54 protein-coding genes and 1 tRNA gene (2 of these 55 running past the window's edge) are annotated in these 57,671 nt (G+C 40.7%); 13 read left to right on the top strand and 42 right to left on the bottom strand.

Annotated elements, in window-relative coordinates:
* The 14 genes from CGICJO_RS04215 to ychF form a co-directional block, all read right to left on the bottom strand.
* On the bottom strand, positions 1 to 635 hold the 5' portion of the coding sequence (locus CGICJO_RS04215) for an alcohol dehydrogenase catalytic domain-containing protein (RefSeq protein WP_486499750.1). It extends 382 nt beyond the left edge of the window; only the first 635 of its 1,017 coding nucleotides appear in the window; it begins with the start codon at positions 633 to 635; its stop codon lies off the left edge, out of view.
* Positions 628 to 1,341 (bottom strand): IspD/TarI family cytidylyltransferase, encoded by a 714-nt coding sequence (locus CGICJO_RS04210; RefSeq protein WP_087376722.1) that lies wholly within the window; start codon positions 1,339 to 1,341, stop codon positions 628 to 630. Before CGICJO_RS04210 ends, CGICJO_RS04215 begins: the two co-directional genes overlap by 8 nt.
* A 3-nt stretch (positions 1,342 to 1,344) precedes the next feature.
* Positions 1,345 to 2,208 (bottom strand): LicD family protein, encoded by an 864-nt coding sequence (locus tag CGICJO_RS04205; protein ID WP_486499749.1) that lies wholly within the window; start codon positions 2,206 to 2,208, stop codon positions 1,345 to 1,347.
* An 86-nt stretch (positions 2,209 to 2,294) separates the two neighbouring features.
* Positions 2,295 to 3,776, bottom strand: coding sequence for an O-antigen polysaccharide polymerase Wzy family protein (locus tag CGICJO_RS04200; protein ID WP_486499748.1), 1,482 nt, complete (start codon positions 3,774 to 3,776; stop codon positions 2,295 to 2,297).
* An 11-nt stretch (positions 3,777 to 3,787) separates the two neighbouring features.
* On the bottom strand, positions 3,788 to 4,639 hold the full coding sequence (locus CGICJO_RS04195; protein WP_486499747.1) for a hypothetical protein: 852 nt from the start codon (positions 4,637 to 4,639) through the stop codon (positions 3,788 to 3,790).
* The gene (locus tag CGICJO_RS04190) at positions 4,636 to 5,469 is read right to left on the bottom strand and encodes a LicD family protein (protein WP_158096214.1); all 834 of its coding nucleotides are present in this window, start codon (positions 5,467 to 5,469) and stop codon (positions 4,636 to 4,638) included. The genes CGICJO_RS04195 and CGICJO_RS04190 overlap by 4 nt, the downstream gene beginning before the upstream one ends.
* 31 nt (positions 5,470 to 5,500) lie before the next feature.
* The gene (locus CGICJO_RS04185; protein ID WP_486499746.1) at positions 5,501 to 6,451 is read right to left on the bottom strand and encodes a glycosyltransferase family 2 protein; all 951 of its coding nucleotides are present in this window, start codon (positions 6,449 to 6,451) and stop codon (positions 5,501 to 5,503) included.
* Entirely contained in the window at positions 6,448 to 7,545 is a 1,098-nt protein-coding gene (locus CGICJO_RS04180) for a glycosyltransferase (protein WP_486499745.1), read from the bottom strand. Before CGICJO_RS04180 ends, CGICJO_RS04185 begins: the two co-directional genes overlap by 4 nt.
* Positions 7,542 to 9,074: a lipopolysaccharide biosynthesis protein gene (locus tag CGICJO_RS04175; protein WP_486499744.1), complete on the bottom strand. Its 1,533-nt coding sequence runs from the start codon at positions 9,072 to 9,074 to the stop codon at positions 7,542 to 7,544. Before CGICJO_RS04175 ends, CGICJO_RS04180 begins: the two co-directional genes overlap by 4 nt.
* Positions 9,075 to 9,147: 73 nt before the next feature.
* Complete coding sequence (locus tag CGICJO_RS04170) at positions 9,148 to 10,005, bottom strand: glycosyltransferase (RefSeq protein ID WP_087376884.1); 858 nt, start codon at positions 10,003 to 10,005, stop codon at positions 9,148 to 9,150.
* Positions 10,006 to 10,036: 31 nt separating this feature from the next.
* Positions 10,037 to 10,717 carry a sugar transferase gene (locus CGICJO_RS04165; protein ID WP_087376882.1) on the bottom strand — a complete coding sequence of 227 codons (681 nt, stop codon included), beginning with the start codon at positions 10,715 to 10,717 and terminating at the stop codon, positions 10,037 to 10,039.
* Positions 10,718 to 10,719: 2 nt separating this feature from the next.
* Positions 10,720 to 11,925, bottom strand: coding sequence for a DegT/DnrJ/EryC1/StrS family aminotransferase (locus CGICJO_RS04160; protein ID WP_486499743.1), 1,206 nt, complete (start codon positions 11,923 to 11,925; stop codon positions 10,720 to 10,722).
* Positions 11,926 to 11,995: 70 nt separating this feature from the next.
* Positions 11,996 to 13,840, bottom strand: coding sequence for a polysaccharide biosynthesis protein (locus CGICJO_RS04155; RefSeq protein WP_486499742.1), 1,845 nt, complete (start codon positions 13,838 to 13,840; stop codon positions 11,996 to 11,998).
* A 679-nt stretch (positions 13,841 to 14,519) separates the two neighbouring features.
* Positions 14,520 to 15,614 carry a redox-regulated ATPase YchF gene (gene ychF / locus CGICJO_RS04150; protein WP_087376702.1) on the bottom strand — a complete coding sequence of 365 codons (1,095 nt, stop codon included), beginning with the start codon at positions 15,612 to 15,614 and terminating at the stop codon, positions 14,520 to 14,522.
* A gap of 219 nt (positions 15,615 to 15,833) precedes the next feature.
* On the opposite strand from ychF, the gene CGICJO_RS04145 reads away from it, so the two are divergent.
* The 4 genes from CGICJO_RS04145 (at position 15,834) to CGICJO_RS04130 (ending at position 19,100) form a co-directional block, all read left to right on the top strand.
* The gene (locus CGICJO_RS04145; protein WP_486499741.1) at positions 15,834 to 16,508 is read left to right on the top strand and encodes an HAD-IA family hydrolase; all 675 of its coding nucleotides are present in this window, start codon (positions 15,834 to 15,836) and stop codon (positions 16,506 to 16,508) included.
* A gap of 66 nt (positions 16,509 to 16,574) precedes the next feature.
* Entirely contained in the window at positions 16,575 to 17,057 is a 483-nt protein-coding gene (locus CGICJO_RS04140; protein ID WP_486499740.1) for a DUF4830 domain-containing protein, read from the top strand.
* Positions 17,058 to 17,071: 14 nt separating this feature from the next.
* A complete protein-coding gene (locus CGICJO_RS04135; protein WP_486499739.1) occupies positions 17,072 to 17,848 on the top strand; it encodes a pseudouridine synthase in 777 nt (258 codons plus the stop codon).
* Between the two features lie 136 nt (positions 17,849 to 17,984).
* Positions 17,985 to 19,100 (top strand): ABC transporter ATP-binding protein, encoded by a 1,116-nt coding sequence (locus tag CGICJO_RS04130; protein WP_486499738.1) that lies wholly within the window; start codon positions 17,985 to 17,987, stop codon positions 19,098 to 19,100.
* Positions 19,101 to 19,366: 266 nt separating this feature from the next.
* On the opposite strand, the gene CGICJO_RS04125 is transcribed toward CGICJO_RS04130, so the two are convergent.
* The 6 genes from CGICJO_RS04125 to CGICJO_RS04100 all read right to left on the bottom strand — a co-directional run bounded on the left by CGICJO_RS04125 (position 19,367) and on the right by CGICJO_RS04100 (position 28,395).
* Positions 19,367 to 19,825 carry a DUF2798 domain-containing protein gene (locus CGICJO_RS04125; protein ID WP_486499737.1) on the bottom strand — a complete coding sequence of 153 codons (459 nt, stop codon included), beginning with the start codon at positions 19,823 to 19,825 and terminating at the stop codon, positions 19,367 to 19,369.
* A gap of 261 nt (positions 19,826 to 20,086) precedes the next feature.
* Positions 20,087 to 24,040: an alpha-L-fucosidase gene (locus CGICJO_RS04120; RefSeq protein WP_486499736.1), complete on the bottom strand. Its 3,954-nt coding sequence runs from the start codon at positions 24,038 to 24,040 to the stop codon at positions 20,087 to 20,089.
* A gap of 344 nt (positions 24,041 to 24,384) precedes the next feature.
* The gene (locus CGICJO_RS04115) at positions 24,385 to 25,035 is read right to left on the bottom strand and encodes an epoxyqueuosine reductase QueH (protein ID WP_486499735.1); all 651 of its coding nucleotides are present in this window, start codon (positions 25,033 to 25,035) and stop codon (positions 24,385 to 24,387) included.
* A 16-nt stretch (positions 25,036 to 25,051) separates the two neighbouring features.
* Positions 25,052 to 25,705, bottom strand: a complete 654-nt coding sequence (locus tag CGICJO_RS04110; protein ID WP_087376686.1) for an HAD family hydrolase — start codon at positions 25,703 to 25,705, stop codon at positions 25,052 to 25,054.
* Positions 25,706 to 25,806: 101 nt separating this feature from the next.
* Positions 25,807 to 27,756 (bottom strand): hypothetical protein, encoded by a 1,950-nt coding sequence (locus CGICJO_RS04105; protein ID WP_486499734.1) that lies wholly within the window; start codon positions 27,754 to 27,756, stop codon positions 25,807 to 25,809.
* Between the two features lie 48 nt (positions 27,757 to 27,804).
* Positions 27,805 to 28,395 carry a cyclase family protein gene (locus CGICJO_RS04100; RefSeq protein ID WP_087376683.1) on the bottom strand — a complete coding sequence of 197 codons (591 nt, stop codon included), beginning with the start codon at positions 28,393 to 28,395 and terminating at the stop codon, positions 27,805 to 27,807.
* 224 nt (positions 28,396 to 28,619) lie between these two features.
* Between CGICJO_RS04100 and CGICJO_RS04095 the strand changes: the two genes are divergently transcribed.
* Positions 28,620 to 29,993 carry a glycine--tRNA ligase gene (locus tag CGICJO_RS04095; protein WP_087376681.1) on the top strand — a complete coding sequence of 458 codons (1,374 nt, stop codon included), beginning with the start codon at positions 28,620 to 28,622 and terminating at the stop codon, positions 29,991 to 29,993.
* 333 nt (positions 29,994 to 30,326) lie between these two features.
* On the opposite strand, the gene CGICJO_RS04090 is transcribed toward CGICJO_RS04095, so the two are convergent.
* From CGICJO_RS04090 to CGICJO_RS04060, 7 genes are all read right to left on the bottom strand, one after another.
* On the bottom strand, positions 30,327 to 34,244 hold the full coding sequence (locus tag CGICJO_RS04090) for an efflux RND transporter permease subunit (protein ID WP_486499733.1): 3,918 nt from the start codon (positions 34,242 to 34,244) through the stop codon (positions 30,327 to 30,329).
* Positions 34,237 to 34,854, bottom strand: a complete 618-nt coding sequence (locus CGICJO_RS04085; protein ID WP_486499732.1) for a TetR/AcrR family transcriptional regulator — start codon at positions 34,852 to 34,854, stop codon at positions 34,237 to 34,239. Before CGICJO_RS04085 ends, CGICJO_RS04090 begins: the two co-directional genes overlap by 8 nt.
* Positions 34,855 to 34,952: 98 nt before the next feature.
* Complete coding sequence (locus CGICJO_RS04080) at positions 34,953 to 35,405, bottom strand: methylated-DNA--[protein]-cysteine S-methyltransferase (RefSeq protein ID WP_486499731.1); 453 nt, start codon at positions 35,403 to 35,405, stop codon at positions 34,953 to 34,955.
* Positions 35,406 to 35,472: 67 nt separating this feature from the next.
* A complete protein-coding gene (gene yfcE / locus CGICJO_RS04075) occupies positions 35,473 to 36,027 on the bottom strand; it encodes a phosphodiesterase (RefSeq protein WP_087376673.1) in 555 nt (184 codons plus the stop codon).
* Between the two features lie 13 nt (positions 36,028 to 36,040).
* Positions 36,041 to 36,388 (bottom strand): phenylpyruvate tautomerase MIF-related protein, encoded by a 348-nt coding sequence (locus tag CGICJO_RS04070; protein WP_486499730.1) that lies wholly within the window; start codon positions 36,386 to 36,388, stop codon positions 36,041 to 36,043.
* Between the two features lie 114 nt (positions 36,389 to 36,502).
* Positions 36,503 to 37,060, bottom strand: coding sequence for a DUF3793 family protein (locus CGICJO_RS04065; RefSeq protein ID WP_486499729.1), 558 nt, complete (start codon positions 37,058 to 37,060; stop codon positions 36,503 to 36,505).
* Positions 37,057 to 37,347, bottom strand: coding sequence for a DUF2325 domain-containing protein (locus tag CGICJO_RS04060; RefSeq protein WP_087376668.1), 291 nt, complete (start codon positions 37,345 to 37,347; stop codon positions 37,057 to 37,059). The genes CGICJO_RS04065 and CGICJO_RS04060 overlap by 4 nt, the downstream gene beginning before the upstream one ends.
* Before the next feature lie 255 nt (positions 37,348 to 37,602).
* Between CGICJO_RS04060 and lexA the strand changes: the two genes are divergently transcribed.
* Positions 37,603 to 38,196, top strand: a complete 594-nt coding sequence (lexA, locus tag CGICJO_RS04055; protein ID WP_242968267.1) for a transcriptional repressor LexA — start codon at positions 37,603 to 37,605, stop codon at positions 38,194 to 38,196.
* A gap of 48 nt (positions 38,197 to 38,244) precedes the next feature.
* Here lexA and scfB read toward each other — a convergent pair whose 3' ends face one another.
* From scfB to CGICJO_RS04010, 9 genes are all read right to left on the bottom strand, one after another.
* Positions 38,245 to 39,630 (bottom strand): thioether cross-link-forming SCIFF peptide maturase, encoded by a 1,386-nt coding sequence (gene scfB, locus CGICJO_RS04050; protein ID WP_486499728.1) that lies wholly within the window; start codon positions 39,628 to 39,630, stop codon positions 38,245 to 38,247.
* Positions 39,631 to 39,955: 325 nt separating this feature from the next.
* Positions 39,956 to 40,108 (bottom strand): six-cysteine ranthipeptide SCIFF, encoded by a 153-nt coding sequence (scfA, locus tag CGICJO_RS04045; RefSeq protein ID WP_087378791.1) that lies wholly within the window; start codon positions 40,106 to 40,108, stop codon positions 39,956 to 39,958.
* A 109-nt stretch (positions 40,109 to 40,217) separates the two neighbouring features.
* The gene (locus CGICJO_RS04040; protein ID WP_486499727.1) at positions 40,218 to 41,663 is read right to left on the bottom strand and encodes an aminotransferase class I/II-fold pyridoxal phosphate-dependent enzyme; all 1,446 of its coding nucleotides are present in this window, start codon (positions 41,661 to 41,663) and stop codon (positions 40,218 to 40,220) included.
* Entirely contained in the window at positions 41,660 to 42,283 is a 624-nt protein-coding gene (locus tag CGICJO_RS04035; RefSeq protein ID WP_486499726.1) for a thiamine phosphate synthase, read from the bottom strand. The genes CGICJO_RS04040 and CGICJO_RS04035 overlap by 4 nt, the downstream gene beginning before the upstream one ends.
* The gene (thiH, locus tag CGICJO_RS04030; protein ID WP_087378785.1) at positions 42,273 to 43,433 is read right to left on the bottom strand and encodes a 2-iminoacetate synthase ThiH; all 1,161 of its coding nucleotides are present in this window, start codon (positions 43,431 to 43,433) and stop codon (positions 42,273 to 42,275) included. The genes CGICJO_RS04035 and thiH overlap by 11 nt, the downstream gene beginning before the upstream one ends.
* Positions 43,434 to 43,455: 22 nt before the next feature.
* Positions 43,456 to 44,223 (bottom strand): thiazole synthase, encoded by a 768-nt coding sequence (locus tag CGICJO_RS04025; protein WP_087378783.1) that lies wholly within the window; start codon positions 44,221 to 44,223, stop codon positions 43,456 to 43,458.
* A 179-nt stretch (positions 44,224 to 44,402) separates the two neighbouring features.
* Complete coding sequence (gene thiF / locus CGICJO_RS04020; RefSeq protein ID WP_087378781.1) at positions 44,403 to 45,032, bottom strand: sulfur carrier protein ThiS adenylyltransferase ThiF; 630 nt, start codon at positions 45,030 to 45,032, stop codon at positions 44,403 to 44,405.
* Between the two features lies 1 nt (position 45,033).
* Positions 45,034 to 45,228: a sulfur carrier protein ThiS gene (gene thiS, locus CGICJO_RS04015; protein WP_087378779.1), complete on the bottom strand. Its 195-nt coding sequence runs from the start codon at positions 45,226 to 45,228 to the stop codon at positions 45,034 to 45,036.
* Positions 45,229 to 45,373: 145 nt separating this feature from the next.
* The gene (locus CGICJO_RS04010; protein ID WP_087378777.1) at positions 45,374 to 46,651 is read right to left on the bottom strand and encodes a DUF1015 domain-containing protein; all 1,278 of its coding nucleotides are present in this window, start codon (positions 46,649 to 46,651) and stop codon (positions 45,374 to 45,376) included.
* A gap of 139 nt (positions 46,652 to 46,790) precedes the next feature.
* Here CGICJO_RS04010 and CGICJO_RS04005 point away from each other — a divergent pair, with 139 nt between their 5' ends.
* Positions 46,791 to 47,570: an amidohydrolase family protein gene (locus tag CGICJO_RS04005; protein ID WP_087378775.1), complete on the top strand. Its 780-nt coding sequence runs from the start codon at positions 46,791 to 46,793 to the stop codon at positions 47,568 to 47,570.
* A 78-nt stretch (positions 47,571 to 47,648) separates the two neighbouring features.
* Positions 47,649 to 47,725: transfer RNA gene (locus CGICJO_RS04000), tRNA-Ile, on the top strand.
* A 212-nt stretch (positions 47,726 to 47,937) separates the two neighbouring features.
* Here CGICJO_RS04000 and CGICJO_RS03995 read toward each other — a convergent pair.
* Positions 47,938 to 48,906 carry an LPXTG cell wall anchor domain-containing protein gene (locus tag CGICJO_RS03995; RefSeq protein WP_486499725.1) on the bottom strand — a complete coding sequence of 323 codons (969 nt, stop codon included), beginning with the start codon at positions 48,904 to 48,906 and terminating at the stop codon, positions 47,938 to 47,940.
* A 456-nt stretch (positions 48,907 to 49,362) separates the two neighbouring features.
* On the opposite strand from CGICJO_RS03995, the gene trxA reads away from it, so the two are divergent.
* Complete coding sequence (gene trxA / locus CGICJO_RS03990) at positions 49,363 to 49,668, top strand: thioredoxin (protein ID WP_486499724.1); 306 nt, start codon at positions 49,363 to 49,365, stop codon at positions 49,666 to 49,668.
* A gap of 30 nt (positions 49,669 to 49,698) precedes the next feature.
* The gene (locus CGICJO_RS03985) at positions 49,699 to 50,565 is read left to right on the top strand and encodes an NAD(P)/FAD-dependent oxidoreductase (protein ID WP_486499723.1); all 867 of its coding nucleotides are present in this window, start codon (positions 49,699 to 49,701) and stop codon (positions 50,563 to 50,565) included.
* A gap of 46 nt (positions 50,566 to 50,611) precedes the next feature.
* Here the strand turns inward: CGICJO_RS03985 and CGICJO_RS03980 are convergent, their stop codons facing one another.
* Genes CGICJO_RS03980 through CGICJO_RS03970 form a run of 3 tightly spaced genes read right to left on the bottom strand, consistent with a single transcriptional unit; the run spans position 50,612 to position 52,998 of the window.
* Positions 50,612 to 51,844, bottom strand: a complete 1,233-nt coding sequence (locus CGICJO_RS03980; RefSeq protein ID WP_486499722.1) for a serpin family protein — start codon at positions 51,842 to 51,844, stop codon at positions 50,612 to 50,614.
* A gap of 12 nt (positions 51,845 to 51,856) precedes the next feature.
* Positions 51,857 to 52,450 carry a hypothetical protein gene (locus tag CGICJO_RS03975; RefSeq protein WP_486499721.1) on the bottom strand — a complete coding sequence of 198 codons (594 nt, stop codon included), beginning with the start codon at positions 52,448 to 52,450 and terminating at the stop codon, positions 51,857 to 51,859.
* Positions 52,450 to 52,998 carry an RNA polymerase sigma factor gene (locus CGICJO_RS03970; RefSeq protein ID WP_486499720.1) on the bottom strand — a complete coding sequence of 183 codons (549 nt, stop codon included), beginning with the start codon at positions 52,996 to 52,998 and terminating at the stop codon, positions 52,450 to 52,452. The genes CGICJO_RS03975 and CGICJO_RS03970 overlap by 1 nt, the downstream gene beginning before the upstream one ends.
* A 172-nt stretch (positions 52,999 to 53,170) precedes the next feature.
* Between CGICJO_RS03970 and CGICJO_RS03965 the strand changes: the two genes are divergently transcribed.
* Together CGICJO_RS03965 and CGICJO_RS03960 are read left to right on the top strand one after the other, a co-directional pair.
* A complete protein-coding gene (locus CGICJO_RS03965; RefSeq protein ID WP_486499719.1) occupies positions 53,171 to 54,277 on the top strand; it encodes an Mbeg1-like protein in 1,107 nt (368 codons plus the stop codon).
* A 12-nt stretch (positions 54,278 to 54,289) separates the two neighbouring features.
* Complete coding sequence (locus tag CGICJO_RS03960; protein ID WP_087378759.1) at positions 54,290 to 54,772, top strand: pyridoxamine 5'-phosphate oxidase family protein; 483 nt, start codon at positions 54,290 to 54,292, stop codon at positions 54,770 to 54,772.
* Between the two features lie 352 nt (positions 54,773 to 55,124).
* Here CGICJO_RS03960 and CGICJO_RS03955 read toward each other — a convergent pair whose 3' ends face one another.
* The gene (locus CGICJO_RS03955; RefSeq protein WP_486499718.1) at positions 55,125 to 56,615 is read right to left on the bottom strand and encodes a phosphohexomutase domain-containing protein; all 1,491 of its coding nucleotides are present in this window, start codon (positions 56,613 to 56,615) and stop codon (positions 55,125 to 55,127) included.
* A gap of 508 nt (positions 56,616 to 57,123) precedes the next feature.
* Here CGICJO_RS03955 and CGICJO_RS03950 point away from each other — a divergent pair.
* Positions 57,124 to 57,426, top strand: coding sequence for a hypothetical protein (locus tag CGICJO_RS03950; protein ID WP_486499717.1), 303 nt, complete (start codon positions 57,124 to 57,126; stop codon positions 57,424 to 57,426).
* A 117-nt stretch (positions 57,427 to 57,543) separates the two neighbouring features.
* Here CGICJO_RS03950 and CGICJO_RS03945 read toward each other — a convergent pair whose 3' ends face one another.
* Positions 57,544 to 57,671 carry the 3' end of a tetratricopeptide repeat protein gene (locus CGICJO_RS03945; protein ID WP_486499716.1) on the bottom strand. It continues 1,618 nt past the right edge of the window, so 128 of the gene's 1,746 nt are visible here — the last part of the coding sequence; its start codon lies beyond the right edge, outside the window — the gene reads right to left on this strand; it ends in the stop codon at positions 57,544 to 57,546.

The following is a 57,671-nucleotide window of genomic DNA, read 5'->3' as shown; positions in this document are numbered from 1 at the left end:
AGGTAGGTGTTGTCAACAAAACCGAACAAATCAAGCTTTTTAGGAGTCATACCCACAACTGTAATCTTTGACTTTGGAAATGCGTTTTTCAAAACCAAAGAAACCACAAATGCCAGGCTTCCGTCGCCAAATACAACTATATCATCTCTGTACTCATGTGCCAAAGCTTCAAAACGTGCAACAGCGTGCATAGCCACACTTATAAATTCCGTAATGGCGGCTGTTGTAGGTGAAATTTTATCGTATGCCACAACTCTGTCGGGATCTATTGCCACAAGCTCACGCATAAAGCCGTCTTTTCCGCTGGACAAAAATCCGCTGTTTGGCGCATAGTTTTCATAAATTCCCTTTATGGAATCTCCGGGAACATTTGGGATTAAAACAACCCTCTGTCCCACGTTAAAAGTGTTGCTGTTGTCCTTTATTACAACGCCGGCGCACTCGTGTATCAAAGCCATGGGGAGCTTCTTTGCCAAGTCACGGGCATTTCTAAGTCCTCTGTAATATCTCTGGTCGGCGTGGCATATTGCCATATACTCGGGACGAACTATAACCTTTTGTTCCTCTGTGGCAATCTGCTGGTATTTTACTGAAAATACGTGAGGACTTACAAGCTGATAAATAGAATTAATCACGCTTTTCCCCTCCTGCCATTGCTTCGGCAACACGGTAATCCTCTATGGCAGTAATCTTCATATTTGCAACATCTCCCTGAACAAGGCTTACAGGAATATTTGCAACAACCAAAATCTTGCAGGCATCCGTCAAAATTGCCTTTTGCTCATCGGAAAGGGAGTTATATGTGTTTTTAAGCAGGGACATATTAAAGCTCTGCGGAGTCTGTCCCTGATACATAAGTCTGCGTTCAGGAATTTCTGTGATAAACTTTCCGTCATCAGAACGAACAATAGTATCTGTTGCAGGAATAACCGTATCGCATGCACCGTACTTCAGCGCAGCATCTATATTTTCTTCAATAATACGGATACTTACAAACGGACGAACTGAATCGTGGGTAACGATGATATGGTCGTCGCTTGCTCCGTAATCTCTTTCAATTCCGTCTATAATGCTCATGATTGTCAGGTTTCTGTCTTTTCCGCCCTCAACAATCTCAACTCGCTCAGGCTCGGAAATATATTTCTTTATAAGGTCCTTAGCGTACAGCACCCATTTTTCATGAACGCCTATATAAATCTTCTCAAAACGGCTGCACAGCAGGAATTTTTCAAGTGTGTGAATGAGAATAGGTTTTTCACCCAAAGGCAAAAACTGCTTTGGTCTGTCGGCAATTTTCATACGGCTTCCAACGCCGCCGGCAAGTATTGCTCCGAATATCATATATTATCCATCCTTTCTCTTTAAATAGTAAACACCTTTATATTTTTTATAGGAGTTATTCAAATCAATAAAAATCGCATCGTGGTGAGGCTTCTGCTTTTCCTTTGGAGGCAATTTCATGTAATCGCCGAAAGCGGTTCTCAGGTACACGTCGTAGCCCTGAGGAATAGGCATTTTCACATTCTCAAAGTCAACCCAAATTGCCTTGTCAAAAGCTTCACGGGGATATTGTTTTTTCATGTAATAAGGGCCTGAACAAAGCTCTGTAATGTAATTACATTCCTTTATAGGGTATTTTGTCATTTTGCGTTCCGCAAGCTTCCAAAGCTTGTAGCGCAGCTTTTTGGAAGGCACAAGCGTCAAAGCAATTTTACCTGCAACCGAAACAGCCTTTCCGTGATTTACAGGCACTGTCTGTGCGCAGTAAAGAGAATAAACAAGAGCCCAGAACACCTGCATTTTTCTTTTCATTTTTCCGTCAGGCCATCCGTCAAGGGGAAGCACATCCAGCGCAACTCCGTGGCTTATATCCATGTCCACCTGATAGGGCTTAATGGCTGTGGTTTCATTGTCACGGATTGTTACAAACAGGTTTCCGTCAACACGGTTTTTGTCCGCATAAACGCAGGCATATTTTTCCGTATTTGCGTATTTGGGCCAAAGCTCCTTGAGCTTTTCATAATCATCTCTCGGCATGAAAACATCCACGTCGTCGTCCCACGGAATAAAACCCTTATGGCGCAGGGAACCTATACAGCATCCTCCGCACATGTAAAACAAAAGACCGTGCTCGTTGCAAAAATCCTTAAAATACAAAGCGATTTCAAGGCTTTTGTTTTGAAGCTCACGTAAAGAAATCTCGCCCATTTCAGTTCTCCTCCTGTAAAAGCCCTGCCGGTAAACCGCAAGGCTTCTGCTTTTTTATTTAATACCCTATTCGTTATTTATGATTTTCAGTCCGTCTGTTTTTTTAATTTCTTTTTTAAAAGCATAACTGCGCCGTACAACACCACAATGCCGATTATAAACACAAAGAAATGGTAATCCAGCACGTCCATAAAGGCGTACAGCGTTGTTTCTCTGGGCATTAGAGGTAGGCTTGCAAAAACTCCAAGTATGACGGTATTCAAAAGCCAAAAACGCCCGAATAAATTCCATAGGAAGGCTATAAACATACCTAATAGGAAACTTATTATAAACACTCCGAAATATCCGAAGTCCACATAATTTTCCACCACATAGGATGTTCCTCTTCCTTCTCCGGCAAGGTAACTGCTTCCCTGAACCACATAGGATATGGCGTGTGCAAAGCTGTGACTGTTGTATGCACTTCTAAAGCAGTTGCCTGAACCGATATAGTCCGGGTCTGTTCCCAAAACAATGTTGCCCAGTTTACCGTATACATAATTATCGTAAAGAGGGCCGAAAGAAAAGTATCTCGGCTCACCGGGAATCCAGTCCTCATAGGCTATTCCCTGAAGCACAGTGTCGTAGGTTGTACCCTGCTTAAACAAAAAGTCTACTGCAATTTCTGAGGGGTTTAAGTCAACAGCCTCTCCGGAACGCAGGTAATTCATAACACCCATTCCCAAAATAACCACAGGAATGGCGATTATTATCATAGCTTTTTCAATCTTTCCAATCCACTTTTTGCCCTTTGGCAGACGCTCTCTGTTGCGTATTACAAAGTACACAAAGGCAAAAACTGCTTTCAGCATAAACGGATTTCTAAGTCCGATAATAAGCATCGGAATACCGGACAGCACATATGCTCCCAAAACCACATAGCTTATCTTCTTGTTTGGCTTTGTAGCCAAAAATGCAAACACGCTGAAATCGTAAAATCCGGCAACCAGATTGATTATATAAGGAACTCTCGGCTGATATTCGGAATAATACGCCTCGTAGGCTTTTCCTCTCATAAACAGCAGGGCGTCCAGCTCTTTTATACCAAAACAGAGCAAACAGCCAACCATAACCACAAAGGTTATAATACCCATAACCTTTAAGTCTATCTTAGGAAGCTTCTTTCTTGCTTTTTTCTCTTTTCGGCGTAAACGTGGAAATAATTTTTCGGCAGCTACAGTTCCCAAAAGCAATGCAACCATACTGAACAAAATACAGTTTAAGGCTGTTATGTTTGTGGTAGTCCCGAATATGCTGTACCATGCAGATTGTCTTAGCATGTAAATAGTGGGTCTTGAAAGCAGAAACATAAAAATCATTACATTAAATAAGAGGAACATTACTCTCTTTTTGTAATTTACTGCTCCGTAAACTATATTGCACGCAAAAATTAAAAGCAAATTGCAAAGCAATACATTATATAAATCTGTAGTTGAAAAATACCAATATGCGCCTAAAAGTATCAGATATACAGCTGAGAATATCACACCGGACTTTGAAAAATATTTTTTTAAATTCAGTTTGTCCATATGTTATCCACCTATATTTTTCTATACATCTCTTTTAAGAAGCCTATATTTATTGAAATATCTCCCAAGAAGCTGTTTTCCATAGGAAGTGAGTTGTGTATTCCATCGCCTGCATCATAGGTTTCAAGATGGCAGACCTCATAGTTTGTAAGTCCCAGAATTCCATCTTCAAGCTTTTCAATCTCTTCCTCATTTTTTCTTATAGCTTCATGTCCGATTATATCGTACTGCTCTATTTCAACATATTTTATTTTCTCATACTGGTCCTTGGTATTCAGCATAATGCTCAGCTCGAAGCCGTCCTCTGTACGGTATACATACTGAGAAATTACAGGGCTGTATGTGTCCATCTTATGCATTTTATCCTTTGCACTTTCAAGTGCTTCCATTGCAAGGTGCAGGTCAATCTCACACGCAGCAAACAGGTCGCTGTCCTCAACCGGAACACCGTTTTCATCCAGTTCTGTTTCAAGAAGCTGGTCTATTGTCATGGACTTTCCTATTGCGTAATCCTCAAAGGCCTCCATCTGGTCTCTCCAGTCGCCCTTGTAACCCTCATAGCACAAGCCATAGGACTCGCCCTGTTCCTTTACGGACATGACATTTGTATCATCGCCCTTAAATTCATTGCGGTTGATTGAAAGATAGGTAATCTTACCGTCCTTATCAACACCAACACCGAGATATACAACGTTTACTCCGTCCTCTGTTTCCTCAATAGCGGAAGAAAAAGCAACGCTTGCGGCTTTTGGCTTTTGTCTTTCACGTTTTAAGGATGTGTTTTCCTGGCTCTGACAGCCCGTGAAACAGAATAAAATCATTGTAAAAGCTAACAATAAAGAGATTTTCTTCAAATAAATCATTCCTTCTGTGTCAAATAATTTTTGTATGATTTCTCACAGTCAATAATGACGCCATCGTGTGAATAGTAAGCGGCAGAGCCTTTTTTCGGCACAACCATATAATCACTGCCGTATACATTCGTCAAATATCCGTCATAACCATTCATAACTTTTACGGTAAGAGAACCGAAAGGCTTTTCACATCCTGGAGTAAACCACTCCTTGGGATGAAACATAACCTTGTCCCCCTCCATATCCATATAATAATCGCCTGTGGTCTGAAAGCTGTCCAAAAGCTTTTTGCACCAGCGGTTTTTTCTCTTTCTTCCTGCTATACCATAGAAAACAGCCATCACCTTTTGATAGATGCCCTCTTTTTTTATTGCATAGTAGGGCAAATATCCCATTCTTCTTAAAAGGGTAACTCTTTTCTGGATTTTTTCTGTTTTTTCAGGCAGCTGTGCATCAAAGAGAGGGAAAATATCAATTCCTATTCCCCAGTTCATAGGAATGTCGCTGTCCTTTTTATTCATGGAGGTTGTGGATGTCTTTCTTACCTTAGGATATACCAAAAAATAATTGGGGTCTGTTTCCATATCCTGATAAAAATAATCCTTTGGCAGCTCCTTTAAACAGTATTCTTTAAACTTATCAAGCTGTGAATAAGGGATGTAAACATCTATATCGTCGTCCCAGGGAATAAAATTATTGTGACGAACTGCGCCAAGACAGCTGCCCCATGCCATGTAGTAATCTATATTATGGCGTTTGCATACAGCAATCATCTGTTCCAATACATCAGCAAGCTGTTCCTGTAACTGTTTAAGCTCCTGATTTACTTCCTGACCCATATTTAACCTCATTTCTCTATCGGTTTACTTCTTATTTAAAAGCAATAAGCTTTCTGTAAAGTCCGCCGCTGACCATAAGAACCACAGCTGAAAGCTTTCTGCTTTTATGGAAATACGGACATTTCATAATAAAAGAAAAATTACTGCGTATATATTTTATAATCTCACGGCGCTTTTTAATATCCTCCGGATCGCTCAAATCAATCATCTTATCAAGAACATTAAAATACGCCCAGATAACACGCATTTTAGCTTCGTATTCAACGGAAGGGAAGTTTTCCTTTACAATCTCATAGTTTCTCTCCCAAGCTTCTATGGTGTTATAGTTTTTAGCGCTGAATTTTGTGGTGGTGATACTGTTTTCCCTGTGAATATAATAATAAACCGCATCATTTACAAGGACAACACGGCTGCACTGTGAAAGCAGGTCCAAAATAACAAATCCATCCTCTGTTATTTTTCCCACAGGATAGCGCACATTATCAAACAGGCTCTTTTTATAGAGCTTATTTACAGCCCATACGCTGGCTTTTTCGGCAATCAAAATTTCCTTCATTGCCTCTTCCCTTGTGTAAACCTCCACCTTGTCGGAAAGTTCAAACTTTGGAATAACCCCGCCGTAACAGTCCAGCACTCTGCACATTGACATATCGGCTGAATTTGAAGTAATCGCTTCATAAAGTCGCTCATACATATTTTCGCTGATAAAGTCATCGCTGTCTATAAATCCTATAAACTCCGCCTTTGCGTGTTCTATACCGTAGTTTCTTGCGGAACTAAGTCCGCCGTTTTCCTTGTGGAATACGGTTATTCTTGAATCTTTTTTTGCGTATTCATCGCATATTTTGCCTGAATCGTCTTTAGAGCCGTCATCAATCAACAGCAGTTCAAAGTCCTTAAAGGTCTGCTTTAAAACTGAGTCGATGGCTTTAGGCAGATATTCGCTGACGTTATAAACCGGCATTACAATACTGATTTTCATTTTCCACCTCTGCTGATTACATCGTCCCACATTTCTACAACATGGCAAAGCAAAAATTTTGACTGATATTCCCTGCAATTTAAGGACATCTCTTCCAAACGCTTTGAATCTCTCAGTAAATCCACCATTTTAACGGCAAAAAGCTCGGTGTCATAGCAGGGGACAAGCAAACCGTTTTCACCGTTTGCAATTATCTCGTTAGCCCCTGTTTTTACATCGAAGCTAATCATAGGCAGACATTTTGCCAATGACTCCAGCAAAACTACAGGCAATCCCTCACGGTATGAGGTGAGAGCAAAAACCGCTGCGTCCTCATAAACAGGCTGCAAGTCCGTAGCTGAACCCATAAGCAAAATATTTTTATCTAAATTTTCTTTTTCTATCTGTTCTTTGTAAAAATCAAATTCCGGCCCGTCCCCGTAAACCTTCCATTTAAGGTCAGGTTCAATGGACACAGCCTTTTTTGCTATCTTTAAAAGCAAATCAATTCCCTTTTCCTCCGAAAAACGTGTTACGGAAAGCACCGTTCCGTTTTGGGAATTGTACGGGATATCCCTATTAAGGAAACTATCCTCTATAGGGTTTGGTATGGTTAAAAGCTTTTCTTTAGGGGTCTTGAAAATCTTGTGATAGTCGTTCTCTGTGGTTTTTGTAAGAGATACTATGCGGTCGGCGCATTTTGCGGTAACCTTTCTGAAAAAAGTCGCCTTTTTATCGTCAAGCTGGTTGCAAAGGGCGCCATGGTCTGCAAACACATGGTATCTGCCTATTCCGATGTTGGCAAGTGATGTTATAAAGCCTGCAATCACTCCCAAAGACAATACACAGTCGTACTTATTCTTTTTCAAAACCTTTCTAAGGTTTTTGCGGGAATCCGCCAAAAGCTGGCGGATTCTAACACTTTCTCTTATTGTATATATTACCTTAATATCATTTGGAAAATCATAATAAAAAGACTCGTTTGTCTTTCCCAGACTTACTATTGTAACATCATACATGCGGACAAATTCGCTGCACAAAACACTGCAAATTTTCTGAACTCCGCCCATTGTGGTGATATCGTTGATCACAACGGCAAGCTTTTTCCTACTCATAACGCTCTCCTTTTTATAATCTTCTTAAACAAGTCTAAATAATAAAGGAACTCTTTCTTATTTAAAATAAGGGAAACAATTATAATCAGCGTAAGGGAAACCACACCTACAACCACTGCCTTGACAATAAGCATCCAGAATGATGTAACTGCTATCCAGGAGCTCAAAAGCATTGTCACTGCGCATACGCCCACAAGGCTCAAAAGATAAACAGTGTAGGAAATGAAATAGCTGGCGGTTTTTCTTCCGAAACCGTTTCGGTACAATACCAAAGGTTCAATCCACATATTTACAAAAAGATGGCTGCATATAGTGCCTATCAAAACGCCCACAAGCTCAAGATGCGGGGCTAAAATAATGGAAACCACCAGATTTACAAGTCCCTCAGCCAACGGGCGGAAACGGTCCTCGTGATAAATACCCATTGCTTCTTTAAATGTCAGCAAAGAAGAACGCATACCTGTCATATAGAATTTCAAAACCAGCAATGTAACAACAAGCTGGCTCAACAGCATGTTTTCACCGAATACAACGGCGATAAAGTCGCTTATCAGACAGTACACGCACACGGAAATTACACCCATAAGCAGGAAGTTGAAATAGTAAACCTTTTTGAACACTTCAAAGGACTCTTCCTGGGTGGACTGTGCGTTGAAGTTTCCCACACTTGAGGTTATGGAGGAAAACAGCTGTGTGATAAGGGTTGAAAATGCGTTGGTTACATACACATAGTTTGTATACATACCAACCGTTACAATTCCGATAAACTTGGAAATAATCAATGAGTCCGTTGAAGAAACACACACACCGCCTACTTTATGAAAAACAAGAGCTTTAACATTGCGCTTCATGTTCCTCATAATGCCATCATCTATCTTGCAGTCCTTGTATTCCTTGAGATACGGATACATTTTCTTGGTTTTTATGGAAAGCAGTACGTTTTCCAGTAATGTAAATATAATCTGAATAACTAAGTACAGAATAAAGTTCTTTGTAGCAACCAAAACGGCAATTTGCAGTACGTTCATAGCCACATACAAGCCGTAGTGATAAATAATCGTGATGTATTTTTTCTGATCTGCAATAATCAGGTTTTGTTTGTAGGAATTAAAATATGAAAAAGATGAATTCAAAACAAACAAGAAGAATATAAGATAGATATTTTCCACACTGGAAATATCACCTGTTATAAAGCTTTTAATAAAGGGCGTCAGACACAATCCGATTCCCAAAATTACAAATCCCAGTATTGTGTAGATTTTCTTGTACAATCGCATAATTGCGCCGATCTGCTCTCGGTCGTTTTCTGCAAGAGGTTTGTAAAGACTGTAAACAATGGCAGGACCGATTCCCAGCTCCACCAAAGACATCATCGACAAAATTTGCGTAAATAAGCTGTTGATACCCAGCAGTGTTTCGCCAAGCATCATCAAAAAAATTCTTCTTGAAACAAATGTAATTACTATATTTATAGTCTGCGCAACAGTTGCGGCCACCGCATTGATTGCGGAATTTCTTGTTCGTTCCAAAGTAATCAACTCCTTTCAAAAACAATGCAGAAATTTAATTGTTTAAACAACTCTTTCAATTACTGACTTTTAATCAGTCCTGTTGTTTTCTCAGAAGCTTAATAAATATCCATTTTCTGATTTTTTTCGGCATTAAAGCAACTACAAACTGTACACCCAATGTGTACATATAATCTCCGTAAGAGGCAAGTCCAAGCTTGTACACTTTTTTTCTGCTGGCTTTATACTTTTTAAAATATGCGTATCCGCCTCTTCGTTCAATCATCGCCAAGCCTGTGCGGGCATACACCAAAGGCTCTGCAATGTTTTTTCCCTTTGCGCCGGAAAGTATCATGCGTGTCCACAGCATGTCGTCCTCCATAAGCGGCGCATGTTCATAATTTCCGGCTTTAAGCACGGAACTCTTTTTAAACATTACCGTCATATGGTTATATGCGCTTCTTCTTTTTTGGTAAGCTATAATCTCTTCGTTTGTAAGGGGAACCTTTCTTTCCGACAGAACATTGGTTACATCCCCTTCAAATTCGATAATATAGCTTCCGCAGATATCAAGATCCTTGTCCTGCTGAAACTCCCTCAGCTGCTTTTCAAATCTCTCGGGGACACAGATATCGTCTGTGTCCATTCTGGCAATTATCTCGTTGCTGCAATTTACCACGCCCTCTTTCAATGCAAGTCCAAGACCTATATTTTCAGAAAGAGGGACTCTCTTTATAAGGTTTTCATACTTTTTTTCATATTCGTCCAGCACGCTGTACAGCTCATCTGTCAGCGGTCCGTCCTCTACAACAACCCATTCATCTGCCTGTACTGTCTGTTTCAAAAGACTTTCAAAACATTCACGCAGATATTCGGGCTTTTCTTTTATATAAACAGACATTAAAACGGAAATCGGCTCTTTTGTTTGCAGGAACTTCTCATCTCTTCCCATATGATCTTCCTCCATATATCTCCTACCGTGCTTATTCTGCTACCGCTGTCACAGTTCGAATCATAACACGAATATCATAGAAAAATCCGAAATTTTTCAAATACTCAAGATTATACTTCATTTTTTCCGGCAGGATTTGCTTAACATAAACATCGTCCGGGGAAACAGCGTCCTTTAAAAGACGGTCTTCGTCCTTGTAAGCAATGCTTGCAGTTGATGTAACACCGGCAGGCAAAAGCAATGTAGCCATCATTTCCGGAGTATAGCAGTTTACGTACTTTTCAACCTCAGGGCGTGTTCCTACAAATGACATTTCACCCTTTAAAATATTCAAAAGCTGAGGTATTTCATCCAAGCGGCATTTGCGCAGACGGTTTCCTGTTTTTGTAATACGGCTGTCGTTGTCAACTGTTACCTGTGTGCCAAGCTTTTCCGCATCTGTAACCATTGTACGGAACTTAAATATACGGAATGTCTTTCCGTACTGGGTTACACGAACCTGTCTGAACATGACCGGCCCCTTTGAGTCGGTTTTTATCATGATACTTATTACAAGAAACACCGGTGACAGCAAAATCAAAAGAATAAGAGAAACTATAATATCAAACACTCTTTTGATTATCAGACTTGCCGTTTTCCTCTTCAATGCAAGATAATACGGTTTTACCTCATCAGTTTTCATAACATCGGGAAGCTTGTCCCATTTTTTCATAATCATTTATTCGACTCCTTGAGCACGCCTGCAAATGTATTTATTACACGTTCTGCCTGTTCGTCTGTCAATTTTGTATGAAGCGGCAAAGTAATCTCGCATTTATACAAATCATAAGCATTTGGATAATCTTCAATCTTAAATCCAAGATTCTTATAAGCTGTAAGCAAAGGCAACGGCTTATAATGTACGTTTGTTGCAATGTCTTTTTCAGCCATCTTTTCAATAATGAGGTTTCTTTCCTCTGCACTCTTGCCAAGCATATAAACCAAATACAGATGTCCGCTGGACTGATGGTCATCATCATAGTGATTAAGTACTCTAACCGGCATATTTTCAAGTGCCTTGTTATACATAGAAACGATATGTTTTCTTCTTTCAAGCATTGACGGATATCTTCTCAGCTGTGCCAAACCAATAGCCGCCATAATATCTGTCATATTACATTTATATCCAGGCAAAAGGATATCATACTCCCATTGTCCAACTTTTGTCTTTGAAAGAGCATCCTTAGTCTGTCCGTGAAGAGAATAAAGCATAAAGAAACGATAGATCTCCTCGGAGCTGTAGTTTGGAATTTCTCTCCATGTAACTGCGCCGCCCTCTGCTGTTGTGAGGTTTTTAACGGCATGGAAAGAAAAAGCTGTAAAGTCGGCAATTTCTCCGCACATTTTGCCCTTTCTCATTGCACCGAAAGCATGGGAAGCGTCGGCAATAACAACAATACGTCCCATAGCCTCCTGCACCTTGTTTGCAGGACGGAACATTGCTTTTTTCTCATTTACAATTTCATATATTTTTTCATAGTCGCAAACAACTCCTGCCAAATCAACAGGAATAATAGCTTTTGTTTTTTCCGTAATTTTTTCTGCCAGCTGTTCGTAGTCCATCTCGCAGGAACCCGGAGCAGTATCAACAAGAACAAGTTTTGCGCCTACATGACACACAATGCTTGCTGAAGCTGTATAGGTGTAAGCACTTGTAATAACCTCATCTCCCGCTCCAATGCCTAGAAAATGTAACACTCCTTCCAAACAAGCAGTAGCTGAGTTCAGACAGACCGCTTTTTCAGTGTGACAAAAGGAAGCAATCTCCTTTTCAAACTGTTTTGTCTTTGGTCCTGTGGTAATCCAGCCGCTTTTCAGGGTATCGACAACCTCTGCAATCTCTGCTTCTGTAATATCGGGTGGTGAAAATGGAATTAGCATTTTTAAACGTCCTTTCTTTGCGTAAGCGAAAACAAATTACTTTTCATCCGCTCCGCTTTCATTACATCTTTTAGTCAGATAGACGAGAACACGAAAAAGTCGGAACCAATGCCTGCAAACAGCAAAGCAACTGACGGGTATCACCTTTTTCTACTGTATCGTGCAGTTTTTCAAGCATTTTATCAAATTCTTCCGTATCTACATGTATTTGCTTTCCTATAAAAATTTTATGATTAAGTGTAGACTTTAATCCTTCTTCATTCATCAAAAGCTCTTCAAAAAGCTTTTCTCCCGGTCTAAGGCCGGTAAATTTAATTTCTATATCCTTATAAGGCTCTTTTCCGTACAGACGGATAAGATTTTCTGCAAGGGTTGTTATTTTAACCGGTTCGCCCATGTCAAGCACGAAAATTTCTCCGCCCTTTGCCATGGCTCCTGCCTGCAAAATAAGTGAAACAGCCTCAGGAATTGTCATAAAATAACGAATAATGTCAGGGTGAGTTACAGTAACAGGCCCGCCCTCTTCAATCTGCTTTCTAAATAAAGGAATAACAGAACCGTTTGAGCCTAAAACATTTCCGAATCTAACTGCAACAAATTCAGTGCCCTTTGAAATTTCTGCATTGTACTGAACTATCATCTCACAGCAGCGTTTTGTAGCTCCCATAACATTTGTAGGGTTTACCGCCTTATCGGTAGAAACCAAAACAAATTTCCTTACATTATATTTATTGGCAAGGCCTGCCACATTAAACGTACCGAATATATTGTTTTTTACAGCCTCGTCAGGGTCGTCCTCCATAAGAGGAACATGCTTATGAGCCGCCGCATGGAATACCAAATCCGGATGATACTCCTCAAACAGTCTGTCCATTTTTTCATAATCACGTACAGAAGCAATACGCACTTCCAAAGGCAGTGTGTTTCCGTATTTTCTCAAAAGCTCCTGCTGAATACTATAGGCATTATTTTCGTATATGTCTATAAGCACAAGCTTTTTAGGCTTATACTGTACTATCTGACGGCACAGCTCTGAACCTATGGAGCCACCGCCGCCTGTTACCATGCAAACACTGTCGTTTATAAGATTTTCCACCTGCACATTGTCAAACTGTGTGGGTTCTCTTCCCAAAAGGTCTTCAATTCTTATATCCTGTGCCTGAGAAATCAATTCTTTTTCAAAAATCAGCTTGTGAATATAAGGCAGTATCTTAACCTTACATCCTGTTGTAGAGCATAAATGCAAAATCCTCTTTCTTTCCTCCTTGTCACAGGAAGGAATAGCGAAAAAAATAGCCTCTATTTTATGCTCTTTACAAAGCTTTGGTATCTCATCTGTCGGCCCGTAAACATTGATACCGTGAATACTTCTTCCTATCTTTTCTTTATCATCATCTACAACGCATACAGGCGTATAAGCACATCCCGGTATACTCATCATTTCTCTTAAAATACTCTGACATGCCTGTCCTCCGCCTATAATCATAGAGCGTTGTTTTGACGCTTTGTTCATACGTGCGTCCGACGTATCAACCAAATATAAATATAAAAATCTCGCTCCAATCACTGCCAAAACTGAAATGCCGCCGGCAATAATCGGGTACATTACCGTTTCTAACTGCTGTGCTACAATCAGGATTACTCCGGAAATAACCGTACCTGACAGCACACTGAACACACAATAAATTAAATCTACTATATCAGCATAACGCCAAACCTTATTATATGTGCCCCACGCTACAAGTGAAAGCATGTTGCATACTATAAAAACAGAAGCGTTCCAGAATACACCTTTCGTTGTCATCGGAATATGGGCGGTGAACACAACCATAAAATACGAAATAACACAGGCTGCCACCAATACCAACAGGTCAATCCCCATCAGCATCAATTTTCTCTGTCCCAAATTTTTCAAATTACCTTCCTCGCATTTCATTTAATAATATCGAGTCTTAAAACATTTATATTTCCCTATAGTTTTTAAAAAATTTTCCAAAACACTTTTTACACATTATTTACACTATATCATATATTACCACCTCAACCCTTAAAAATCAATACATCACGCATTACATCACGTATTTTTCGGAAAAAAAGACAAAGTAACTGTATAAAACCCAGTCCCTTCTCAATAATTGACATATATAAAATGAACAAAAATATCACAAAAGTTCAAAAAGAAGATTTTATTTTATGCTAATTTGAACTTTCCTTTCCATAAAATTCATCATTTTAAACAACTCTTTTCTATCTCATGTCAATTCAAAAGCTATTTATTTTTACTTTTTAGAAATATTATCTTTATTTATTATTCCTTTATGGAACTATCTAACCCTAAAATTTGATGATTACATAAGATTAAATATAAAAATAACCGTGGTTCAAAATTTAAAGAACCACGGTTGTTGTTTTTATTATTTAAAATTCAACCCAAATGCAAGCGAGCCATTCCAAGTCACTTAACAAAACGTCTCGCCCGACCTGTGATGAATCTTACCTCCAGATTAAACCTTTGCAAGGCGGAAATAAAAGACTCGCCCGACCTGTGATGAACCTAATTTTTATATCTGCCCTTTGCAGGTCAGATATAAAAATCAAACGTTGAAGCGGAAGAGGACTATGTCGCCGTCTTTCATTACGTAGTCTTTGCCTTCGCTTCTTACAAGACCTTTTTCCTTAGCGGCGGTCATGCTTCCGCATGCCATAAGGTCGTCAAATGCTATAACCTCAGCACGGATGAAGCCACGCTCGAAATCAGAGTGGATTTTTCCTGCTGCCTGTGGAGCTTTTGTTCCCTTTGTGATTGTCCATGCTCTTACCTCAGGCTTGCCGGCTGTAAGATAGGAAATAAGTCCCAGGAGAGAATAGCACTCTTTTATAAGTCTGTCCAAACCGGACTCTGCAAGTCCCATGTCGGCAAGGAACATCTCTTTTTCCTCTTTGTCCATCTCTACGATTTCGGCTTCTATCTCTGCGCAGATTGGCAAAACTGCTGCGTGCTCTTCTGCGGCGATTGCTTCAACCTTTTTCAAGCCCTCGTTGTTCTCTATTCCGTTGGAGAAATCCTCTTCGCTCATGTTTGCGGCATATATAATAGGTTTGTTGGTGAGGAGAGCAACTGTGGAAAGAAGCTCCTTTTCCTCTTCTGTACATTCAACACTGCGGGCGGATTTACCCTCGTTGAGAACGTCACGTACACGGGTGAAGAAATCAACCTCTGCCTGATATTTCTTGTCGGCTTTTGTCATTTTCTGAGCCTTGTCTATTCTGCGGTTGATAATTTCAACGTCGGAGAGAATAAGCTCAAGGTTTATTGTTTCTATATCACGAACCGGGTCGATGCTTCCTTCAACGTGGATAATGTCGTCATTTTCAAAGCATCTTACAACATGAACTATTGCGTCACATTCTCTTATATTAGAAAGGAACTTGTTTCCAAGACCCTCGCCCTTTGATGCGCCTTTTACAAGTCCTGCAATGTCAACAAATTCGATTGTTGCAGGTGTGTACTTGTCAGGGTCGTACATTTCTGCAAGCTTGTCAAGTCTTGAATCCGGAACTGCAACAACGCCGATGTTTGGCTCTATTGTGCAGAAAGGATAGTTTGCAGACTGTGCGCCTGCATTTGTTATAGCGTTAAAAAGTGTGCTTTTTCCTACGTTAGGCAAACCAACGATACCCAGCTTCATTTTATCTACTCCTTCATAAAAACGGTTGATTATTTTCAAGCGATAATGTATTATTTATTGGTGGGCGGCTGTTTAAAAATCTACCGCCTCAATCTCTAAAGCATGAGAAAAATTCTCGCATTACAAGGTATTATATCACAAATTTTGCTGTTATACAACAGTAATATCCCTTTGAAAATGCCTTTAATATAGAAAAGGAAAAGATAAGGAAGTGTTTTTATGGCACACGAAAAAAACTTGAAAATAAAATATAAAGCGGTTTTGTTTGACCTCGACGGAACATTAAGCGAAAGCGCACCGGGAATAAGATATTCCCTCGAGGAAACATTAAAAAAGATGGGACAGCCTGTGCCGGATTTAAGCGACTACAGCGTTTATGTAGGCCCTCCTCTTCTCAATACCCTTATGAATCTCTGTTCCATGACCAAGGAAGAAGCGGAAAACGCAACTGAAATTTACCGTGGAATTTACAACACGGTTGGAAAATACAAAAACAAGCTTTACGACGGCATAGAGGAGCTTCTTACAGCTTTAAAGGACAGCGACGCAAAAATCGCAGTTGCAACCTCTAAGTACGAGCCTTTCGCCGAGGATGTTATAAAAATAATCGGCGCATATGATTATTTCGACAAAATCTGCGGTTCAAACCTGGACGGAAGCCGCAAGGACAAAAAGGATATTGTGGAATACGCAAGAAAAGAGCTGGGACTCAGCGAAAACGATAAAATGGTTCTGGTTGGCGACACCTTTTACGACACAAAGGGAGCTTTAGCAGCAGGAATAGATTTTATCGGCGTAAATTACGGATACGGCAATAAAGCTTTGATGGTTGAATCAGGCGGAAAAAACTTTGCCGACACACCTATGGATATTTTAAAATTTTTAACTGAATAAAATCTGTCATTTAAGGCTTTTCAAAAACATATACATCAACAAAGAATATTTTTAGAGGTGATGTATATGTTTGCCGCATCTTTTAAGATGAACAAGCTTGCCGCAGTTACATTTCTGTGCTCCTTTACTGTGCTTTTGGCAATTATTTGGATATTTTTTGCTTTTGGCGTGTTCCAGCCTGAAACAGCACAGGTAGAAAATCTGGGCAAATACAGCTTGAGAGTTTCCGACAAGGAAGAAACAACAGCCTTTTTCAGGCAATTCGGTTTGAATGTGGATTTTACAAACTGTGTTCAGCGTGAAATTATCATTCCCGAAAAATTTGACAGTCTTTATGAAGAGTACAACAATCTCCAGAAATCTCAGGGACTTGACCTTTCAAAATACAAGGGTCAAAATGCTCAGCAGAGAATTTATCCAATTATTACGGATAACCGCCGGGAATATTACGCCGTTCTTATTGTTATAAGGGACAAGGTGGTGGGCGGCCACTTAAACACAGGCGGAATTGATGAGCCGCTTCTGAATTTCTTGGGTGACAAAGCATAAAAAGGATAATTAAAATGGATAGACTTGACAAAATACTTGTTTCTCAGAATGTGGGAAGCAGAAAAGAAGTTCAAAAACTTATAAAAAACGGACTCGTCGCCGTAAACGGAAAACCGGAAAAAAAGCCGGAAAGCAAGTTTGACCCGGAAAAGGACGAAATTTCCGTACAGGGCGAGATTCTCAATTTTCAAAAACATGTTTACATAATGATGAACAAACCCGCAGGGGTTTTGTCGGCCTCCAACGACAAAAACGCCCCAACGGTTATTGACCTTTTGCCGGAAAACATGAAAAGACGTGGGCTTTTCCCCGCCGGCAGACTGGACAAGGACACCACCGGACTTTTGATTATAACCGACGACGGCGACTTTGCCCACAACATGCTTTCCCCTAAAAAGCACGTGTACAAGCTTTACCGAGCTGAAACAGACGGAATTATTACCCAAGAACACATAGAGCAATTCAAAAAAGGAATAGTGTTTGAGGACGGAACACAGTGTTTGCCGGCTAATCTTTATACAGAATGTCCGCTGGATGAACCGTATAAAAATTATTTCGGAGGCACGTTAAAATCAAATGTGGGATTTGTAAAAATTTGTGAAGGAAAATTCCACCAAGTGAAAAAAATGTTCCTAGCTGTCGGTCTAAAGGTGATATTTTTAGAAAGATTGTCAATCGGAAATCTCGTTTTAGATAATAATTTGGAACGAGGAGAATCGAGATTTTTGTATAAACATGAGAAAAATCTCATTTTTGATACAAAAATATACTTAAACATGGAACAATTTTGACAATGTGGTAATATTGTCTAAATTATAAAGAAAATATTTAGTTAAAAATAGGGTAGTAATATTTTTTTAAAAGTGTTACAATAATAACACAAAGTTCGGCAATGCAGAGTCCGGACTAATTTGGAGGTTATTTAATATGGCAAATGTATCTTTACAGCACATTTACAAAATTTATGACGGCGGCGTAACAGCAGTTACAGACTTCAATCTTGAAATCGAGGATAAAGAATTTATTATTTTGGTTGGTCCTTCCGGTTGCGGTAAGTCCACAACTTTGAGAATGGTTGCTGGTCTTGAAGACATCAGCAAGGGCGACCTTTACATAGGCGATGTTCGCTGCAACGACGTTGCTCCTAAAGACAGAGATATCGCAATGGTTTTCCAGAACTATGCTCTCTATCCTCATATGTCAGTTTTTGAGAACATGGCATTCGGCCTTAAGCTCAGAAAGATTCCTAAGGATGAAATTAAGAGAAGAGTTGAAGAGGCTGCAAAGATCCTCGGTATCGCTCAGTACCTCGACAGAAAGCCAAAGGCTTTGTCCGGTGGTCAGAGACAGCGTGTTGCTTTGGGTAGAGCTATCGTTAGAGATCCTAAGGTATTCCTTCTCGACGAACCTCTTTCAAACTTGGACGCTAAGCTCCGTGCACAGATGCGTACAGAGATTTCAAGAATTTATCAGAGACTCGGCACAACATTTATCTATGTTACTCATGACCAGACAGAGGCTATGACAATGGGTACAAGAATCGTTGTTATGAAGGACGGCTTCATTCAGCAGGTTGATACACCACAACACCTCTATGACATGCCTTGCAATGAGTTCGTTGCCGGATTTATCGGTTCACCTCAAATGAACTTCATCGATGCAACTGTTGTTAAGAAGGGTTCTGACTTGGCTCTCAAGTTCGACAAGTACGAAATCGTTCTTCCTGCTTCTAAGAATAAGAACGGCTGCCTTGAGAAGTATGTTGGCAAGGAAGTTAGATTCGGTATCCGTCCAGAGCACATCTATGATGATCCTGAGTTCCTCCATAAGGCAGGTCAGGGTGCTTGCATTACAGCTACTGTTGACGTTACAGAGCTTATGGGCGCTGAGATTTACCTCTATGTAAATGTTGCTAACATTCCTGTAACAGCTAGAGTTGCTCCTACATCAACTGCTAAGGTTGGCGACACAATCAAGATTGCATTTGATGTTAACAAGATTCACATCTTTGATAAGGAAACAGAGATGACAATTACTAACTGATTATAAAATCCTGAGTGCGGTCACATCGGATTTTTTACAACACACCACAGCAGTTTTGCTGTGGTGTGTTATTTTTTATATCTACGTGCATGACTGATGTTTATAAATTTGGTTTTGCACACGGTGTATACGACCTTTTGTTAAATCTTAGGAATAGCTCATCTTTATTTATGCTTTTTTAATATAAAAACTAAACCGTGGCTCTTTTGAACCACGGTTATTTTATATTTAAAAATATCAGGATTAAAAAATCAAGCTTCTTTCTTTTATTCCTTTATCTGTTTGCGGAAGATTGTTCGGAAAATAAGTCTTACAAGCGGGCCGCAGTAAAACATTTGCCAGAACATAGCCATAGGAAAATTACAGCCAAAAGTATGAATCCATGTTCCGAAGCTTGGCTCTTTAAAAAGCAAAGTTGCAATTAAACTCATAACAGGACACATAATACACACTATCATAAGGGAAATCGCATATGTAATAAACTGCGGGCGGTCTGTTGGACGCATAAAAGAAAACGCAAGGCGTGAAGCAAGCTTTTCAACCACAAAAAACTCCAGCACAAAGGCTACCGGAACCATAATAGGCATTTCATGGAGTGCCAATAAAAATGTCTGGTTTGTTACTCCCCCTGTGTTAAGTGCTACATTGTAGACAATCATTCCGTAAACCATGATTGTCGCCATGATAATAGTAAAAATCACATTCTGAAATTTTGTCTTTGGCATAATTATACCCCTTTTCTTTATTATAACCCGAATTGCGGCAAAAAAATAAAGCAGCAAGACTCTCGTCTCGCTACTTTACCCTTTCACTGCGACTGCAATTCTTTATATTTATTATATCACAGCGAATATTTCCCCCGTAAGTATTTTTTGATTTCTCTTTGTGAGAAAATAAGTAACTTCATTCCTAATAATATATATACTTTCCACAAAACAGAAAAGACCGGAAATTCCGGTCTTTTCCTTATTATAAGTGTTTAATTATCAGTGTACAATATTTCCGTCGCCGTCAAGAGTATACTTTCCGCTTACTACAAGCTGTACTGTTGTTGCGTCGATAATATTTATTTTTCCGTCCTTATTTGCATCGGCAAGTTTTTCATCGAAGTTTTCAACTGCCTTACCTACAATGTGTGACTGAATAGCTGTTACATCGATAATGCTCAATGCTCCGTCGTGGTCTGTATCACCGCTGTTGTATGCCAATGCTTCGATTGCCTCTGTGATAGCTGTTACAGCATTATCAACCTCTGCCTGCTGAGCATCGTCCTTATCGAATATTACCTTACCTGCTGCTATAGCATCTGTAAGAGCCTTAAAGCTGTTAGCTGTGTAAACATTCTCAATAGCTTCTGCCTCTTTAATCTTTGCATCGAGAGCAGTCTTATCAACTGTTACAGGTACATCCAAAGAGAATACAAGCTTATCAAGGTTTGGACCGTCATAGCCTTCAGCTGCTGTGAATACCAACTCGCCTATACCGCTTTCTGTTACAACAATCTGATAGCTACGCTTCTCGATTTGAGGTGCTGTTGCAGATGAACCATAGAAATCAAGTTCATCTTCTTCAATCTTCTTTCCTGTAAGCAAAAGTCTGTTAGGCTTGTTTGTTCCCTCTACTCTTCCGCACTCAGCATAGATATCTACATTGTAAGTGCCTGCCTTTTCAGCATAGAATGGGATTATAACCTTATCGCCTGCCATATACCAGTCAAGCATAACTCCGCCTGATGCTTTGCTGCTTTCCTTTGTATGGAGATGCTCATTATCCTCAACTGTTGGAACAAGCTGTGCGTCTTCAGCTTCAAAGGATACCTCTGAACCGTCTGTAGGAAGTACAAGCAAGCCTTCCTGACTGATTTCCTTGCAAGTAAATTCAAACTTATCTACATCCGGACCATCATGGTCAGCAGCTGCTGTCAAAACAAGTTCGCCTGCGCCGCTCTTTGTAACTACGATTTCACATGTATACTTCTTAATCGGAGCATCTACAGAACCATAGAATTCTACTGATGTTTCTTCTACATTTGTTCCTGAAATATCAAATTTATTTGATGTATGGCTTCCCTCTACTCTTCCTGACTGAGCGTACATATCCATTGTATATGTGCCTGCTGCCTCTGCATAGAAAGGAATTATTATCTTGTCGCCTGCTTTTACCCAGCCAACTTTCTTGCCGCCGGAATAATTGTCACCCTCAACAATATGGATGTTCTTGTCGCCTGCTACAGCCTGCTCAAGCTTTGCATCCTCTGCTTCAAATGCAACTGTTCCTGAAACTGCAAGGTTAAGAACTGATGAGTCGATACCGGTATTGTCTATAGCCATCCGGAGAGCTGTTGTAGCACCGCCGTAAACTGACTGTTCTGCGTCAGGCTGTGCTGCTGCTTTCTCAGCAAATGCGATTTTCTCGTTCAAATAAGCTTTTGCTTCTTCTGTAACTGCCGGATTATCCAAAAGTGCTTTTGCCTCTGCAATAAGAGCATTGAGAGATTCAAGTGTTGCAGTTTTGTCTGCCGGATGAATATTGATAACCGCTCTTGTGTTAAGTCCAAGACGAGCGCCCTCTGCTGTGTTTATATCAAGGTAGAAGTTGAGCATTGAGGTTGTGTCCTTATGGGCATAAATCTTAACGTCAATTACCTTTGATGTTTCGCCGTCTGCAAATTCCAAGGTTCCGTCCTTGTACTCATAGTTCATGTTCTGCTGAGCGCTTCCTGTTGTTGTACTGAAGTTTACAGTTGCTGCGCCCTTGCTTCCGTGCTTGCGGACAACCTCAAGCTGAACTGTGTCTGTTTCTGCAATATCATATGTGAGGTTTCCTACTTCGAAGATACCCTCTTCTATGTTAAGACCGTAAATTCCGTAAACGTCTATACATGTCTTTCCGCTGGAATTGAGAGTCTTAAGCTCTACAGTGTGTTCGCCATAACCGATATCATCTGAATAGTAAACAATCTTATTTTCTATTCTTGTTGAGTTGTTAAGATTTACAGTTCCCATTGACTTTCCGTCAACTACAACTTCAAAGGAGCTGTGGTTCGGGTCTTCAATAGCCTTTACATAGAAAGCTGTACCTGTAAACTTAAATGTTACAGATGAATTTGTGCCTGATGACCAGAAATGGGTATTGTCGGCTGTCTGCCAAGTGCCTGTTCTTGTTGCGTCTTTAATTGAAGTATAATCAAGCTGGCTTTCATCAACAATAAATTCAATGCTGTCGTCTTCTTCAAGCTCAAAGGTTTCAGGTCCTTTGTAAATACCTACATCGTTGAGGATAGGTGTTGCATAATCAGATTTAACTGTAATTCTAATCTGAGAACTTGTAACAGGAGCGTGTCTTGTTACGCTCTGAGAGCCGATTGTCTTTCCTGAATAGAACTCTTTCCACTGACCTCTTTCGTTCATGTACTCGATTGTAAATTCGGAAATTCTCTGACCCTTCTGAATGTATTCTTCAATTTTAATTGTATCGAAGGTCTGTTCTGAACCCAAGTCGATAATTACGGAGCCTTCCTTTGCACCGTCTTCAGGAGCCCAGCAGGTTTCGTCGTAAACTCTCTCTTCCTTTGTTACGGAAGTGTTGAGTGTGTATTCGTCGATAAGGTTTGAAGGCTTGTATGCTTCAGAATTCTTATAGATTGAATCTGCATATACCTTAACGCCCTCTGCCTCTGTCAAATCATTTTCATAGATTTCCTTAACAGCTGCGCCAAATTCAAGCAAACGGTTTTTCTGGTTTTCGTCGATTGTACCTGAGCTGTTAGGTGACATGTTGAGAAGAAGAACTGCGCCTCTGCCGATTGTGTTGAAGTACATGTTTCCAAGCTTCTCCATAGAAAGCAATGAACTTTGCTTTGACTGACTCCAGAACCATCCGGCATTCAAAAGCTTTGCGTCAGCTTCCGGAACACTCCACTGGTTTCCTTCTGCCTTACCGATAATTGCGTTGCCTTCGCCTCTTGGATAATTCTCAAAGTTTTCACCCTTGTTAACCTTTGCCCATGTTTCTACTGCAGCAATACCGGCTTCGTTTCCGATCCAGTGGATACCGCCTGTACCGCCGAGCTCAGCGCCGGCTTTATGTGTACCGAAAATCTGGCAATCCGGGTTTGTATCTCTTATAGCTGAGAAAATGCCTGCCCAGTCATATGTCTGGAAGTATGCGCCTGAACCTGTTGCGCCGTCCATCCACCACTCTACAAATCTGTCGCCTGAGCGGTTCGGGTTGTTGTTTCCGTATTTATATGTACCGTCTTCGTTTTTAGCTGTGCAGATTTCTCTGATCTGAGCCTGGTACAATTCGTTGTAATCGTCATATGCTCCGTTAGAGCTTGGATTGTTGTTTCCGTCGCCGTAGCAGCCGTAATTCTGCTCGTGGATATCCCATGGTGAAAGATAAAGTCCCATGTCGAGATTATACTTTGTACATGCATCTGAAATTTCTTTAAGGATATCGCCCTGGCCATCGCCAAGCTCCTTATGTGTCTTATAATAATCTGTTTCTGCAATGTCGTAGTCTGTGGTCTCAGAATCCCAGATACAGAATCCGTCATGGTGCTTTGCAGTTATCATAAGTCTGTCTGCGCCTGCTTCTTTTGCTGTTTTTACCAAGGTTTCAGCGTCAAAATCCTCTGTAAGGGTAAAAATCTCGTTAGGAGATTTATCGCCGTAATTTTCGCCCCACTCAATGTTATTAAATGTGTTAGGGCCAAAATGACAGAACACAGCAAAACCATCTTTATGGTATTTAAGCTGCGCATCGTTTGGGGTTACGCCCCATACCGGGATGTCTGCTGCCGCTCCGGTTGCTGCGGAATCATCCACATAACCGTCATATGCATAGGTTTCTGCTGCTGATGCTCCTGCCAAAGGAACAATGCTGCCCATGAGCATACAGCCGCACATGAGAACACTAAGCATTTTCTTTTTCTTCATCTTTAAAACACTCCTTTTCTAAATGTCTGCTGATTTTATATATACTGCGGTATATAATTTCCTTCAATACCATATTACACCAAGCCCAATTTTTTCGCAATAGACACATTCTACAAATATTAATCAAATAATTTGTTGTATTTGACGTTAAATTTTATTTTTATTATTTTATTATCTGTATTTTTTTACAAATCCCTTAAATTGGTATGATTTTTTGTTAGGTTAAACAATATAAAACAAATATACTTATCAAAATTCCATTTGCAAAAACTAAAAATAAAAACGGCTCACCTCATATTAAGGTTAGCCGTTGTAAAAAATCCGATTTTTCCTTTTACTGTAAATCAGTCGTTTTTTTCCGACTGGTTTTTTGAATAGGAGCACCCACAGAAATTTTGCCTGTACAAATCAAATTCTCTGGAAAGCTCTATTGTTCTTTTGTAGCCGTTTTTCTTTTTGAAATCAGAGGGCAAATACTCTATTTCAAATTCCTTTCCTATTTTCTCCCCTATTGCGTTTATTGCCTGGGCATTTTTCAAGGGACTTACGGTAAGTGTTGTGGCAAAAAAGTCCGCATTGTATTCCTTTGCAAGCTTTGCGGTTTCCCTGAGTCGAAGGTCAAAACAACGCATACATCTTGCTCCGCCCTCTTTGCAGTCCTCATACCCTTTGGCTATGTCTTCAAACTTTTCAGGCCGGTAATCGCCGCAGACTATTTCAACAGGGTTTTCAAAGTTTTTTTCCTTTATAAATCTTATCAATTCCCTTTGTCGGTAGGAGTATTCCTCGTCCGTATCTATATTTGGATTATAAAAGAAAGCGGTTATCTGAAAATAGTTTGACAGATATTCCAGCACATAGCTGCTGCAAGGAGCACAGCAGCAGTGTAAAAACAATTTTTTTACCTGTCCCGAATTTTTCATATTTTCCAGAAGCTTATCCATTTCCCTCTGAAAATTTCTTTTTGGAACATTTTTTGTTTCCTGTGGGTTCATATATAAAGCCTCTTTCTTATTTAATAAAGTTCAAAAGTTCCAAAGGGGTTTTGCATGTGATTTTTGCGCCGGCTTTTATAAGCTCCTCTTTATCACGAAAGCCCCATTCAGCTCCGCACATATCAACTCCTGCGTCAAGAGCCGTAAAAACATCAACGTCGCTGTCGCCCACATAGAAGCAGTCTTTTTTCTCAAGTCCAAGCTTTTCAAGCATTGCGCAAAGACCCTCTCCGCTGGGCTTTCTCTTGTACTCTTTTTTCTGACCCCATGCGGCGTCAAATTTATGGTTAGGAAAGAGAGTGCATACCAAACGGCTTACAAACTCGTCGGGCTTATTTGACAAAACCGCTGTTTTTATACCCATTTTGTCAAGCTCTGAAAGAAGCTCGAGACAACCCTCATATGGTTTCGTATTGTCAAGGCTGTGGGCGGCGTACTCCGTGTCAAAAGTACTTCTCACTATGTCGGCTTTGTTGGCGTCGTTGTAGTTTTCTTCACCCATGGCTTTTTTCAGCATAACCTCTCTGCCGTTTCCCACAAAATATCTGTACTCCTCCACGGAATGAGCGGGAAGTCCGCATTTTACAAGACCCTTATTTACGCTTTGCGCAAGGTCTGTAATTGAATTTACCAAAGTTCCGTCCAAATCAAAAACAACTATCTTATACATTTAAAATGTCCTCTTTTCATTTTAAAAACCACACCGGCATATAAAGCCTTGCTGAGCATATGCCGGTGTTTTTATTATAATATCACATTTTTATAGAAAAATCAAAAGTCGTCAAGGTCATCGTCGTAAAGTTCGTCGTTAAAGAACTCCAAATCCCTTTTCTTTATTCTCTCTTCCTGTTTTTTCTTTCGTGAGTCGGAAAAAGCTTTTCCCTGTTTTTTAATCTTCTTTCCTGTGCTTTTCAGTATCTTCTGACCCTTTTGGAATGAAGACAGGTCGGAAAGCTTTATAAACTCTGAGCTTTCCTCTTCTCCTTTTTTCTTTGCGAGAATTTCCAGACGTTTATTCTTGTAATAAAGCTTTCTCAAAATATACAGAGATGCCGCAGTAATCAAAACTGAAATGACAATGTAGATTATTATTTTTCCTACATGAGGCGTTGACTGAACCACATAGATATCGGAAATACCGTTCTTTATTGTGATTGTCATGCTTCCGTCCTCGTTCTTCACCGCATTACCGCTGTCTGTTCCGGTAAGATAATTCACCTTGTAATCATCGCTTGGCAATACTGTGTAGTAAACAGGAATTTCCTTATTCATCTCTGTAAGCAGCGGAGCTATATATACATAATCTCTGATTTCCGTCATTGTTCTTATGTCCAAAGCCGGATTGCTTACGGTCTGGCTGAAATAGTTTCCGCCACCGAAAAGCTGGGCTTCCGCTATGCTCAGTTCTATTGCAGAACCCTTTATTGAAAGGCTGCAAACCTCGAATTCATCTTCCGTTCTTGTCTGTGCGTCTGCGCCCTTGTTTGTAAAGTAATCGCAGGCGTATTCCGCACCGGAGAACTGACTTTCCTCATCTTTTTTATAGTATATCTCGGTAACTCTGCGGTAGTTGTCGTCGCCTATTCTCTGGAGTGTGTACTGAATTTTCTCTACAGGAAATTCGATACCGTCTTTTATGGATATGTCAACACAGTTTCCCTCATACTGCAAGGAATAAAGGTTGCCGCTCCATTCGCCCTGTTCCTCCCAAATGCCTGTATTTAAAACAGTTGCTGTTCCGTGGGTTGTTTCCTCAGGAAGAACATATTCATAGCTTATTGGAACATTTCCGTTTTTATCTCCCACATAGGCGTTGAGATTGATTTTCTCGTCAAAGGCAAGACCCTCAATAAACGGTGTACTGCTGTTATCTGTGTCGCCGTAGGATATTGTTATATCGTTTACAGAAAACATTCTGTTGGTGACGCTTATAAGCTGCTGCATATCAAGACCTGTATAAACAACCTGATACTGCTGGCTTTTATCAACCTCTGTCCAGCGGAGGCTGTCTGCTATTTCCGTATCGGTTGCCGCTTCAAAGTAGAAGTTTATCTGATTTCCCACTGTTTTATACAGGTTGGAATCCATAAGTATTGTAAATGTTCTGTCGTAGGTTCCGTCTTTATTGTTTTTTGTATACACCTTTATAGACTGCAAGGGCTTGCCCTCAATGGTGTTTACATCTATTGTAGGCTTTGTTTCGTACTCCAAGCCCTCTATCTCTGCAACTGCGCCCTTACATTCAAGGGACATTCCGAAAGCCTTGTCGTCCTCTTCAAGCACCGGTTCCAGCCATGCCAAAAGCTCTGTTGTGTTGAAATTTTCGGTATATCTCACACCTTTAGCCATAATGTTATCGGGCTGGGCAAGATTTACGGAAACATCTCTTCCCAAAAGACTTTCCATTCTTGAAACATAATCGCTTTGAGAGCTGAAATATATTGAGAGTGTATATTCTGTTCCGCCCTCTTCCAAATCGGAATATCCCAAAGTAACCGTGCCGTCCTCAGTTACAGGTGCCGCCTCTTTTATATTACTGTCAAGATTTTCCGAATACACAGACTCCGGAACAGCAAAAGTAACCGTTCTGCTTCCGCTGAAATTTTCGTCAATAGTAAGCTTTGATGTTACCTGCAAGCCTCCCCAGTTACATCCCGAAAACAGAAATACTGTAGATAACAGGATAACCAGCGCTACAGATATTGATATGACTTTTTTCAATTATATCACCTTCCATAACCGTAAAATAAAGTTCCGTCTGTTTTCAGTTTAAAATCCTTTTTCCTGCTGAAAAAGAATAGCCCTGCACGGTGCGGCTTCAACCTTTGAAATTCTTATAGGAAATGCGCTGAGCACATATTCTCCGTCCTCAATTCCCTCAAGGTCAAGACCCTCCAAAACAGCAATAGAGCTTTTTGCAAGCTCAAGATGTGTTTTTTCTTCGTCAAATTCAGGAGCTATTGAAAGAGCGTCAGTGCCTATAAGGCTCACATTGCTTTCAGAAAGCACAATGGCGGCGCTTGAGGAAATATATGCCTTTCCCTGTCCGTGAAGCAAAATTTTATTTTTGCAGTAGGGCAAAAGCTTTTCCATATCTGCGCCGGTCAAAACTCCGCTTATGGTAATTACCGTGCATTTTCCGTAAAAAGTAGAGAGAGGAAGCTGGTCAAGGGTACGTCCGTCTGCATAAAAATGACTTGGTGCGTCTATATGGGTAGCCGCATGAGAGCAAGTTCCTATAACAGAAAGTGTATACTCATCCCCGTTGTCAAGATGTTTCAGAAATCGAATCTGGGTTTCAGGATCGCCCGGATAAACCTCGCATCCGTTGAGGTCCCTTGAAATATCATGAATTATCATCTGAAAGCCCCCTCATATGTATCTCATAATTTCAAAGATACTATAGTTGTATTCATAATAATTATAACATATTTTCATAAAACAACAAGGTGCTTTTTATATTTTTTCCGTTGAAACCGTCACTATATTCCATAAAAATATAAAATTCTCCTTGACATTAAAGGAATGAAAATGTACTATTAAAAGGTATACATCTGTTATAATAACTTATGGAGGAATAGGCAATGGATAACAGTAAGAAGACTATGGAAAAAATTGTTGCTTTATGCAAAAACAGAGGCTATGTTTACTCAGGCTCTGAAATTTACGGCGGACTTTCCAACACCTGGGACTACGGCCCTCTTGGTGTTGAATTCAAAAATAACGTAAAAAAGGCATGGCTTAAGAAATTCGTACAGGAAAGCAAGTACAATGTAGGACTTGACTCAGCTATCCTTATGAATCCTCAGACATGGGTAGCTTCCGGTCACGTAGGCGGTTTCTCTGACCCTCTTATGGACTGTAAGGACTGCAAAACCCGTCACCGTGCTGACAAGCTCATTGAGGATTTCGGCGCAGATCCAAACGGCATGACTTTGGAGCAAATGGCTGATTTCATCAAAGAAAACAAAATCGCATGCCCTGACTGCGGCGGCACAAACTTTACAGACATCAGAAAGTTTAACCTTATGTTCAAAACTTTCCAGGGTGTTACAGAAGACGCTAAAAACGAGCTTTATTTGAGACCTGAAACAGCTCAGGGTATTTTCGTAAACTTTGCAAACATCGCAAGAACAACAAGAAAGAAAATCCCATTCGGCGTTGCTCAGATTGGTAAGTCTTTCAGAAACGAAATCACTCCGGGAAACTTCACTTTCAGAACAAGAGAGTTCGAGCAGATGGAGCTTGAGTTCTTCTGCAAGCCTGACACAGACCTTGAGTGGTTCTACTACTGGAAGGACTTCTGCAAGAACTGGCTTTTGAACCTGGGTTTGAGAGAAGAGAACATCCGTCTCAGAGACCACGAAAAGGAAGAGCTTTCTTTCTATTCAAAGGCTACAACAGACATCGAGTTCCTCTTCCCATTCGGTTGGGGTGAGCTTTGGGGTATTGCTGACAGAACAGACTACGACCTCACACAGCACATCAACCATTCAGGCAAGAGCCTCGACTACTTTGACCCAACAGACAACACACGTTATGTTCCATACGTTGTTGAGCCGTCTCTGGGTGCTGACCGTGTAGCTTTGGCATTCCTCTGTGACGCATACGACGAGGAAGAAATCGACGAAAAGGACACAAGAGTTGTTCTCCGTCTCCATCCTGCACTTGCTCCTTACAAGGCAGCAATTCTCCCGCTTTCCAAGAAGCTTGGCGACAAGGCAGACGAAGTAAGAGAAATGCTTTCCAAGCACTTCATGGTTGAGTACGACGACGCAGGTTCAATCGGTAAGCGTTACCGCAGACAGGACGAAATCGGAACACCATTCTGCATCACCTATGACTTTGAGTCCCTTGAGGACGGCTGTGTAACAGTACGTGACAGAGACACAATGGCACAGGAAAGAATAGCAATCTCCGACCTCGTTTCCTACATCGAGAAAAAACTCGAATTTTAATTTTTTTAAATCCGACCTGCAAAGGGCGGATTTAAAAATTAACTCCCGTTTCAGGTCGGGCGAGACCTTGTATTTTATTTCCGACCTGCATGACTTAACATTTGGAATTAGCCTATGCACAGGTCGGGCGAGACGTTTTCCTTAATTTTTGGAATGGCTCGCTCTCGATTAGGTTTCATTTTTAAATTATAATTTTACCGCCACGGTTATTTATAGTCGTGGCGGTTTTTTCTTTTATAGAATTATGTGTTGTATTTTATTATCACTAATTTCAAAAAATTCTTTTACAGAACAAAACCGTGGCTCAAATTATGAACCACGGTTTTTATCGTTTTAAATATTTTCTATCTCAAATTCCAAGTCCTCATCCTTAACGGCTTTTGGGGGCTTTTTATTCATAAGGTCGTACATTACAGGCACTATATACAGTGTCATAAATGTGGCGTATATGAGTCCGCCTATGCAGACTATTGCTACAGGCTGCATCATCTCAGAGCCTGTGCCTATTCCCAAAGCCATAACCGACAAGCCTAAAACTGTGGTAAGTGCTGTCATAAGAATAGGTCTCATTCTTATAACGCCTGCCTTTACAATGGCTTCTTTCTTTGTCATGCCCTCGTCGATTTGCAGTCTGTTTATGCAGTCGATAAGCACAATACCGTTGTTTACTATGATACCGCTGAGCATTACAAATCCCAAAAGGGACATAACGCTGACGTCGTTGCCGGTGATAAGCAGTGCCAAAAATCCTCCGGTGAACACAAGTGGAATTGTAAACATGACGATAAACGGCGACTTGAAGTTCTGGAACTGAGCAACCATTATAAGATAGATAAACACAATGGCAAGGGCAAGCATTTTAAGCACCTGCCATACAGCTTCCATAGTGGAAGCGTTTTCTCCGGAAATCTCATAGGAGAAGCCCGCAGGCATTTCAAAGCTTTCCATTTTGTTTTCAATCTCCGAGGCAACGTGGCTTAAAATATAGCCATCCTTAACCTCTGCGGTCACTGTCACATATCTTCTCTGATTGTCCCTTGAAATTGAATCAGGTGTGGTCTGCTCTGATACTGAGGCAACCTCAGTAAGCGGTATTTCTTTTTCCTCTCCGTCCATTCCCGTAACCGTCAATGTCATATTTGAGATATCCTCGGGAGTTGTGTTCTCCTTGTTCTCATCAATTACAATAACGTCCAGGGATGAACCGTCGCTGTTTTTAAGTGAGGTTGCGGTTTTTGACCAGCTAAGCTGTTCGCTTACTGCGGCATAGACCTGAGCCACTGTCAGACCGTTTTCCGAAGCTTTTTCCTTGTCAACTGTAATTTTAAGAACAGGTGTTGTTTCCTTTGTACCGCTGTCAACCTCGCCTATTCCCTCTATCTGGGAAAGGGTTTTTGCAACGCTTTCGGCGGTCTGCTTCATTGTGTCCAAATCGTCGCCGTAAATGTTTACGGTAACGCCTGTTCCTCCCATAAGGGTTGACATAGAGGACATGGAAGAACCGCCGCTTACTGTTATTTCAGCATTTATATTTTCCAAATCCTTTTCAAGACTTTTTGAAATCTCGGAGCTGTCCTTGGCGTATTCGTCCTTTAAAACTCCGTAGGCTGTGACGCTTCCTGTGTTGTCGGAAGTTCCCGCCATTCCCATAACAGAACCCATGTTTCCTGCCATTGAAGCGGTTGTTTCAAACTGCGGATAGCTTTCCATAACATCCAAAATAGCCTGTGCCGTCTGCTCGGTGTCCTCATAGGAGCTGTCATAAGGCAAAGTTGCAGTTATTGAAATCTGGTTACTGCTCATATCCGGCATAAAGCTGAAACCTCTTGCCAATGCGCCCACGGTGCTTCCCACCAAAAGCAAAAATGCGGCGAGCAGTGCAAGTCCTCTGTGGCGCAGGGTAAACTGTATTGATTTTTCGTAAGCCTTTAAGGCTTTATCGAACCACTTGTGCTCTTTTGTGGTTGTTTTCTTTAAAGCCGTACTGCTCAAAGCCGGAACAAGCGTCAAAGCCACAATCAAGCTTGCAAGCAGTGAATAAGCTATTGTAAGAGCCATATCCACAAAAAGCTGTTTTGTAATTCCCTGTATAAACACAATGGGCAGGAAAACACAAACCGTGGTGAGAGTTGATGAGGTTATGGCAGCCGCCATTTCCTTTGCTCCCTTTACAGCCGCCGCATGTGCCGGAACTCCCAAATTCCTCAGTCTGTAAATATTTTCAATTACAACAACAGAGTTATCAACCAGCATACCAACGCCTATGGCAAGTCCAGACAGGGAAATCATATTAAGTGTAACTCCGCTGAAATACATAAGCACAATGGCAAAAATTACGCTTATAGGTATTGAAACTGCAATAACCAAGGTTGGCTTTACGTCTTTTAAGAAGAACAAAAGCACTATAATGGCAAAGACTGCGCCCAATATCATATTGTTTATAACGCCGTCTATAATCAGGTGGATATAATCGCCCTGACTCATAAGTGAAATAAATTCAAGTCCCGGATATTTCTCCGAAAGCTCGGTAAATCTTTCCGATATATTGTCGGAAACATCGGCTGTGGCGTAGTTTGACTGCTTTGTAAAGCTCAAAAGCACGCCGTCCGCTCCGTTTATCTTTGCAAAAATCTCGTCGGAATTATCCGTGATAAATACATCCGCCACATCGGAAAGCTTTATTGGGTCAAGACCCTCAATTCCCATATCGAAAAGCTGGAGATTTTCCATTTCCGTTATATCGGAGAACTCGTCGCCGACCCTCACAAGGTACTGAGTTCCCTCTGTGTCGTTTACATAGCCCGAGGGCATTGAAAAGTTCTGAGCTGTGAGAATTGAGGAAACCATATCCATTGTTATGGTTTCGCTTATGTCAGCTCCGTCAAGAGCCTGTTGTTCCTGCTCATCAATTTCCGCAGAAGAAGCGTCAAGCTGGCTTTTAGCCTGATTAAGCTGGTCAATAGTTGAATTGAGCTGGCTTTCCGCTCCTGAAATCTGGTTCTTTCCCGACTGAATCTGGGAATTAACATTGTTTTTCTGAGCTTCCAGCTCATCCTGTGCCTGCTGTAAGGAAACTTCCCCCTGCTCTGTAAGGGCAAGCTTATTCTGCAACTCCTTTTCCGCTGTATTCAGACTTTCAATCTGCTGTTCAAGATATGTTGCAGCCTCGTCTATTGTATCCACTGAATATCCCAGCGGTTCCAATATAGCGTTTATTGACTCAAAGGTGCTGTCAATTTCCGCTATCTTATTTTTTATTTCGAGGGCTTCTTCGCTGTCACCTAAGCCCTCGCTTTCCAGCTTCTCAAGCTGCTGGGCAAGCTCCTCTCTTGCAGCCAACAGCTCATCTTTTGATTCAACTATCTGCAATACCTGGGAATAAACTGCGTTTAAACTTTCTTTCTGACTTTCAATCTGGTTTATTCCCTCTATCAGCTGCAATTTAGCCTCTGCAAGTTCCTGAGCTTTTGCATCCAGCTCGCTTTCCGCCTGTGAAAGCTGTGACTGCGCCTCCTGCTCCTTTTGTTCAAGCTGTTCCTTGCTGTATACAAGCTCCTGCTGACCGCTTTGAGCCTGAGCAAGTCCGCTGTCTATCTCTGTTTTTGCGCTGTCTATTTCTTCTCTGGCTTCGTCAAACTTTCCCTCTATGGCGTCCTGTATCTTTTGGTTAACGCCGTCGATTTTTTCCTGAGAAATCACCACGTTTACGCCCTGTTCCAAAAGTCCCGAGGCGCTCACCGAGGCGACGCCCTCAACGCCCTCAAGGTTGTTCATTATGCTGTCGTTTATAAAGTTTGACAGCTCCGCCGTGTCCTTTCCCTCATAGCTTACCGCCGCAACAGTTACCGGAAGCATATTTGGGTTTATCTTCATAAGTATAGGAGTTGAAACCTCCTCCGGCCAATAGCCCTTTACCTTATCGATGTTTCCACGGATATCAACTGTTATGCTGTCCATGTTTGCATCTTCTGAAAACTCCATCATAACCATTGAATAGTTTTCAGAGGATGTGGAGGTTATATTTTTTATCTTATCCAATGTAGCCATGGATTGCTCCAGCGGCTTTGTCACAGTTGTTTCCACCTGCTCCGGGCTTGCTCCCGGGTAAGTTGTTATGACAACCGCATATGGAAAATCAAGGTTCGGAAGCAAATCCGGCGTCATCTCAAAATATGCGGTAAATCCCAAAACCAGCACAAGAATAACCGCCACAAAAACAGTAAGCGGCTTTTTTACACTGAATTTAACCATTAGGATTTTCCTCCCCGACACATTTTTTAATAAGATTTATTTTCATCTCAAGGGATTCTCCGACTTCCTTTATATCCTTTCCTCTTGCAAAAACGTCAAATATTGCGCCTCTCAACACCAAAAACAGAATTTCTCTCAAGGCTTTAGATTCCTTTTGATCCATATTTTTCTGTGTTCTGTTCACTATCTCAGACAATTCCTGAAGCTTTTCCTTGCTCAAACAGGAAAAATACTCGCTTAAATCATCTCCGTTTGCCTTGATGTTGGCAAAAAGATTTTTATAAATTTCAAAATTATTTCCACGCTGTACAAACTCCATTGTTCCGTTAAACATATCAATAGGAAGCTGAAAAACATTTCCTCCGCTTTCCTTCATTGAATTTGCAATGGTTTCATACATATGATTGGAAAATTCCCCGGTGACAACGGTTATTAAGTCCATCTTATCGTCAAAGTACTGATAAAAACTGCCTCTGGAAATTTTAGCCCTTTGGATAATTCTGTTTATGGAGATTTTATCCACAGGATGTTCCGCAAATTCCCTTTTTACTTCACGGATAATTCTGTCCCTTTTTTCCGTGGGAAGATTTAAAAAAGTTTTCTTTATCATTATTGACCGCCTTTTCCCTTTTTCTACATCATACGACAATCTGTCATATGACATTATGTCACCATTATAATATCACAGTTTATCCTTGTCAACCCTCTTTAAAGCTTTGCATTTTCCAAAGAAAGAAATTTTTCCTTTACATCTATTCCGCAGGCATAGCCCGTAAGCTTGCCATTTTTCCCAACCACCCTGTGACATGGTATCAATATTATTATGGGATTTTTGTTGCAGGCTAAACCCACCGCCCTGGCTCCTTTGGGACATCCCACAGCCTCGGCGATTTCTCCGTAGGTTCTAACCTCTCCGTACGGGATTTTCAAAAGCTCATTCCAGACCTTTTTTTGAAACGGTGTGCCGTTAGGATTTAAAGGAATCGAAAAGCTTTTTCTTTCTCCGTTCATATATTCCCTAAGCTGTTTTTCCAGCTCTTTTTCCTTTTCATCCATAGGTTCACAGTCATTGTCCGTTTCATTATTTCTAAAATATTTAAGCTCCGAAAGATATTCCCCCTCCCAGCAGGAATAAAAATACCCGTATTCAGTTTTAATCATTATTATCACCTTTCCAAAAAACAAAGAAACACAGACAGAAAAACTCTATCTATGTTTCTTACTTCAATTACAATCTAAATTCTTTTTCGATTTCTCCGAAGGAATCATCCTCCAAAGATTTCCACAGAAAAACTCCGTCCTCCAGCGTCATGTAGCTGTGGCGGCTGTTTTCCTTTGGGATTGACACAGAACCCGGGTTAATATATGTGAAGGTTTCTGTTTCCACACATGCGGGAACGTGGGTGTGTCCGTGGAGAAGCACAGAACCTTTTTCAAGGTTTGGCTTATTCTGCAAATTGAATTTATGACCGTGGGTTGCAAAAATCATTTTGCCTTTTTCACACAGCAGGCAGTATTCCGCCAAAATTGGGAAATCAAGAACCATCTGGTCAACCTCTGTGTCACAGTTTCCTCTTACGCAGAAAATTTTATCCTTGAGAGGATTAAGCATTGCAATAACCTCTTTTGGAGCATAATTTTTCGGCAGGTCGTTTCTTGGGCCGTGATAGAGAATATCGCCCAGCAAAAGAATTTTATCCGCCTTTTCCATTTCAAAGGCCTTGAGCATTTTCTCACAGTAAAATGATGAGCCGTGTATATCCGATGCGATAAAATATTTCATAATTTTACCTCAATCAGAAATTAGCGCCGTTGCTGCCCCAGTTGGCAAATGCACTGTAATTTATATAAATCTTATTGCTTTCTATATTGAGCACGTCTTTTAAAAGCTTTGAGATTGCCGGAGTGAGCTTATCCGCACCCTCTCTGTTTACCTCGCTGCCGAAAAGCATAACCTGAACAAAGGCAATAGGTGTATCGTTCTTACCGCCAAACCAAAGACGGCAGTTATCCTCAAATCCCAGCATAAGTCTGCTTTCAGTTTTTCCCGGATAAAGCTCGATAAGCTTTCCCATCTCTGATTTAAGCTTAATTTCCTGTTCCTCTGTTATTGGAATATTTGTTTTTGTCTGAATATAAGGCATATTTACATCTCCCTTTTCAAAGTAAAACTTCATATGACTTTAAAACCATATCAATAAGATAATAACATATTCCACTTTTACTTACAACAAAAACCTGTAGATTTTGGGAAATTTTCAGCCTTTTACAGGAACAGTTAGCATATTTACCGACTTTCCGCAGCTGTAAATCTTTTTGTAAACGTCCTTGCACTTTCTGTACATATGAAATCTTTTTTCCGCCTCGTTTACATCGCTGTACACCTTCCAACAGCCGCAGAATTTAAAATTTTTACCGTTATTTTCTATAAACCCCACAACATCCTCCGGGGGATATCCCAAAAAGAAGCCTATTTCGTGTGGAAAATCATCCTGTGTGCAAATTCTTTTTTTCAGAAAATTGAGAACTTCCTCTGTACTGTCCGTGTTATAGCCTAATTTTTTTAAATAACAGTTTGCCTGTTCATCCTTTAAATCCTCTTCAAGTCCCCTTTTTCTGAAAACATAAATCAAAGCCCTATTTCCTGCCGCCTTCATCAGCTTTAAATATACACCTTTGGGATTGAGATTTTTATTCCAATATATCAAAAAATATATCAGCGTCTTTGTGTCACTGTAGGTACAGCTAAAAAGATTGGCGGTTTTAATTCTCGCCAAGGTCGGGGCGCAGTGTTCTATTAAAAGCATCTCACTCATGATTTTACTCCCACATGGCGGCACAGCAAATCGTGAAGAGCAGAGGCACTGCTTCCACTGCATCTGCACAAAGGAATGTTGCACCTTTTGGCTTCCTTACAGGCGGAAAGAGCCATTTTATGGGACACCGTTGAGGTGAAAAGCACCATAAGGTCCGGCTTTCCCAATTTTTTCTTTAACATTCCTTTTTCTTTAGTAAACACCTTAGCCTTGCAGCCGTAATTTTTACATATATTTTCATACTGACATGTCATACACTCGTTTCCGCCTACTATAACGATACTCATTAAATCTTTCCTCCTTTAAGTTTGTTTTAACTAACTCTACTGTATAATATTATTTCTTTTAAAAAATTGACCGCTCTATTAGTTAGTTACGTCTAACTAAAGTGATAATATCACATTTCTTCACCTCTGTCAATCAGAAAAAACAAAAAGCAAAAATTTTTCACAAATTTTTTTCAAAAAATTCAAGAAATCGAAAAACAAATGTTTGATTTTTGTAAAAGTATATGTTATAATATGTATATAAGATTGGAGGTTATGATAATGAAACAATTAGGAAACAGTTGTAAACTTGTATACGATTACCTTTTGTCCTGCAATTCACAAGGAAGAGTTCCTTCTGTAAGGGAAATTTGTGAAGCTACCGGTCTGCACTCTACCTCCACGGTACACGCCCATCTCAAGACCCTTGAAAGCAAAGGTCTTATCGAAAGGGAAAAAGGCTGCAACAGATGTATTAAAATTAACAAAATAGGAGCAACCGCACAAGTCCCTCTCGTTGGCAAAGTTACCGCCGGACTTCCTATCCTTGCCATTGAAGAAGTTGAAACATACATTCCTATAAGCGAAAGCTTCCGCCGTGGCAGAAATCTTTTCGCTCTGCGTGTTGTGGGAGAAAGCATGAAAAATGCCGGAATTTATGACGGCGACATTGTAATTGTAAATCAGTCAAATACCGCAGAAAACGGCGACATCGTTGTTGCTTTAATTGACGAGGAAGCCACTGTAAAAAGATTTTTCAAAGAGGACGGCCGTTTCCGTCTTCAGCCTGAAAACGACGCCTTTGAACCGATTATAACAGACAACTTGACTATTTTGGGAAAGATAGTATCTCTTCTTCGCTACTACTGATACAGAACAAACAAAAAAGCCGTGTTTTTTAAGCACGGCTTTTTATTTTTAATTTAACTCATTAAACTGTCTTGCCACATTCATCATGATAGCACATTCTATACGCTTTTTGTGAAGCTCACAGCCCAAATCATAAGTTCCTGTAAGTGAACCTGTTGAGTGGTAAGCGTTTGCGGTACAGCCGCCGCTGCAATACATTTTTGCAAAGCAGTCCTGACACTTTTCACGTGCATAAACATTGCAGAGCTTAAACTCATCACGAAGCTCTGTATTTTTTATACCGTCAAATACATTTCCAAGAATAAAATCTTCATTGCCGACGAACTGATGACATGGGTACAGCTCGCCTGTAGGTGTAACTGCCATGTACTCTGTTCCAACACCGCAGCCGGCAATTCTCTTGTAAATACATGGACCTGCCTCAAGGTCAACCATGTAGTGGAAGAAAGTGAAGCCTCTGCCCTCTTTTTCTCTTTTAAGCATTTCCTTTGCAAGGATGTCGTACTGCTCAAACAATACTGGCAAATCCTCATATTTAAGTGCATAGTCCGCCTCAGGAGGAGCTACAACCGGCTCCATTGCAAGGCTCTTAAAGCCAAGATCTGCAATGTGGAGAATATCGGCGGCAAAGTCTGTGTTGTAGTGGGTGTATGTACCACGAACATAGTAGTCCTTCTGTCCACGGCTTTCAGCCATTTTCAAAAATTTAGGAACTATCATGTCATAGCTTCCCTGTCCGTTTCTGGTAACTCTCAGACGGTCGTTTGTTTCCTTTCTTCCGTCAAGGCTCAAAACCACGTTGTGCATTTCCTTGTTTGCAAACTCCATTACCTCGTCGTCAAGCAAAACGCCGTTGGTGGTAAGGGTGAAACGGAAATTCTTGTTGTGGATTTTTTCCTGCTCACGGGCATAAGCTACAAGCTGTTTTACAACCTCAAAGTTCATAAGAGGTTCGCCGCCGAAGAAGTCAACCTCGAGATTTCTTCTTGTGCCTGAATTTTCAATGAGGAAGTCAAGAGCACGCTTGCCAACCTCAAAGCTCATAAGGGACTTGCAGCCCTGATATTCGCCCTTTCCTGCAAAGCAGTACTTACATGCAAGGTTGCAGTCGTGGGCAATGTGCAGACAAAGAGCCTTTATAACTGTATCTCTTCCCTTGAAATCTATTGCCAAATTCTGATAGTTGCTTTCGCTGAAAAGCTTTCCGTCTTTTTTAAGCTCTTCAATGTCGGAAAGAACATCGTCGATATCAGAAGCGGTTATCTCCTCTTTGCCCTGATATTTTTCAAGGATTTTATTTGTGATATTCTCTTTTGACTCTCCCTTATCGTAAAGGGCGATTACGTCGTAAGCCACATCATCAACCACATGAACGCTTCCGCTGTTGGCGTCGATTATGATGTTGTAGCCGTTGCTTTTATACTGATGAATCATATCCCAATTCCTTTCATATTTTTTCATTTTTATTTTTTAAATTTCGGTAATCATAAAAAAGTTATATGTAGGCGAACCATTCTAAGAATTGCGAAAAAGGTCTCGCCCGACCTGAAACGATGCTAACTTTCTAACATGACCTTTGCAGGTCGGAGATAAAAAAGTTAATCGAGAGCGAGCCATTCCAAAGATTAAGGGAAACGTCTCGCCCGACCTGTGCTGGCGTTAATTTCCAAAACTTACCCCTGCAGGTCGGAGATAAAAATAACGCTGTACAGAATACAGGAAACTGTTCTGTACAGCGAACGGTTAGGCAAATAAAAAATTATTTGCTTGCTTTTTTCTGCTCGCACTGCTGGTTAGCGATACCGCAGGATGTCTTGCAAGCTGACTGGCAGGAAGTCTGGCACTCGCCGCAGCCGCCCTTCTTTGCGGACTCAGCAAGATTTCTTGTGTTCAAAGTCTGAATTCTTTTCATTAGTGGCCACCTCTTTCGGTAAAATTTAAGCGTTCTCCACGCTTTGCTCACTGTATATTTTATATTATTTTCGTCTATATGTCAATACGCATAAACAGACCTTAATATGTCATTTCAACACAAGTATTTTTTCGGGAATGTTTCCTCCCGAGCTTTTTAAGTTTATTTTTGCTTTGTAAAGAGATTTTATTTCTTCTGTAAGCTCTTTCGTTATAAGTTCACCCGGCGCAAATATAGGTATTCCAGGCGGATAGGCAAAAACGTATTCTCCGCAGATTTTCCCCTCAGCTTCTTCAAGACTTACATATTCCTTTTGACATTTCCGGGCTTCATAAATGCTTACAGGCGGTTCGATAATTTTTCCGCCCATTGTATTTTCATTTATAAAAATATTTTCTGCTCCGTATTCATGGTCAATATGAGAAAGAGCCTCAAAAAGCCTTTCAATGCCCTTTTCACTGTCACAGAATGAGGTCATTGCCACGCAGTAGTTTAATGAGGTCATCTCTGTCTGGATTTTATATTTCTCTCTGAGAATTTTTTCAAACTCTGCACCATTGAGATTTGTGTTTTTTAATGAGATAACCAGCTTTCCGCTGTCAAAATCGTAAAAGCTTTTGTGGTTTTCCTTTTTGTCATTTCCTTTGCACAGGATTTTAATATGCTTTAAGTCTTTCGCCTTTTCCGAAAAATCCTTCAGCATGTTTTTATAGCTTTCAAAAGCTTTTGCACTGTTTTCAGAAAGATAATTCATGCACTGGTCTATTGAGGACATAAGCACATAGGAGGGACTGCTGGTCTCAAAAATTCCGAGAGCCTCCGTAAGCTTTTGGCAGGCTTCTTGAAGTTTTTCGCCCTCCCACAAGCTTTTACAGATATGAACCGCCGCAGTCTGGGTAAGACAGGGCAGAGTTTTGTGGGTGCTGTGGATAACGCAGTCCGCTCCGCTTTTTATTGCTCCTTTGGGGAAATATTCGGAAAATCCCAGATGTGCTCCGTGGGCCTCGTCCACCGCAAGGGGAATATTTTTCTCATGAAGAATTTTTGAGATTGCGGAAATATCAGAAACAACGCCCTCATAGGTGGGCGATGTTAAAACACAAAGCTTTATGTCCGGATATTCGTTTAAGGCTTTTTCCACAAGAGCAGGGGAAATGCTTCCGTTTATTGAAAACTCATCGTCATACTCCGGGGTGACATAAACCGGCAAAAGTCCGCAGATGTTTATGGCGTTGTAAACGGATTTGTGGCAGTTTCTCGCCACAAGCACCCTGTCGCCCCTTTCTGTAAAGGCATAAATTGCGGACAAAATTCCGCAGGTGCTTCCGTTTACCACATAGCGGCAGAAATAGCTTCCGTAAAGCTCTGCGGTTTTCTCCATGGACTTGAGAATTATTCCCTCCGGGTCGTGAAGGTCGTCTGTCCCCTCAACCTCTGTCACGTCTATTTCTTTCAGGGGTGTTTCACCCACAATGGGAAAATTTCTCTTGTGTCCCGGCATATGCATTGGGTAAGTTTCTTTTGAATATTCTTTTAAATACTGATAAAGGTTCAAGCTCTATTCTCCTTTTCAAGTATCTCTTTTTTTCTTTTATAAAAGCTTTCGCCGAAATCATCGGCTTTCATAAATCCGCTCATTATGCAAGCGCCATTTGCTCCGGCTTCCCTTACCGGCTCCATATTTTCTGTGCTTATTCCCCCTATGGCGTAAACGGGAATTGAAACTCTCTGTGACACCTGACGCAGGAACTCAAGACCTCTGCCCTTTAGTCCCTTTTTGCAGTCGGTTTCAAAGATATGTCCGGCGGTGACGTAATCTGCGCCCAAAGCTTCCGCCTCTTTTGCCTCTTCAAGGCTATGGACGGAAACTCCCACAAGGGAAAATTTTTCCCTTATCTGAGGATTTTCCCTAAAGTCCTTTAGTGACAGGTGGATTTTATCATGGTGAAGCTCCAAGGCTTTTTTCCAAAAGCAATGAAGTACAGGAGTTGCCCTGCCATTACTGCACACATTAAGAAATTTTTCCCCTAAAGAAAAATACTCTTCCTCTGTCAAATCCTTTTCACGCAAAATTATAAGGTCGCAGTTTTTTGAAATTTTTTCAAGTCTTTTGATAAAATCGTCACCGCAAAGCTTTCTTGCGGTGACGCATACAAGTTTAAAATTATCCAACATAGATATAATCACTCATAACAGGCTGCAATCCCTTGTCTTTAATGGCTTTGTAAATCTCGTCAACTGTTCTGCCATCGTCTATCTCGAACTGCTCGTCGCCCTTTTGCTTTTCATCTCCGTGACCGCCTATACCAACGTCAACGCCTGCGGAAATCTTTGTTGCGGCTATGTTGATAATGTTGTTTCTAAAGTTTGCGTTTTCACGGCTGGAGATTGTAATGCTTGCAAAAGGCATGAAAATTCTGTAAGCGCAGATAATCTGCAAAAGCTGAGGCTCGTGAACGTCCTTTGGATTTATCTTGTCGTTGTTGATAATAGGACGAAGTCTTGGGCAGGAAAAAGCTATCTCAGCATGTGGATATTTTCTCTGAATAAGGTAAGCGTGCATACCTGTTGCAAATGCGTCCTTTCTGAAATCGTCAAGACCAAGCAAAGCCGCAAAGCCAACGCCTCTGATACCGCCCATCAAGGCTCTTTCCTGAGCGTTAAAGCGGTATGGGAAAATTCTCTTTCTTCCGCCCAAATGGAGTGTTGAATATTTATCGCTGTTATATGTTTCCTGGAAAACAGTAACAAAGTCTGCACCGCACTCGTGGAGATACTTATAATCCTTACTGTCCATTGGGTAAACCTCAAGGCCGATAACCTTAAAGTATTTCTTTGCTATTTTACAGGCTTCGCCTATGTACTCAACATTTGACATCTTTGGACTTTCGCCTGTGAGGATAAGTATTTCTTCAAGTCCTGACTTTGCGATTGCCTGCATTTCTCTTTCTATCTCTTCATAGTTAAGCTTTGCTCTGTGTATTTTATTATGGCAGTTAAATCCGCAGTAAACACAGTAGTTTTCACAGTAGTTGGCAATGTAAAGAGGTGTAAAAAGGTAAACGGAGTTTCCGAAATGCTTTCTTGTTTCCATCTGGGCACGCTGAGCCATCTGCTCAAGGAAAGGAAATGCCGCAGGTGAAAGGAGAGCCGCAAAGTCCTCAGGTGAAAGGCTGTCCTTGTCCAAAGCTCTTTTTACGTCCAGTGCTGTGTATTTATCCGGGTCAAAATTATTCTTTGCTTCTATAACCTGATCCATAATATCGTGGGGAATAACTTCCATATTCTCCTGATATTCCATCCAGTTGGTATTCTTATCTATCATTAGTTTCTATCTCCCTTGAAAATTATTCGCCCAAAAATCCTGTAAGAGGTGAGGAAGCAACCGCACCTTTTTCAATTACTCTGCCAAGGCCTGCAAGGTAAGCTGTTCTTCCTGCTTCTATTGCCTTTTTAAAAGCCTCTGCCATTGCGGCGATATCTCCTGCTGTAGCGATTGCGGTATTTGCCATAACTGCGGCGGCGCCCATCTCCATAGCCTCACAAGCCTGAGAAGGTCTGCCTATACCTGCGTCAACGATAATCGGCAAGTCAATTTCATCTATAAGGATTTTAATAAATTCCTTTGTGCAGATACCCTTATTTGAACCGATAGGAGCGCCCAAAGGCATGATTGAAGCGGCGCCGGCGTTCTGCAAATCTCTTGCCACGTTCAAATCCGGATACATATAAGGCATAACGATGAAGCCTTCCTTAGCCAAAACCTCAGTTGCCTTTATTGTTTCGTAGTTGTCAGGAAGCAGGTATTTTGAATCTCTCATAATCTCAATCTTAACAAAATCTCCGCAGCCGCACTCTCTTGCAAGTCTTGCAATTCTAATTGCTTCCTCAGCGTTTCTTGCGCCGCTTGTATTAGGCAAAAGTGTTACGCCCTTTGGTATAAAGTCAAGGATGTTATCTGTTCCGGCAGTTGCACGTCTTAATGCAAGTGTTATAATCTCTGCTCCGGCATTCTCAACAGCCGCCTTTATAAGGTCAAGGGAATATTTTCCTGAGCCCAAAATAAAACGTGAATTAAATTCATGTCCTCCGAGTATCAATTTATCATTATTCATTTTTCTCATTCTCCTTATTTTTTATTTCCAACCTGCAAAGGTTCTTTTTACAAATAAACGTCTGCACAGGTCGGGCGAGACCTTTTCTTTAGTTTTTTGGAATCGCTCGCCTTCAATAGTGTTTGTTGTTAATCTGTCCATACGGTTGGACTTTATTTTTCATTGAATGACACAACGTATTACACCGGCGATTGTCCCAAAATCAATTTCATAACCGCTGTTGCCTGGTGTGCGGCGCATACTGCAACTCTTGGTGCCATCAGTCCGCAGCCGTCTGCTATATCGCTTTTCTCATCTCCGCAGAGATAAAAACGGCTCATAACCTTTCTTGTGGTGATTTTATTGGCGCTGTCGGTTCCCGCCATTCCGGAACCTGAAACCAAAATCACATTTTTCATATCGGAAAGCACCGTTTCGGTTATCATAGCTTTCTGGTCGGCTTTGTCAAAGGCTTCGCAGATTATGTCACATTCCGAAAAAATCTCCGGAATATTTTCCTCAGTCAGCTTTACGGAATGTGTTTCGTACACACAGTACGGGTTTATTCCTAAAAGCTGTTCTTTCAAAGCTTCCGCTTTATATCTTCCCAAATCCGCAACACGGTACTGCTGGCGGTTGAGGTTTGTCACATCCACCCTATCAAAATCCGCAAGGACAAGCTTTCCTATTCCCAGCCTTGCAAGAAAAAAGGCGATATTTGAACCAAGTCCCCCCAGTCCCGCAATTCCAACTGCGGCATTTGAAAATTTTTCCTGGGCTTCTTTTCCGTGGCGTTCTATCAAAGCGTTAAAATATTCTTCCCTTGTCATATCAGCCGCCGCCCACAAAATTTACTATTTCCATGGAGTCATCCTCTTTGACTACAACCTTGTCAAAGTCACTGCGTTTTACTATATCTCCGTTTAATTCAACAGCCACTCGCTGAACATTCAAGCCCTGTTCCTCAACAATCTGAGCAACTGTTTTTCCCGCAGCCTCTGCCGGCTGACCGTTAATTTTTACCACAAAAACGCCTCCTTTTGTTGTCACTTGCAAAAAAACGGTATCACAAAGAAATCACACCCGAGGTGGTGTGCCCCTTCATAATACCGTTAATCTGTTTGTTATTATATCAGTTTAATGTAATATTGTCAAGATAAAACTATCTTTATCAGTCCTCAAGCATGTTCATAACCATACCTGTTATCATCTTTGGATAGAAATAGGTTGATTTCTGGGGCATTTTTTCTCCTGCAAGGGCAACGTCACGAATCTGTGTAACCTTTGTTGGGTTCAAAATAAATGCGCACTGGAATTTGCCATCACTAACACCATCAACAGCCTCCTGAAAAATCTTTGTATAGGTGAGGTTTATCTGATTTGCCATATTCTCTTTATCTATACCGAGAATGTTTTCAAGGATAAGACTGTGAAGAACTGTAACGTCAAGCTCTCTTGTGGGCTTGCTCATATCAGGCAGCATTTTATCAAGGTTAAAAGCATTTTTCAGCATGAGAATTTTGTTTGTCTTTCCCACATATCCGAAAGCCTTTCTGTTGTCACGGAAAAGGTCGTGAAGCGTATTTTCCATTGTGGAAATATCCTCGCAGTCCATAACCTTGAAGTTTTCCTCACATTTTTTGAGGAATGCTTCCTCGTCAAAGTTTTCAAGATCTCTTACAAGTCTGTGTGTTGGGAAAACTTTAAGTCCCGGATGATCCATATCGGCAAGGAAAATCATCTGATAGTCAACGCCGTCGCCCTCTTTTGCAAGACCATTTTCACGGCAGTAATTTCTATAGTTGAGAGCTGTTTCATAACGGTGATGACCGTCGGCAATATAGATTTTTCTGTCCTTAAAATCAGACACAATCTTCTCGATTACAGAAGGGCTTGTTACAGTCCAAAGTCTGTGGGTAATTCCCTGACCGTCTGTAAACTCCTGACACTCCATCTCCTTGGTTTTCTTTTCTATTGTATTCATTGTTGTGTGGGTGTCGTCTATATAAAGTCCGTATATCTGGCTAAAGTTGCAGTTTGTGGCTTTCATAAGGTTCAATCTGTCCTCTTTAGCCTTTGAAAGTGTAAACTCGTGAGGCAAAACTATACCCTTTGAAAACTCCTCCAGCTTCAGGCAGAGAATAAGACCTTTGATGCATACTCTCTTTCCTTTATGGTCAAACTCTTCCTCATAAACATAAATAGCCGGTTTTTCATCTCTCTTTAAAATTCCCTTTTCAAGCCAGCTGTTTAAAGTTTCTTTTGCCTCTTCATAGGGGTTTTCGCCCTTTGGAAGCTCAAGTCTGATAATGTTGTAAGGATTTTCTTTTATAAATCCCTCTCTTTCGCTGTCGCTTATAATGTCATAAGGAGGACAGCAAAGCTTTCCTATATCTCCTGCTTTTTCCACATCAAAACGTAATCCTCTGAATGGTTTTACCTGTGCGATAAGTCATTTCCCCTTTTCAATATATTCTAAAAATTGAGGCTTTTCCGTTATTATATCATGGCTGTGATAATTTGACAACGAATAATTTGAGGTTTATAATTATAAAAGATTTACTTTACTGAAAAGGAGGTTAGATTTTATGATTACAAATTTCCATACCCATGTTTATCCGGACAACATCGCAAAAAAAGCCATAGAATCTGTAAGCGGATATTACGGCATTAAAATGGAAATGGATGGTTCTATCCAGTCACTGCTAACAGACTGTCAAAAGGCAGGCATTGACCGTGCGGTGGTTCTGGGGGTTGCCACTGTTCCCTCTCAGGTTCAAAGCATAAACAATTATGTTTCCTCACTGTGCAATGAACACAAAGAACTTGTGGGTTTCGGCACAATTCATTCCGAAATGGAAAATCCGGAAGCCGAAATTGAAAGAATGATTTCCCTTGGTTTAAAAGGCATTAAAATTCATCCCGACACCCAGCATATAAATATTGACGAGGAAAAAATGTTCAAGGTTTACGATATGATACGTGGAAAGCTTCCTATTCTTTTCCACTGCGGCGACTATCGTTACGGATATTCAAGACCGGAACGCCTTGCCAGAGTTTTGGACAACTTCCCGGGTCTTACTGTTATTGCCGCTCACTTCGGAGGCTGGAGCCTGTGGGATTTGGCAGCTGAATACCTTGTGGACAGGGATTGCTATTTGGATTGCTCAAGCTCTACCATGTATTTAGGCAGAAAAAGAAGCCGTGAGCTTATTCACGAATACGGCGCAGAGCGTATTCTTTTCGGAACAGATTTTCCAATGTGGAATGCTTTCGGTGAAATAGGAAGAATAAAAGACCTTAATTTATCAGCCGAGGAAACAGAGCTTATAATGAACGGAAACGCCTCGAGAATTTTAGGCGAATAACTATAAGTTTAAAAAATCTCTTGACAAACAACATCATTGCTGATATAATACTAAAGGTAACTTAACCAGTGAGTTTAAGGGCCATTAGCTCAGTTGGTTAGAGCAACCGGCTCATAACCGGTCGGTCCGGGGTTCGAGTCCCTGATGGCCCACCAATAAACGGCAGTTAAAAACTGCCGTTTATTTTTTATCTGTCGAAGTTATATATAGTTCCCATTACAAACGAATAATAAAAAGCAACAGGGCGTCATATAATAAATGCGCCCTGTTATTTTTTATAAAAGAAAACCCCTCGGAAAATCCGAGGGGCAAATCATCAAAAAGCAATTAAGTTTTAACTTAATATATGTACTTACTTAGAAATCAATTATTTTGTAGCTTTCTTTCTAGCGAAGATTACAAAGCCTGCAGCCATGATAGCAACTACCATGAGAGCAACTGCTGTTGAAGCTTCACCTGTCTGAGGAGCTTCTGGCTTCTCAGTTGTTGCCGGAGCTGTTGTAGATGTTGTGCCATCTGCTGTTGTTGCCTCAGTAGCATCTGTTGTCTCTGTTGTAGGATCTGTTGACTCAGATGGATCTGTAGGATCTGTAGGATCTGTTGGATCTGTTGGATCTGTTGGGTCAGTTGGATCTGTAGGATCTGTAGGATCTGTTGGATCTGTTGGGTCAGTTGGATCTGTAGGATCTGTTGGGTCAGTTGGATCTGTAGGATCTGTTGGCTCCTGTGAACCGCCAGCGATTACCAAAGAAGCTGTAACGCCGTCTGTCAAACCGGAATTATCCTCTGCAACAACATCTGTGTAAGGATCGCCCTGTGTTGGCTTGCCGGCTGCATCATACAAGCTGAATACGTGGAATTCCTGGCAGAACAACTCGTCAAGGTTGTTAACATCTTCAAGAACCTTAAATGTATACTGATACATCATTTCCTTGCCGTTAGACAAGTCAAGACCCTTGAGTATAGAATAGTTGAAGTGGATACCCTTTGCAAAAGGTGCATCTGCTGCTGAGTAGTTAAAGTTGTAAACAAAAGAGTTACCTGGAACATAAAGATTTGGCCACAATACATCTTCAGTATCCTCAACAAACTGCAACTTTGTGCTATCATAGAAAAGCTCCATCTGAGCATTGATTGAATAGCGATCGTTTGTATCTACTGAAAGTGTAACGGTGATTGTATCACCAGCTTCTGCGTAATTGTTGCCGCCTGTCTCACCTGTCATTCTGTAACCAGGATTATACATATCTGCTGCGTTTGCTGATGTAAGACCAACAACACAGAGAGATGCCAGCATGAAGATTGCGAGCATTACGCTCATAATTTTCTTAGACATGATTTTTATCCTCCTTAATTTTTGCTATTCTAAGCACGTCATCCTAAGCACTTGTATTATACAACACCGGTAACAATTTTGTCAACACTTAAGTCTGTTTTTCTCTGTATTAAACGTAGAATATCGGCCTATTTCAGCTGAAAAAACTCTACTACATGCACAAAATACCTTTTTAGCACATGAAATATTACAAAAAGATTACAAACAAAAGGAGATTTATTAGCAACATATATAAACACTTTAATGTAGTTATTTTGTAAACAAATCATTACAATTTCCTTTTTCTGTAAATACTTATTCGGATAGTGTCTTTAAAATAATTCCTTTTGTGATTAAATCACTGGATTTTTTTGCCTTATGCGTGTATTATATAATTACAGTAAAAAACTGAATAAACAATTTAAAAAATATAATCATAACAGTAATAAAACAAAACCAATATAAGGAGCGATAAATATGTCAGTATTAACAATCACACAGAACAATTTTGAAAATGAAGTTTTAAAATCCGACAAGCCGGTTCTTCTTGACTTCTGGGCATCATGGTGCGGTCCATGCAGAATGCTTTCACCGGTTGTTGATGAAATCGCAGAGGAAAACCCTCAGATTAAGGTTGGAAAAATAAATGTTGACGAAGAGGGCGACCTTGCCGCATCCTTCGGAGTTATGAGTATTCCAACACTTGTGGTAATTAAAAACGGTCAGGTAGTAAACCAGTCCGTAGGCGTTGTTCCGAAGCAGAAAATTCTCGGAATGCTTTAATCATATACTAATTAAATAGGAGTGAGCGCCGTGTATGACATAATAATTATAGGAGCCGGACCTGCCGGAATTTCGGCGGCTCTTTACACACTGAGAGCAAATCTCAACACCCTTATAATAGGAAAGGACGGAGGCGCTCTCCAGCAGACAGACAAAATAGAAAACTATTTCGGCACAGGCGGAGTTATTTCCGGAAAAGAGCTTTTGGAAAAGGGCAGAATCCAGGCAGAAAATCTGGGAGCCTCTTTTGCAAAGGAAGAGGTTGTATCGATAGAGTGGATGGAAAATTTCACCGTTACAACCCAGTCAAACCGCTATGAAGCAAAAGCCGTGATTATAGCCACCGGCAACAAGCGCAGCACAGCAAAAATCAAGGGTATTGATACACTTGAAGGAAAGGGCGTCAGCTACTGCGCAGTCTGCGACGCATTTTTCTACAGAGGAAAAAATGTCGGCATACTCGGAAGCGGCGAATATGCACTTCACGAAGCTATGGCGCTGAAAGGTGTTGTAAATTCCATAACAGTTTTCACAGACGGCAAAGAGATAACCGCTTATTTCCCCGAGGATATAAACATTGTAACCTCACCAGTTGAGGAAATACAGGGAGAGGAAAAGGTTTCCGGCGTAAAGACAAAGGACGGAAATATATATCCCCTTGACGGTGTGTTTGTGGCTTTGGGAACTGCGGGAGCCGGAGAGCTTGCAAGAAAGCTGGGACTTCCGATAGAAAACAACAGAATTTCCGTAAACGAAGACAAGTCAACAATGATACCGGGAATTTTTGCCGCAGGCGACTGCATTGGCGGAGTATTGCAGATAGCCACCGCTGTAGGCGAGGGCGCAGAAGCCGCCTTATCAGCAATTAAATATTTAAAGACTTCCACATCTAAATAATGACACAGCAAAACAGCATCAACGGGATGACCGTTGATGCTGTTTTTTAAGTTAGATTTAATATTTTTCCCATAAACAAAGGAATACCTGTTTCATTATCTATAATGAAATATAGAAACGGTCGGTCGAGCTTTACCTCTTTTCCCAGTATTGCTCCTTCGTCGTTAGCTTCCACCATTGTGACTGCTCCGGCGGTTGTTCCTTTTTCATCCACATTTATAAAGGTTTTGTGAACCACACGGTTTATATAAACATTTCCTCTGGTTGAAGTGCACATCTTTTCAAACTCTGCTTTTCCGCTGTCGAAAGCTCTCACCATTCCCATATCTATAAGAGGTTCTTTAAGCTCTATTTCGTATTCACTGGAGAACTTGGGCATATTTACAACCACAGGTTCATTTTCATAATTTTTAAATGCATTGAGCAAAGTTTCACCCTCTAAGCCCTCTATAAATTCATCAATTTCCATATTCTCAGGAGGGAGCAAGGCGGCAAAGCTGAATTTTCCTCCCTTGTAATCCTTTATAAATCCCTCGGCGCCATTTAAGCTTATGTACTTGTTTTCTTCGGAATACATAAACTCCCTTTGAGCTTCGCTTCCGTCGCTGTTGTAAAAGGTTCCCTCATATATTTCTGTGTCGTAATAAATTCTCTCCCACTGGGCTTCAAAGGTTATGGCGTTTATAAGGTACATCACCGTATCAATATCTATTTCATCAAGAATTTTTTCAATCATTCCGTCTGTGTTTTTCTTTACCCAGTCGTTTATGTCATTTAATGTCTGCTCATTGAAAGGCTCTTTAAAAATCTGAGCATTGTAATAATCAGCCGCTGTCTGCAAAAAATCCTCATTTACCTGAAGGCGGTTTTCATCATCCCTAAACCACACAGAGTTTGCAATTTTCATTGCGCTTTCCCCTTGAGTGAGCTTTTCGGAAAGGGTGTAAAGGTATTGATTAAGCTCTTCTGTTTCCAAACCCTCGGCAAGAAGATTTTTCATTTCCTCAAGGGTTTCCCCCTCTGCCCCATTTGCGGTCATTGAAAGGGCAAGCATTATTGATACAGGGGAAATCATTGAGTTTTTCTCTTTATCGGTAAAATTTTTAAAGCTTTTTACAGCAAAGTCTGCGTATATCTTTTCAAAGCTTTCATCTGTTTCTTTTCCCTTAACCTGCTGAGGATTTATATCCGACGTAAGGTCTTTCTTTTCCCCGCTTTCACAGGCTGTCAGTCCCAGCAAAAGAGTAACCGCCATAAACAAACAAGCTATTCTTTTCATAAAACATCCCCCCTATACAAAGTTTATTATCTCCTGCAATTTATCATCGGGAATTTTTTTCCAACGTCCGTCGTTGTTTTTCATTATGTATCCGTCCTCTGACAGGAAATAGTTTTCATCTCCCGTGGAACTTGAAATTGTTATCACATATCTTTCCTGATGTTCCGTTTCTTCATAGTCACCTGCGTCATAGGCACTTTCAATCAGGCTGTAAAACTCCATAATATTTTCTGAGGAAACAGTCCTTATTTCACCGCTTGTTTTGTCGCTGATTTCCGCTGTAGGTTCTAAAACTATTCCGTCATTTCCGTCCTGTTCTTCTACAGCCTCCCCTGTATCCACTTCAATCTGCCAGTCACCTGATTCCTCAGTTGCAAATTCCTCACCATTTTCCGGAACGGTTACGCTCACGTCAACTCCGTTATCAATGGAATTGTTGCTTTCAGGCACAGTGTTCATATTCAGCAACGTGGGAACAGCAAAAGCACAGACAACCAAAAAAATACAGAGAGAACCCAGCGCTCTTCTTTTTCTCATTTTTTCAAGACTTGCTTTCACTTCCCATCGTTTAAAAACTTCCCTTTTAAAGTCTTCGTCATTTCTCATCACAGCTCAACTCCTTTTTCTGACAAAGCAATTTTCAACTTTCCTTTCGCCCTGTAAAGGAGATTATCTATCTGCTTTCTCGATTTTTTCATTACCTTTCCCGTTTCCTCATAGGAAAGCCCCTCAAAATACACAAGATGCACAGCTATTTTCATATCCTCAGGAAGTCCGCTTATGGCTTCGTTTAAAGCCCTGCTTCTCTCTCCCCTTATAAATTCCTCCCATAGAGAACCGCTGTTGTCTGCTGTTTTGTCAAGCTCCTCAATGTCGGCTTTTCTGTGCTTTTTGCTTCGTCTTAAAAAATCCAAAGCCCGGCTTCTCCCAATCATAAAAAGATATGTTTTAAGTGAGGTTTTAAAGTTGTATTTTTTCGGATGGGCAAGAAATTCCACAAAAACATCTATAGCAATATCCTCCGCCTCGTCATAGTCTTTAATATACCTGTAGATGAAAAAGGTAAGACTTTGGCGGTACTCCTTTAATATATCGTCGAAAGCTGATTTATCTCCCTGAAGAAAACGGCGGCAGCTGCTTTCACCGTTATCCATATCTATCGCCTCCTTGCAATATTTATACGTTTTTCATCACCTAATTCCTTTATAATTTTAATTTATTTTTAAGAAACAAAACCTTGATTTTTGCAAATCCGTGTATTACTATAAATGTATTATGGAGGCGGTATAGGTATATAAAAAAAATTATGAGATTGGAAGTGGCGTTATGGCAGATATAATAGATTACATCTACCAATACGGAGACAAGACGCTGGAAGAAATGCCTTTTAATGAAATAGACAGCCTTGTGCTGTCCAGGGTATCTTATATACCTTTTCACAGCATCGTATCCAGCCATGTTACCCACAAAATAACAGTTTTGGGAGCTTTTAAGGAATTTTTAAACAGATACCGTGACCCATACAAAAAAGTTTTATGGCACGACGATGTTCCCCTTATGGCTGCTATGGCGGAAAGCCAGAGATTTAAAAAAATGGAGCTTTGCGCCTATAAAAATATCCTTGATCCGCACAGAGAAATGCAGTTCGCCGCCATAACCATATTCATGGGAAACGGTCAGATTTTTATTTCTTTTCGTGGAACAGACGACACTTTTCTTGGCTGGAAAGAGGACTTGAACATGAGTTTTCTTCCTGTTATCCCCTCACAGCAGGAGGGTGTAAGATATTTCAACTATATATGCGAAAACACAAAAGGTGATATAATAACCGGCGGTCACTCGAAGGGCGGCACAATCGCAATTTATGCCGTGGCAAACTGTGAACAGCAAAACGCAGACAGAGTAAAAGCCATTTACTGCCACGATTCTCCGGGATTTACCGAAAAGGTATTTAAGGAAATTGAAGAAAAGAATGTTATGAAGCTGGTTTACCGCTATGTTCCCCAGTCCTCTATAGTTGGTATGCTTTTCTACAACGATGCAAAATACGAAATTATCAAAAGCAATCAAATGGGCTTTATGCAGCACGATATATATTCATGGGAAATCGTAGGCAAAAGCTTTAAGCATATTAAATCAGCCACAAAAAGCAGTATGTTTTTTGACAGCACAATAAAAAGCTGGATGGATAAGATGTCCTTTGAAGAAAGACAAAAGGCTATTGATGCTATTTTTGAAATTTTCGACAGAACCGACGCCAAAACCATAGGCCAGCTGACGGAAAACTGGTTTGAAAATTCAAAGACAATTTTAAAATCCTTTAAAAATCTGGACTATAAAACAAGAAGCGTTATTCTTGCTTCTCTGTTTACCTTGGTTAAGGTTGTAAAAACAAATATTGTGGTGGCTATTTCAAAAATGCAGGGATATTGAAAGAGAGATAATATGAGAAGAAAAAATCTTGAAGAAAAAGACATAAATGTAATTGAAGATATTTTAAAGGAATGTAAGGTTTGCAGAATTTCTCTGTGCTGTGACGGTGTTCCCTATATTGTTCCCATGAACTTCGGCTATGAAATTAAGGAAAATAATTTAACACTTTATTTTCACAGCGCCCTTGAGGGCAGAAAAACCGACGGAATTAAAAAAGGCGAAACTGTTTGCTTTGAAATGGACTGCGGCCACAAACTCATAGCCGCCGAAAAGGCCAGCGGCTACACTTACGCCTATAAAAGTATAATCGGCTGGGGAAATCCACAGGTTATTTCCGATACAGACGAAAAAATCGACGCTCTCAATAAGCTTATGTACGCCCAAACCGGAAGATATTTCGATATGAGCGGCGAAAAAGCGGTGGTTGATAAAACACTTGTATTTAAAATAGAAACCAACAACTTCACCTGTAAGGTGAAAAAAGGATTGGTTTAAACAAAATACCTCGCAGGATCGGATTAAAACATCCGCACTCACGAATTATATTTCTATATAAGAAAAATAAAAAACAGCCATGGTTTGATAAATAAACCATGGCTGTAACAATTCAAATATAAATAAAACCCAACCGAGAGCGAACCATTCCCAAGACTACGGAAAAGGTCTCGTCCGCCTTTAAACGACGTTTATTTCCAAGCTGAAGTTCTGCAAGGCGGAGATAAAAAACTCGCCCGCCTTGTAATGATGTTTATTTTTTAAACGAAGTCCTGCAAGGCGGAGATAAAAATAAAGGTTTCGCCCGACCTGTGCTGAACCTAAAGATTAGATTAACCTATGCAGGTCGGAATCAAAAATAACGGGAAAGGAAGGTGTTGAGTTGGTTGAAGATTATGTCAACGCCGCCCTTTGTGTCGCTTTCGATGTTGAGAGGCATTATCGGATCGTGAACAGAAAGACGGAGTAAGAACCAGCCGTCGCCGTTGTCCTTGTCAAAGTAAACACGGATTCCCTCACGGTTGTCGTCGGCAATTTTCCAGCCCTCCTGAGCTTCTGCGTACTTTTCAAGGTCTGCAATTACCTTTTCGCCGTACTCTCTGAAATCCTTTTCTTTGATTTTGAAACGGATTTCCTTTGACTCAACAGGCTCTTTGAGGGACGCTGTCAAATCCTCAAGCTCTTTGCCCTGCTGTTTAAGCTGAGCCATTTTGATGATTATCTTTGTGCAGAGATATGCGCCGTCGTCCAGGAAATAATTCTCACGCATAGCGGCATGTCCTGAGGTTTCAATGGCAAGAGGACAGTTTATTCCCTGAGCGTTAAGCTCTAATGCCTTGTTGATTACATTTTTATAGCCTCTTCTGTAACGGTAATGCTTGCCCTTTAAATCTTCTTCTATAAAGGTTTTAAGTCCTGATGATGTGATAGAGTCGGTAACAACTGTGCCGCCGTCGTTGCCCTCGAGAGCAATAGCGGAAGCCACTGCTACAAGACGGTTTCTGTTTATCTCGTTGCCTGAACTGTCAACGGCTCCGCCACGGTCAACGTCTGTATCAAAAATAACGCCAAGGTCTGCTTTGCTTTCCTTAACGGCTTCGCAGATTGACTGCATAGCTTCTTCGTTTTCAGGGTTTGGAACGTGGTTAGGGAACATTCCGTCCGGGTCAAGATAACGGCTTCCTGTTGTGTCTGCGCCCAAAGGCTCCAAAACCTTTGAAGCATAGAAACCGCCTGCGCCGTTTCCTGCGTCAACAACGATTTTATATCCTTTTAAAGGATGCTCGTAATCCTCTGCGTTTACCTCTCTGCAAATCATATCACGGAGATTTTTTGAATACTGCTTCATGTAGTTTGTAGTGGTAACTGTACCGCCGCCGATTTTCTCAGGTGTTTCATTTTCCTGAGCATAGGTGAGGATTTCCTCGATGTCGCTTGCCTCAAGTCCGCCGTCACGGGTAAAGAACTTCAAGCCGTTTCTGTTAAATGGGTGGTGGCTTGCGGTAATCTGCAAAGCGCCGTCGCACTTCAGGTCAACAGTTGTCATAAACATAGAAGGTGTTGAAGCAAGTCCGCAGTCAAGAACCTTTACTCCGTCATCTGTAAATGCCTTTGTAACGGAAGCCACAATACGAGGGCCTGAAATACGGCTGTCACGTCCAACGGAAATTGTAAGGTCTTCGGCTTTCTTTGAAAGCTTCTTTGAAAGCCAAAGCACAAATCCGTCAGCCATTTTGTAAACCATCTCATCAGTGAGGTTTACGCTCTGACCCTCAACGCCTTCGCTGGCAACACCTCGGATATCTGTTCCGCTTTTAAAAATTTTGAATTGCTCGTTAAGCATAGTAACTCTCCTTTTCAGATTCTGAAATATCATTTACCCTTATTATACATGAGGTCTGTGAATTTAACAATGTTTTTAAGAAAATAGAATATAAAAACATATTTTTACGGGAATATGGGATTTTTTTATCCTCAAAAAAATGATTACAAACAAGTAAAAATTCAAATTCGGCAATTATAATATTTGTATTGTTCCTAAGTTTTTATAAAAGTATATTTTTACCAAAATTCAAGAGAGCCCAAGTTCTGGAAACGATTTCATCATCAAATATTATGTGCAAATTATACAAAAAATTCAATTTTTAACCGCTTAAATAGGATGTTCAATTCGCAAAATTTACAAAGTTGTAAGAAAAAAGTTGTTGACATTTACGGTTCGTATGGATATAATGTAGGTGTCAAGTAAAGAGTCCGCTTGACTACCGATGAATATAAAAATCTATCTTCGGTATAGATTAAATTGCCAAATGGTAAATGGCAGCACGAAACATTTAAGGAGGAAAATTATTATGACACCTACAATTAGTTTACATGATGTTAATGTTGCTGAGTTCCTCGCCGTGCTTGACACTTGCAAAGGTAATGTGTACTTGATCACACGTGAGGGAGATCATCTCAATCTTAAGAGCAAACTTTGCCAGCTTGTTGGCTTGACACAGCTCATCGAAGGCGGTAAGATTTCAGAAGCTTACATCATCTGCGAGAACAAAGAAGACGAGTCAAAGCTCTTCAGATTTAACTTGTTCGATGATATGGGCGACGCTAAGGTTGCTAAGGCAAACGCTGAGAAAGCAGAAGAGACAGAAGAATAATAAAGCCTTATACGATTAACTCGATAACATTATAAATCAAAACCGGTCACATAGTGGCCGGTTTTTCCCCTTTATTACAGCAAAATAACCGGCACGCTTTCTGCGCACCGGTTATTTTTATGGGTTTTCGTTGATTTTTTTTCTTAATAAGTCAAAGTTATTTCTTACTGTGACAGTTGATGGATGATTTTCTCCCAGATGTTTTTTCACTATTTCCAAAGCTTTATTGTAAAACTCCAAAGCTT

The sequence above is a fragment of the Candidatus Limousia pullorum genome, from assembly GCF_057405065.1.
Note: the sequence above shows the minus strand (reverse complement) of the source record. Positions and strands in the feature narration are given on the sequence as shown.

Excerpts from the sequence above, each read along its gene's own strand:
- CGICJO_RS04210 (WP_087376722.1), bottom strand. The coding sequence starts at position 1,341 with ATGATATTCGGAGCAATACTTGCCGGCGGCGTTGGAAGCCGTATGAAA.
- CGICJO_RS04205 (WP_486499749.1), bottom strand. The coding sequence starts at position 2,208 with ATGGGCGAGATTTCTTTACGTGAGCTTCAAAACAAAAGCCTTGAAATC.
- CGICJO_RS04200 (WP_486499748.1), bottom strand. The coding sequence starts at position 3,776 with ATGGACAAACTGAATTTAAAAAAATATTTTTCAAAGTCCGGTGTGATA.
- CGICJO_RS04195 (WP_486499747.1), bottom strand. The coding sequence starts at position 4,639 with ATGATTTATTTGAAGAAAATCTCTTTATTGTTAGCTTTTACAATGATT.
- CGICJO_RS04190 (WP_158096214.1), bottom strand. The coding sequence starts at position 5,469 with ATGGGTCAGGAAGTAAATCAGGAGCTTAAACAGTTACAGGAACAGCTT.
- CGICJO_RS04185 (WP_486499746.1), bottom strand. The coding sequence starts at position 6,451 with ATGAAAATCAGTATTGTAATGCCGGTTTATAACGTCAGCGAATATCTG.
- CGICJO_RS04180 (WP_486499745.1), bottom strand. The coding sequence starts at position 7,545 with ATGAGTAGGAAAAAGCTTGCCGTTGTGATCAACGATATCACCACAATG.
- CGICJO_RS04170 (WP_087376884.1), bottom strand. The coding sequence starts at position 10,005 with ATGGGAAGAGATGAGAAGTTCCTGCAAACAAAAGAGCCGATTTCCGTT.
- CGICJO_RS04165 (WP_087376882.1), bottom strand. The coding sequence starts at position 10,717 with ATGAAAAAATGGGACAAGCTTCCCGATGTTATGAAAACTGATGAGGTA.
- CGICJO_RS04160 (WP_486499743.1), bottom strand. The coding sequence starts at position 11,925 with ATGCTAATTCCATTTTCACCACCCGATATTACAGAAGCAGAGATTGCA.
- ychF (WP_087376702.1), bottom strand. The coding sequence starts at position 15,614 with ATGAAGCTGGGTATCGTTGGTTTGCCTAACGTAGGAAAAAGCACACTT.
- CGICJO_RS04145 (WP_486499741.1), top strand. The coding sequence starts at position 15,834 with ATGGCACACGAAAAAAACTTGAAAATAAAATATAAAGCGGTTTTGTTT.
- CGICJO_RS04140 (WP_486499740.1), top strand. The coding sequence starts at position 16,575 with ATGTTTGCCGCATCTTTTAAGATGAACAAGCTTGCCGCAGTTACATTT.
- CGICJO_RS04135 (WP_486499739.1), top strand. The coding sequence starts at position 17,072 with ATGGATAGACTTGACAAAATACTTGTTTCTCAGAATGTGGGAAGCAGA.
- CGICJO_RS04130 (WP_486499738.1), top strand. The coding sequence starts at position 17,985 with ATGGCAAATGTATCTTTACAGCACATTTACAAAATTTATGACGGCGGC.
- CGICJO_RS04125 (WP_486499737.1), bottom strand. The coding sequence starts at position 19,825 with ATGCCAAAGACAAAATTTCAGAATGTGATTTTTACTATTATCATGGCG.
- CGICJO_RS04120 (WP_486499736.1), bottom strand. The coding sequence starts at position 24,040 with ATGAAGAAAAAGAAAATGCTTAGTGTTCTCATGTGCGGCTGTATGCTC.
- CGICJO_RS04115 (WP_486499735.1), bottom strand. The coding sequence starts at position 25,035 with ATGAACCCACAGGAAACAAAAAATGTTCCAAAAAGAAATTTTCAGAGG.
- CGICJO_RS04110 (WP_087376686.1), bottom strand. The coding sequence starts at position 25,705 with ATGTATAAGATAGTTGTTTTTGATTTGGACGGAACTTTGGTAAATTCA.
- CGICJO_RS04100 (WP_087376683.1), bottom strand. The coding sequence starts at position 28,395 with ATGATAATTCATGATATTTCAAGGGACCTCAACGGATGCGAGGTTTAT.
- CGICJO_RS04095 (WP_087376681.1), top strand. The coding sequence starts at position 28,620 with ATGGATAACAGTAAGAAGACTATGGAAAAAATTGTTGCTTTATGCAAA.
- CGICJO_RS04090 (WP_486499733.1), bottom strand. The coding sequence starts at position 34,244 with ATGGTTAAATTCAGTGTAAAAAAGCCGCTTACTGTTTTTGTGGCGGTT.
- CGICJO_RS04085 (WP_486499732.1), bottom strand. The coding sequence starts at position 34,854 with ATGATAAAGAAAACTTTTTTAAATCTTCCCACGGAAAAAAGGGACAGA.
- CGICJO_RS04080 (WP_486499731.1), bottom strand. The coding sequence starts at position 35,405 with ATGATTAAAACTGAATACGGGTATTTTTATTCCTGCTGGGAGGGGGAA.
- yfcE (WP_087376673.1), bottom strand. The coding sequence starts at position 36,027 with ATGAAATATTTTATCGCATCGGATATACACGGCTCATCATTTTACTGT.
- CGICJO_RS04070 (WP_486499730.1), bottom strand. The coding sequence starts at position 36,388 with ATGCCTTATATTCAGACAAAAACAAATATTCCAATAACAGAGGAACAG.
- CGICJO_RS04065 (WP_486499729.1), bottom strand. The coding sequence starts at position 37,060 with ATGAGTGAGATGCTTTTAATAGAACACTGCGCCCCGACCTTGGCGAGA.
- CGICJO_RS04060 (WP_087376668.1), bottom strand. The coding sequence starts at position 37,347 with ATGAGTATCGTTATAGTAGGCGGAAACGAGTGTATGACATGTCAGTAT.
- lexA (WP_242968267.1), top strand. The coding sequence starts at position 37,603 with ATGATAATGAAACAATTAGGAAACAGTTGTAAACTTGTATACGATTAC.
- scfB (WP_486499728.1), bottom strand. The coding sequence starts at position 39,630 with ATGATTCATCAGTATAAAAGCAACGGCTACAACATCATAATCGACGCC.
- scfA (WP_087378791.1), bottom strand. The coding sequence starts at position 40,108 with ATGAAAAGAATTCAGACTTTGAACACAAGAAATCTTGCTGAGTCCGCA.
- CGICJO_RS04035 (WP_486499726.1), bottom strand. The coding sequence starts at position 42,283 with ATGTTGGATAATTTTAAACTTGTATGCGTCACCGCAAGAAAGCTTTGC.
- thiH (WP_087378785.1), bottom strand. The coding sequence starts at position 43,433 with ATGATAGATAAGAATACCAACTGGATGGAATATCAGGAGAATATGGAA.
- CGICJO_RS04025 (WP_087378783.1), bottom strand. The coding sequence starts at position 44,223 with ATGAATAATGATAAATTGATACTCGGAGGACATGAATTTAATTCACGT.
- thiF (WP_087378781.1), bottom strand. The coding sequence starts at position 45,032 with ATGACAAGGGAAGAATATTTTAACGCTTTGATAGAACGCCACGGAAAA.
- CGICJO_RS04005 (WP_087378775.1), top strand. The coding sequence starts at position 46,791 with ATGATTACAAATTTCCATACCCATGTTTATCCGGACAACATCGCAAAA.
- CGICJO_RS03995 (WP_486499725.1), bottom strand. The coding sequence starts at position 48,906 with ATGTCTAAGAAAATTATGAGCGTAATGCTCGCAATCTTCATGCTGGCA.
- trxA (WP_486499724.1), top strand. The coding sequence starts at position 49,363 with ATGTCAGTATTAACAATCACACAGAACAATTTTGAAAATGAAGTTTTA.
- CGICJO_RS03980 (WP_486499722.1), bottom strand. The coding sequence starts at position 51,844 with ATGAAAAGAATAGCTTGTTTGTTTATGGCGGTTACTCTTTTGCTGGGA.
- CGICJO_RS03975 (WP_486499721.1), bottom strand. The coding sequence starts at position 52,450 with ATGAGAAATGACGAAGACTTTAAAAGGGAAGTTTTTAAACGATGGGAA.
- CGICJO_RS03970 (WP_486499720.1), bottom strand. The coding sequence starts at position 52,998 with ATGGATAACGGTGAAAGCAGCTGCCGCCGTTTTCTTCAGGGAGATAAA.
- CGICJO_RS03965 (WP_486499719.1), top strand. The coding sequence starts at position 53,171 with ATGGCAGATATAATAGATTACATCTACCAATACGGAGACAAGACGCTG.
- CGICJO_RS03960 (WP_087378759.1), top strand. The coding sequence starts at position 54,290 with ATGAGAAGAAAAAATCTTGAAGAAAAAGACATAAATGTAATTGAAGAT.
- CGICJO_RS03955 (WP_486499718.1), bottom strand. The coding sequence starts at position 56,615 with ATGCTTAACGAGCAATTCAAAATTTTTAAAAGCGGAACAGATATCCGA.
- CGICJO_RS03950 (WP_486499717.1), top strand. The coding sequence starts at position 57,124 with ATGACACCTACAATTAGTTTACATGATGTTAATGTTGCTGAGTTCCTC.